Source organism: Bacillus sp. OK048, assembly GCF_900103525.1.
Classification (GTDB): Bacteria; Bacillota; Bacilli; order Bacillales; family Cytobacillaceae; genus Neobacillus.
On the sequence record NZ_FNHN01000001.1, the window covers coordinates 543,642 to 601,312 of the forward strand.

The following is a 57,671-nucleotide window of genomic DNA, read 5'->3' on the forward strand; positions in this document are numbered from 1 at the left end:
GTCCAATGATCAAAAGCCAGTCTTTTACAAGGATTGGCAAGGTATGAAAGATTGGTTGGAAAGGCGGGTAGTATATTACGATCAGCAACAGTACAAGCGATGAAATGACTGCCCAGACAAGATATTGGTTTCCAAATGGGTTTCTTGATAACACAGACTTCTCACTTCTACAATCAAATACATGAATGAGCTGAGCCATAACAAGTGTTGCAAAAGCAATCGTTTGTGCATATTCAAGATTAGCTGGAATATTGTCATAGACAATGATAAAAGCTAATAGCGTTACGATTCCTATGAGGAAACCCCTTGAAACTACTTTCCAACCTAACCCTCTGGCAAAGACACCTTCATTTGGACTACGTGGTTTGCGCTTCATTACATCCTCTTCTGGCCGGTCCAGCCCTAAAGCCATTGCTGGCAGACCATCTGTCACTAAATTAACCCAAAGTATTTGAATCGGAACGAGAGGAAGTGGAAGTGCTAATAACATAGCAAACAACATCACCAATATTTCACCTACATTAGATGCAAGTAAGTAGCGGACAAATTTTCGTATATTTTCATAAATATTCCTGCCTTCTACAATGGCAGATTTTATCGTAGCAAAATTATCATCTAGTAAAACAAGTGAAGATGCTTCTTTTGCCACATCTGTTCCCGTAATCCCCATCGCAACGCCGATATCAGCAGCTTTAATGGCAGGTGCGTCATTTACTCCATCCCCCGTCATCGCTACAATATGACCTCTATTTTGTAAAGCCTTGACGATTTTCAATTTATGTTCGGGTGATACTCGAGCAAATACGGAAACGTCATCTACAACTTCTTCAAGCTCATCAACCGACATCATTGATAAAGCATTTCCATCAAGAACCTTGCTTTTTTTGGTTAAAATCCCGAGCTGCGCTGCAATGGCCTTTGCTGTAATGACATGATCACCAGTAATCATTACCGTTTTTATACCAGCCTCATTACACTCCTTTACAGCGGTCTTCACTTCTGGTCGAGGCGGATCAATCATCCCTTGAACACCAATAAACGTTAATTTCTTCTCGGCTTCCTGTTCGCTAAGAATTACCGTATTCCCTGGAATCGGTTTAAAGGCAATAGCAATCGTTCTAAGCGCTTGGAAAGCGAGGTTATTGATTGCCTCCTGAACCTGACTTTGGACATTCTGGCTCAAGTATTGTGTTTTGCTATCCCAGAGAATGGATTCACTCTTGCCAATAATTACATCCGGTGCACCTTTGGTTACAATGAAATTCCTGCCTTGTTTATCTTTTACATGCATACTCATCATTTTTCTGACAGAATCAAAGGGAAATTCCTTGATGATGGTGAATTCATCTAATAAATTTGTCCGGTCTAACCCAGCCTTCATAGCACTAACGAGTAACGCACCTTCTGTTGGGTCTCCATCAAGAATGTAGTCTTCATCTTTCATGACCAATTCTGAATGATTACAGATCATCCCAAAGACAAGCATTTGCTGCAAAGCTTTCTCATCTTTTGGATGAACACGAGTATTATCACGGTAAAAATAACCCTGCGGCTGATAGCCAACACCATCAACTGTCCAGGTGTTACCACCGCTCCATAAATGGGTAACGGTCATTTTGTTTTGGGTCATTGTCCCCGTTTTATCAGAACAAATAATAGAAGCACAGCCTAGTGTTTCTACTGCTGGCAGCTTCCTAACAATGGCGTTTTTCTTGATCATTTTTTGGACTCCAAGCGACAATGCAACCGTTACGATTGCCGGTAATCCTTCTGGTATCGCCGCAACAGCTAGTGAAACACCTGCTAGGAACATCGTATAAAGTTCATGCCCCTGTAATACACCAATCGCAACAACAAGAACAGTTAGTAATAAAGCAACGGTTATTAAAATTTTTCCCAACTGTTCCAAACGACGCTGCAAAGGAGTTTCCTGGGTTTCTGCATTTTGGAGTAAGTCAGCAATCTGCCCCATTGCTGTTTTCATGCCCGTTGCAATGACTACCCCTACGCCGCTGCCCCGAGTAATCATCGTGCCCATGAAGCCGATATTTTCCATATCACCTATTCCAGGGTTAATCGTTTTTAAACTATCGATATGCTTTGAAACTGGTACAGACTCTCCAGTAAGCGCTGATTCTTCTAGCTCTAAGCTTCTGGATTCGATAATCCGAACATCCGCTCCAATTCTATCTCCAGTTGAAAATTTAATAATATCTCCAGGGACAATCTCTTTAGAAAGGATTTTCACCCACAGTCCTGCCCGTAATACAGACACCTGTGGAGCGGATAATTCTTTTAGTGCCTCCAGGGATTTCTCTGCTCTTCTTTCTTGATAGAAGCCTAAAATCCCGTTAATTATCACGATTGCAATAATCGCGATTGCGTCAATATACTCACCTAACAATCCAGATAATAACGTGGCTGCAAGCAGGACTAGAACCATAAAATCTTTAAATTGACTAAAAAATAAGAGTAAAGCAGATTGCTTTTCTCCTTCCTTCAATTCATTAAGCCCATGTTGGGCTATCCGTTTCTTTACAACTTCTGGTGATAACCCAGCAGAAAAGTCGGTATCTAAGACCTTTTCTACTTGATTTATCTCCATCTCATGGAATTTCATCCGACCATCTCACTTCCCCCTTAATTGTCTAAGACTTACTTAAAGAAAGCTTATTCAGCCTCGTCCAAAAAAATGCTATGATAATTAAGACAAGTTATGATAACTGAATGAACATTTTAAAATGAGACATACTCTAACTTTGTAAGCTATACTAGAGGAATAAATATGTTTGAAGTAAAGGATGTTTTCCATGTCATTTGATGGTTTATTTACAAAAGCAATGGTTGCTGAACTCGCGCACACCTTAAAGGGTGGTAGAATTAATAAAGTCCATCAGCCTTATAAAAATGAAGTAATTCTAACAATCCGTGCAAATGGAGTAAATCAAAAATTATTATTTTCTGCACACCCTAGCTATGCAAGGGTACAGCTTACAAATGAAGCCTATGAAAACCCGAGTGAACCGCCAATGTTCTGCATGCTGCTAAGAAAGCATATTGAGGGCTACATTTTAGAGGATGTTTATCAGTTTGAAAATGATCGGATGATTATTTTTGAAATAAAAGGGCGAAATGAAATCGGTGATGTTAGCTACAAACAATTAATTATTGAAATAATGGGCAGGCACAGTAACATCATCCTAGTAGATAAAACCCGTAACATTATTCTCGACAGCGTTAAACACGTTTCGTTTGCAGTAAACAGTCACCGAGCGATACTACCTGGTCAGCCCTATATATATCCGCCAGAACAAAATAAACAAAATCCATTTTCAGCAGTTGAAGATGATGTATTGAGGAAAATTGATTTTAATAGCGGCAAGGTAGACCGGCAAATCGTCGAGCAATTTGCTGGAACCTCACCACTATTTGCAAAAGAAGTTATTTTCCAATGTGGGATTGCCAATCGAGTAACAATCCCCACTACATTTATTCAAATGATTCAAAGAATTGACAAGGGTCAATTAGATCCTGCCATCATGGCAACTGGGAATAAAGAAGTGTTTTACCTTTTTCCACTTGAGCATGTAAAAGGAGAAGTAAAAAGCTTTTCAACTCTTAGCGAAATGCTTGACCGTTTTTATTTTGGGAAAGCTGAACGAGACCGAGTAAAACAGCAAGGACATGATATTGAGCGGCTGATTTTGAATGAAAAAGAAAAGAATGAGAAGAAAATTGAAAAATTATCCGATACATTAAGAGAGGCTGAGAAAGCCGATCAGCTCCAGCGCTACGGCGAACTATTGACAGCAAATCTTTATGCTGCCAAAAAAGGGATGAAAGAAATTGAAGTAATTGATTATTATGATGAAACGGGTGGCACAGTTGCGATTCTCTTGGATCCGAGGAAGACACCATCAGAAAATGCACAAAAGTATTTTTCTAAATACCAGAAGGCAAAAAATTCAGTTTCCATCGTAATCGAACAAATTGAAAAGGCCCGTGAGGAAGTCATTTACTTTGAAAATTTACTTCAACAGGTGCAGTCGGCTTCCCCTAAGGACATTCAAGAAATTCGCGAAGAACTAATTGAAGGCGGTTATATCCGCAGCAGGCAAAAAAGAAATGCGAAAAAGATTTCCAATGCCAAACCGATTCTTGACTATTACCTTTCTTCTGATGGTACCGAGATTATTGTTGGTAAAAATAATAAGCAAAATGATTATTTAACCAATAAACTTGCTGCTAGAGATGAAATTTGGCTTCATACAAAGGACATCCCTGGTTCCCATGTTGTTATTCGCAGTAAAGAACCATCTGAAACAACTATTCATGAAGCAGCAATTTTAGCAGCTTATTATAGTAAAGCTCGAAACTCAAGCTCTGTACCTGTTGATTTTACAAAAGTCCGGTATGTAAAAAAACCGAACGGAGCTAAGCCTGGTTTTGTTATCTATGATAATCAGCAAACAGTTTATGTTACACCTGAAGAGGAAATCGTTCTAAAACTTAAGAAAAAATAAAATTTGCCCCGGTTTTCCGGGGCATTTTACTTATTCGTATCTCTTACTCCATTCTGACGGGGATTTGCTCCAAGATAATAGACTCTCTTGATCAATTTTATTTATGTAGCCTTTTTCGATAGCCACCTCCACGAGAGTAATAAAATCCGTTAGTGATTCACTTTTGATATCTTCCTGTAAGAAGGCTTCTTTTCCATTTTCAAGCCCGTATGTAAATATGGACACCACTCCAAGGACTTCGCATCCAGCTTCCCTTAGTGCTTGAACGGCTGTAATGACACTTCCTCCAGTAGAGATTAAATCTTCTACTACAACAACCTTTTGACCTTGTTCCACCTTACCTTCAATCTGATTACCCTTACCATGCCCTTTCGCTTTTGACCGGACATAACACATTGGCAAGTTTAACAAATCACTCACCCAGGCGGCATGTGGGATTCCTGCTGTTGCAGTTCCTGCAATTACTTCTGCTCCGGGATAGTTCTCCTGAATTAGAGATTGCAGCCCTTTTGCTATCTCTTTTCTTACATCGGGATAGGAAAGTGTGAGGCGGTTGTCACAATAGATAGGTGAACGTAATCCTGATGTCCAAGTAAATGGTTCATTTGGCTTTAACGCTACCGCATGGATTGATAGTAATTTTTCGGCAATTAATTTTTTCATAGTTGAATCCTCCTCCATGCCTCTTGCCATTTCTCATAGCTTTTTACTGGGTCATTTGCGCTTGTAATCGAGCGTCCGACAACAATCGATGTTACACCGGCATCTCTTGCAAATTCAGGAGTAGCAATTCGTTTTTGGTCTCCTGAATGGTCTTCCTTCATCCTTATACCAGGGGTAACGGTGTAAAAGGTATTACCCAGCGCTTCCCGAATGGATAATGCTTCCCAGGCGGAACAAACGACTCCATCTAAACCTGAATCTTTAGCTAATGATGCATAATGAAGGACAGATTGTTCAAGCGGTACAGATATAAGCTGTTCCTTTTTCATTTGTTCTTCTGATGTGCTTGTTAGCTGTGTAACTGCGATGCAGGCGGGGCGCTTCCTTCCTGCAACAGTGCCTGCCTCTAATCCTTCTATTGCAGCACTCATCATCTCTTTGCCACCAGCAGCATGCACATTTACAAGGTCACATTCTAGCCTTGCCAACCCCTTCATCGCACTCTTTACTGTGTTCGGGATATCATGAAGCTTTAGATCTAAGAAAATACGATGATTATTCTCTTTTAAATAATGGATGATTTCAGGACCTTCCTGATAATATAGCTCCATCCCCACTTTTACAAACAACTGCTTGCCGTTAAATGGTTGTAAAAAAATCTCTACTTCTTTACGATTTGCAAAATCAAGCGCGATGATGAGCGAGTTGTCCATGCTCCAGCCAGCTCCTTCCCGTACATTCACTGATGTGCTCATAACCCAATTGATTTAATAGTAACGGTAATTCTTCTATGATGGTCGGACAAACGAACGGATCTACAAAATTGGCTGTACCTACTGCAACAGCACTTGCTCCTGCATAAAAGAACTCAATCACATCTTCTGCAGACTCAATTCCACCCATCCCAATAATCGGGATATTGACAGCTTGACTCACTTCATAAATCATTCGTAAGGCAACAGGTTTAATCGCTGGTCCAGATAGACCACCGGTGCGATTAGCTAAAATCGGCTTACCAGTTTTTATATCCAGTCTCATCCCTACGAGCGTGTTAATCATGGTTAACCCATCTGCCCCGCCTGCTTCAACTGCTTTTGCCATTTCTACTATATTGGTTACATTCGGTGAAAGCTTTACATATACAGGGACATCGGATACTTCCTTAACCATTTTGGTTAACTGCTTGGCAACCTCGGGAATCGTACCAAAAGCGATTCCCCCTGTTTTTACATTTGGGCAGGAAATATTCAATTCTAATGCCTGGACATTGGGAGCTTTAGAAATATTTTTTGCAACCTCGATATAATCTTCTTCCAGCGAACCTGCCACATTTGCGATAATGGGAACATCAAATTGGGATAACCATGGTAATTCATTGTTTATTACACTATCTAAACCAGGGTTTTGCAGACCGATGGCATTCAGCATCCCTGCTGATGTTTCCGCAACTCTTGGAGTTGGATTGCCGAATCTAGGTTCCACCGTTGTTGCTTTAATCATAATGGCACCGAGTTTATTTAAATCATAGAACTGACTATATTCTTTGCCAAATCCAAAGCAGCCGGAAGCAGGCATGATTGGGTTTTTTAATGTTAAACCAGGCAACTCGATATTCAATCTGCTCATAGTAAAACCTCCCCGGCACGGAATACAGGCCCATCACTGCAAACTTTTTTATAGGATACATCTTCTAGCTCGATGCTTGTTTTACATACACAAGCAAAGCATGCACCTACCCCACAGCCCATTCTTTCTTCTAATGATAAAAATACTTTCTTATGAGCATACTCTTTTTCAATGGCTTTCAGCATCGAAGTTGGTCCACAAGTATAAAGACAATCAAAATCTAGATCTCTAATAATATCAGTCACAAATCCTTTGGTACCGTATGAACCATCAACAGTTGTAATATAGGTCTCCCCGTTTTTTAAGAATTCTTTTTCATAAAATACTGCTGATTGAGTTTGGAATCCGTGGACATGGATGACCTTAACTCCTTTAGCAATCAACTGATTAGAGAGCTCATATAGAGGAGGGACACCTATCCCTCCACCAACCAATAAAGCTGTTTCTCTTAGATTCACTTCATTAACTGGAAAGCCATTACCTAGTGGACCAAGAATATCTAACATCATTCCCTTAGCTTTTTCAGCCAATAGTGTAGTCCCTTTTCCTTCTTTTCGATAGATCATGGTGAATTGCGATTTCACCTTATTAAAGGATGATATACTTATAGGTCTACGTAAAAGTGGATCTAGTGCCTTGTCAATCCGAATATGCACGAATTGTCCTGGTGCAGAAATCTTTTTTACAAAATCAGCTTCCACTGTTAATTCAAAAATATCTTTCGCAATTTCATCTTGGGTGACGATTTTGCATAATTCCTTTCTAATCATGCAAAAACAGCCTCCTTTTCCTCAACAGTCATTGCTTCAGCTGAAAAATTCATTGATTCAATCACTTTTAGAATTGCATCAGCTGTATCTAGAGATGTTAAGCATGGGACCCCATTTTCAACTGCTTCACGACGGATTCTAAAACCATCACGTTCTGGCTGTTTTCCTTTTGTAAGGGTGTTGATGATGAATTGGGCTTCGCCATTGTGAATAACATCGAGCAATGTTTTTCCTTCTGATCCAATTTTTCCGATTACTTTTACTCGCAGTCCTGCAGACTCAAGTACAGCCGCCGTACCCCCCGTCGCCATAAGTCGGTATCCATTTGAGGCAAAACGTTTTGCAAGATTTAATGATTCTTGTTTGTCTTTATCTGCAACTGTAAACAAGACAGTCCCAAATTTTTGAATCTTCATTCCAGAAGCTACTAGTCCTTTGTAAAGTGCCTTTTCCAAAGTACTATCTTTCCCCATTACCTCACCAGTTGATTTCATTTCAGGTCCGAGTGTAATATCAACATTTCTTAACTTTGCAAAAGAGAAGACTGGAACTTTTACAAAAACACCTTTCTTTTCAGGTACAATTCCTGGTTTATAGCCTTGTTCGATGATAGAAACTCCCAAGATCGCTTTCGTAGCAATTTTAGCCATTGGTATATTGGTTATTTTACTTAAAAACGGAACCGTCCGACTTGAACGTGGATTCACTTCAAGAACATATACTTGACCCTTTGCTAATACATATTGAATATTTAGCAGTCCTACGATATTTAAACCTAAGGCCATTTTTTCTGTATATTCAACAAGCGTTTGTTTCACGCTATCAGATAATGTTTGTGGCGGATATACAGCAATCGAATCCCCAGAATGGACGCCTGCACGTTCAATATGCTCCATAATTCCAGGTATTAACACATTTTCGCCGTCACAAATGGCATCCACTTCAATTTCTTGGCCCGTTAAGTAGCGGTCGATTAACACTGGATGTTCTGGATTGATTTTCACTGCATTTTCCATATAATGAAGCAGTTCTTCTTGGCGATAAACGATTTCCATCGCTCTGCCGCCAAGTACATAAGATGGTCGGACAAGAACAGGGTAGCCAATTTCATTTGCAATCCCCACTGCTTCAGCAACTGATAATGCCGTTTTTCCTAGTGGCTGTGGAATACCTAGCTTTCCAAGTGCTTGTTCAAATTTGTTCCGATTCTCGGCACGATCTAAATCCTCAAGGCTTGTTCCGAGGATTTCCACTCCGTTTTCTGCTAATTTTGCAGCAAGATTAATAGCTGTCTGCCCACCGAATTGAACAACCACACCTATTGGATTTTCTAAATCGATAATACTCATGACATCCTCAATCGTTAAAGGTTCAAAGTAGAGCTTGTCGGAGATACTGAAATCAGTCGATACCGTTTCTGGATTATTATTGATAATAATTGCTTCATACCCAGCCTCTTTAATTGCTTTAACTGAATGAACGGTGGCATAATCAAACTCTATCCCCTGGCCGATGCGAATCGGACCTGAGCCGAGAACAATAACACTTTTTCTATCGGTTACAATTGATTCATTTTCTTCCTCATATGTTCCATAATAATAAGGTGTTTCTGACTCAAATTCAGCTGCACAGGTATCCACCATTTTATAAACTGGAATCAATCCATAATCTTTGCGCAGGCTGTAAATATCTTCTTCCTTTTGATCCCAAAGTTCAGCAATCTTTTTATCAGAAAAACCCTTTTGTTTTGCTTCCTTAAGAACATCCATATTCATTGGGTTATCAGCAATTTTTGTTTCCAGTTCGATGATTCCCTTAAACTTGTGTAAGAAAAACAAATCAATCTGGCTCCATTGATGAATGGTTTCTACTGGTATGCCCCGCTTCATTGCCTCCGCGATGTAAAAAAGTCTCTCATCTCCAGCTTTGTGAATTCTTTTTTCTAGTAATTCATTACTGATTTCTGCTGCTTCATTTAACTCGAAATGATGAACACCAGCCTCTAGTGAACGAATTGCTTTTAATAATGATTCCTCAAAGGTACGGCCAATCGCCATCACTTCACCCGTAGCTTTCATTTGCGTTCCAAGTGACCGGTTCCCTGATTCAAATTTATCAAATGGCCACCTAGGAATTTTGGTAACAATGTAATCGAGAGCAGGTTCGAAGCTAGCGTACGTTTTCCCTGTAACAGGGTTAAGCATTTCATCTAATGTTAAGCCAACTGCAATTTTTGCTGCAAGCTTTGCAATCGGATAGCCGGTTGCTTTTGAGGCAAGAGCGGAAGAACGGCTTACCCTTGGATTTACTTCGATAATATAGTAGTTAAAGCTATATGGGTCTAGGGCTAGCTGAACATTACAGCCACCTTCAATCCCAAGTGTACGAATGATTTTAAGTGAAACATTTCTTAATAGCTGATATTCTCGATCGCTTAATGTTTGACTTGGTGCAACTACAATCGAGTCACCAGTGTGAATACCAACAGGATCAATATTTTCCATGTTACATACAACAATCGCATTATCATTTCCATCACGCATTACTTCGTATTCGATTTCTTTATAGCCGGCAATACTTTTCTCAAGCAAGCATTGAGTAACTGGGCTGCTCTTTAAGCCGCTAGCCACAATTTCGTTAAGATCTTCTTGATTATGGCAAATACCTCCACCGGTACCGCCAAGCGTATAGGCTGGACGTACAATGACTGGGAATCCTATTTTTCCAACGAATGCATGCGCTTCAGCTAATTCATGGATAATTTCACTATCTGGAACAGGCTCATTCAATTCATTCATGAGACTTCGAAAGAGGTCACGGTCCTCCGCTTGTTTAATCGCTGATAATTTCGTTCCTAGGATCTCAACCTCACACTCATCTAAGACTCCGGAGTTTGCTAAATCAACTGCAAGATTCAGACCAGTTTGACCGCCAAGAGTAGCCAAAAGTGCATCAGGACGTTCCTTCCGAATGATTCTGCTGACAAATTCTTCTGTTAAGGGCTCAATATAGACAGCGTCCGCAATCTCTGTATCTGTCATGATTGTCGCTGGATTTGAATTAACCAAAATAACACGGTAACCTTCTTCTTTAAGGGCAATACAAGCTTGAGTGCCTGCATAATCAAATTCTGCTGCCTGGCCAATGACAATTGGTCCTGATCCGATCACCAAAATGGAGTTTATATCTGTACGTTTAGGCATGTTGTGTAACCTCCTGTTTTTCAGACTCAATCATTGCAAGAAACTGATCGAATAAATGGTTTGCGTCTTCAGGTCCTGGCGAAGCCTCTGGATGGTATTGGACAGTAAAGGCAGGATAATCTAAATGCTTTAAGCCTTCTACCGTTCCATCATTTAAAGCGATATGGGTAACCACTAATCTTGTATCCTGTAATGACTTTTCTTCGACCGTAAAGCCATGGTTTTGTGCCGTTATCGCAATTTTCCCAGTAGCTAAATCTTTAACAGGGTGGTTTGATCCACGATGGCCAAATTTCATTTTGTTCGTATTGGCACCGGATGCTAAGGCGAATAATTGGTGTCCAAGACAGATTCCAAATAACGGCACTAAGCCTAAAACCTGCTTAATCATATGGATGGCTTCTGGGACGTCTTTGGGATCCCCTGGTCCATTCGATAACATAATTCCATCCGGACGCAATTGAAGGATTTCATCTGCGGATGTATGATAAGGAACTACAACAACATCACAATTCCGTTTATTTAATTCTCGTAAAATACCGTGCTTCATTCCAAAATCAACAAGGACAATTCTTTTTCCGCGCCCTGGGCTTGGGTATGAATTTTTTGTAGATACCCTTCTCACTTGATCAATCGGAAGGTTTGTCTGCTTTAGCTTACGAATAATTTCATTTGGGTCACTTTCAATCGAGCAGATTGCTCCTTTTAATGTTCCATACTTACGGATAATCCTCGTTAATTTACGTGTATCAATCCCTGCAATCCCGGGAATTTTTTTCATTTTAAAATATTCATCTATCGTAAATTCACTTCTCCAATTAGATGGGAATTCTGTTGCATCTTTGACAATAAAGCCCTTCACAGCTGGGTTAATCGTTTCAAAATCGTCTCGGTTGATTCCGTAATTTCCAATCAAAGGGTAAGTTAGCATAACAATTTGCCCACAATAAGATGGATCGGAAAGGATCTCCTGATAGCCAGTCATTCCTGTATTAAAGACGACTTCTCCGATGGTATCCATATGACTGCCAAACCCTTCACCGATAAAAATCGAACCATCTTCTAAAATAAGCTGTGCTTTCATACGGTTACACTTCCTTTTTCCCAAGCTACTTCCCCGCTCGCAATCGTCATTTTTGGCCAACCCTTACAAGTCCAGCCAGTAAATGGAGTGTTTTTTCCTTTTGAAAAAAATTCTTGAGGATCAATTACTCTTTCTTCGTCTAGATCCAAGAGAACAATGTCTGCTGGGGCACCTTCCTCAATTTTTCCATAAGGAAGAGAAAAGCATTCCGCAGGCTTTTTCGTCAAATAGCCAATTAACTGTTCGAGTGTCATGAAGTTCTTTAAGACAAATTGTGTATATAACAGTGGGAACGCTGTTTCTAAGCCGACAATTCCGAACGGTGCAAGCTCCATTCCCTCATTTTTTTCATCGCTCGTATGTGGTGCATGATCTGTTGCAATAAAATCAATGGTTCCGTCCAAAAGTCCTTCAAGTAGTGCTACACGATCACTTTTATCGCGAAGAGGGGGATTCATTTTAAAATTCGTATCAAGACCAGGGATATCCTCTTGAGTTAGTAATAGATGGTGTGGAGTTACTTCCGCAGTGACTTTAATCCCTGCTCGCTTCGCATCTCTTATTACACGAACGGATTCTTTTGTACTTACATGACATACGTGATAATGGCAGCCCGCTGCCTCTGCTAGCAATACATCCCTTGCGATCTGCACAGACTCACATACAGATGGAATTCCGTTTAATCCATTCCTTTTGGAAAAAGAACCTTCATGGACACAGCCTTTATTTATTAATGTGTTTTCTTCACAATGGGCAACAATGGCCACATTCGCTTCCGCGGCCTTACGCATTGCTTTTAACATCATCTCTGCAGATTGAACGCCGACACCGTCATCGGTAAAAGCAAATGCTCCCGCTTCCTTCAATTCCAAAAAGTCTGTTAATTCCCTACCTAGTTGCCTTACAGTGATCGAAGCGTATGGTAAAACCCGAACGTTTGCTGTCTCTTGTATTCGTTTCTGCACCCATTCCATTTGTTCTTTAGAATCTGGAACTGGTCTCGTATTCGGCATTGCCGCAAGTGTCGTAAAACCGCCTCTAGCTGCAGCGAGAGTACCTGTTGCAATCGTCTCTTTTTTCTCGCCGCCAGGTTCCCGGAGATGGACATGTAAATCGATAAATCCTGGTGCTACCAGCATTCCTGAAGCATTTACTTTTCGATCAACCGTTTCTTCTATTTTCGTTGCAATTTTTACAATAATCCCATCTGCTATTAATATATCAGCCTGATTGGTATCTCCATTAAATGCTATGTAACTGGCGTTCTGAATAAGTAGTTTCATTTCCAAACACTCCTTTTATACTTTCAATTGATCTCTTTAAGACAGCCATTCTTACATATACACCGTTTTCCATTTGTTTAAAGATTCTGGAACGTTTGCATTCTACTAAGCTATCAGATATCTCAACATTACGATTTATTGGTGCTGGATGCATAATGATACTATTGGGCTTCATGTTTTTTTCTCTATCCAAGGTAAGACCAAATTGATTATGGTATTCTGCTGCTGTATAGCTTCCTTTCTTTTGGTGCCGTTCATGCTGAACACGCAAGAGCATGACGACATCTGCCTCTGATACAGCCTCATCGATGGGTCTAAACCTTGCTGCACTTAGACTATGATGATCAAACCATTCAATTGGGCCAGAGAATATCACATCCGCTCCCAATCTTGTAAGGGTATCAGCATTGGAGCGAGCAACTCTGCTATGCCGTATGTCACCAATGATGGCAATTTTCAAACCTGCAAATTTACCAAACTCCTGGTAGATGGTCAAAAGGTCTAAGAGTGACTGTGTTGGGTGATGGCCACATCCATCCCCACCATTTATGATCGGTATATTTATCTTTCCAACGAGGTCATCAAAGTAACGATCCTGGCCGTGGCGGATGACAATTGAATTAACGCCGATGGCTTCAAGTGTTTTGACTGTATCGTATAAGGTCTCTCCTTTTTGAACACTCGAAGTTTGAACTTCAAACGGAATGACATCAAGACCCAATCTTCTTTCTGCAATCTCAAAACTGGTTTTTGTTCTTGTACTGGCCTCAAAAAATAAGTTTGCAGAAAACATTTGCCCTTCCGGACGCCATCTTTTCCCATCAGCAAACTCTTGTGCCTCTGAAAGAATTTGATAAATCTCATCTACCTTCAATTCATTTGTGGTTAGCAAGTGACTTAACATGCTATTCCCCCATCTCATATTTTGGTAAAGAAAAACCCTGATCTACTTTCGATCAGGGTGCAATAAATCGCACTAAGTCCATGATGATACTGTAACCATGGCACTTAGTATTACACCCTTATAGCCTCTCTTGGACTACTTTAAAAGGTTGATTTTCCTTATGCAGTTTTATGAGCTTTGTCTACTGTTTGTTCAAACAAATCTTCTTTAACAGGTTCTTTTCCAGGCACGATTAGGTGTAAAAGAACACCAGCGATTGCTGCCAATGCCATTCCTTGGATTTGGAAGGACTCTGATACTTTAATAAATGCACCGCCAATTCCGATCACAAGAATGACAGACGATATGACCAGGTTACGATTGTTTCCAAAGTCAATATTACTGTCAACGAGCATCCGTAACCCAGATGATGCGATAATTCCAAAAAGGAGAATGGAGACACCGCCCATAACAGGAGTTGGGATTGTACTAATTAATGCTGTTATTTTTCCGACAAATCCAAAGATTGTAGCAAGAACTGCTGCACCCGCAACGACATACACACTATATACTCGTGTAATGGCCAGGACTCCAATATTTTCACCATAAGTAGTCTTTGGAGGTCCGCCAATCAAGGCAGATATAATTGTTGCTGTCCCATCCCCCAAAATGGAGCGGTGTAAACCTGGTTCTTTAATATAATCACGTCCAACTACTTTACTTAGGACTAGTTGATGTCCAATATGTTCCGATAGCGTTACGACGGCTACAGGTACCATTAAAAGTGCTAAGTCCCAAGTTATTTTAACTTCGTAGCTTACAAAAGGGATAATGAACTCTGGCATTTGAAACCAGTTTGCTTCCATTACAGGCTTAAAATCAACAATCCCGATGGCAAAGGAGTAGAGATAACCGATTACGATTCCTGCTAGGATAGGGATAATGCTTAACATTCCGCGCATGTATATGGTACAAATAATCGTAGCTGCTAATGTTACCATTGCTGCCGAGAAGTGGATTAAGCTATATTCACCTGCAGGGTTATTCATCGCCATACTAACAGCTGTTCCAGCAAGCGCTAAACCAATTACGATAATGACTGGACCGACAACAATCGGGGGTAGCAAATTCATAATCCAGCGATGGCCTGCTTTACTGATTACAAGGGCTACAATTCCGTAAACTAGACCAGCTAGAAAGGATCCTATCATTGCCCCTCCTGGACCAGCAGTTGCTTTTGCCGCTATCACTGGTGCAATAAAAGCAAAGGATGAACCCAGATATGCAGGTACTTGCCATTTAGTAATCATTAGGAAAGCTAGTGTTCCCAAACCACTTGATATTAAGGCAATGGCTGGGCTTAACCCGACCAGGTACGGAACAAGAATGGTTGCACCAAACATGGCGAATAAATGCTGTAAGCTTAATGTAATCCATTGGGTAGGTTTTGGAATCTCGTGTACGTCTAAGATGGGTTTGTTGTTGTTCATTTTTTCTCCTCCAAAAGCTTTCTATTTGTAAGTGTGTATTTTAAACTAGACTGTTGATTTGGGCTCCAGGCGCTACGCTTTCCGCGGGCGGTCCGGGGAGCCTCCCGCAGGAGTCGAGCACCTTCCGCTCAAATCAACATGTTTTTAAACCAACAGTATTCTTAACACTGCCTTTTCACAAAAAAAACCCTCTTTGTCTATGAGTGTACAAAGAGGGTTTTAAATTGCCAAAAAAAGTTACTATCCGGCATGGTCCCCCCTTTTCAGCCTCACAGGACTGGATTTAAAAGGGTTACTATTTACTTTTCAAAGATGCTTACTTGGTCAAGCTGATCGACTTCAATTAGTTCAACGACAACTTTTTCACTGCTCGAGGTTGGGATGTTTTTCCCAACATAATCCGCCCTGATGGGAAGCTCCCGGTGACCGCGGTCAACCAAAACGGCAAGTTGGATGGACGAAGCGCGACCAAGGTCCATGATCGCGTCAAGTCCTGCTCTAACTGTTCTGCCTGTATATAATACATCGTCAACAAGAATCACTTTTTTATCTTTCATTTCAACCGGAATGTCTGATCCCTTTACCAGTGGTTCTTGGTCATCAGTTTTTTTGGTTAGATCATCACGATAGAGTGTTATGTCCAACTCACCGACCGGGATTGGTTTCCCTTCAATTTCATTGATTTTCGTTGCAAGTCTCTCGGCAATGAAAATTCCCCTTGTCTTGATACCAACGAGTACACAATCTTCAATCCCTTTGTTTTTTTCAATGATTTGGTGGGCGATTCTTGTTAGTGCCCTGCCAATTGCTTGTTCATCTAGTACAACTGCTTTTTGGCTCATTTTTACACCGCCTTCTATAATAAAAAAAGACCTCTCACCTTGAGGTGAGAGGTACATGAGTTTATTAGTCTGGACATAGGTATTCCAGCTAATTTATCCGTTCCTTCTCAGCCTCACAGGACTGTTTTAAAGGCATATTCAACTGTTGATATCGTACTTTAATTCGACAAATATGTCAATGACTATTTCGCAACTGATTTAATACTTGTTCAAATTCTTCCGGTAAAGGAGCTTCAAATTCTAAGTATTCATTTGTTCTCGGATGGATAAACCCAAGGACTCCGGCATGCAGCGCCTGTCCATTAAGATCTAAGGTTTTTTTCGGACCATACTTTGGGTCCCCCGCAAGCGGATAGCCAATATATTTCATATGGACACGAATTTGGTGCGTTCTTCCTGTTTCCAATTGACACTCAACAAAGGTAAAGTCCTTAAACCGCTCAATTACATGAAAATGCGTAACAGCATGCTTACCATTATCTACAACCGTCATACTTTGCCTGTCTTTTGTATCTCGTCCAAGTGGAGCATCAATCGTTCCAAAATCGTGTGGAATCACTCCATGCACAATTGCTCTATATTTTCGAGTAACTGTCTTCTCCACTAGTTGATTAACCAGTTTTTCATGTGCCATGTCATTCTTAGCCACCATCAGAAGTCCAGAAGTGTCTTTATCTATGCGGTGAACGATTCCGGGTCTTAATACACCATTGATCCCTGATAAATCCTTACAATGAGCCATTAGGCCGTTTACAAGCGTACCTGTCAAATGACCTGGAGCAGGATGTACGACCATGCCGCTTGGTTTATTAACCACTAAAACATCCTTATCCTCGAAATAAAATTCTAAATCCATCTCTTCAGGAATCACATCTAGCAATTCTGGGTCGGGAATGGTAATCTCAATCAAATCATTTAAACTGACTTTATAATTGGTTTTTATCGATTGTCCATTGACAAGGACATTTCCTTCTTTGATCCATTGCTGAACTTGCGTTCTTGACCATTCTTCATCTAAGGTCGAAATAACCTTATCAATCCGGTCGCCCTTTTGATGTTCAAGAATGGTGTGTTCCATTTTCTCCATATGATTTCTCCTTTGTTCCTCGCTCATCGCGCAGCATTTGAATCATTAATAACACTACGCCAATGACTAAAGCTGAATCAGCAATATTAAATACTGGGAAGTTATAATTGAAAATATACGTATGAATAAAATCAACGACTTCTTTTCGATGCAAACGGTCAATAAAATTTCCTATTGCCCCGCCAAGCATAAATGCCAGGGAAACACCCAACAACCATTTACCCTTTGCTTCTTTTTGAATGTAATAAATAATCGCAATGATTACAATTGCGGTAATTACGTAAAAGAACCACATTTGACCTTGCAGGATACCCCATGCTGCTCCTCGATTTCGGTGAGAAGTAATATACAAGAAATTATCAATAACAGGGATACTCTCTCCAAGATACATCTTAGTGACAATCAGCCACTTCGTCACCTGATCTAAAAAAATGATAAAAATTGCAATTAAATAATAAAACACTAAGGAATACCCCCATCTACGAAGACTTTACCCTTAGCATTTTAGCATAATCTTGGACGAAACAACAATGTAAGGTTAGAAAAAGGCTGAAATAATTGGTTTTCTATAGTAGGTTTCTAAATCATCGGAATCCTTAGAGGTTCTTATCGTTGGCATTATTTTCAAAAGATATTCTGGTAATGGTTCTCCAGACGTCTCACACTGTCCAAAATTGCCATCCTCTATCTTTTGAATAGCAGCTGTAATATCTGCAAGTTCATCCTTTAATATGGGGATCATCCAATCGTCTTTCTGTTTATTCTTTAATGATCTTTCAAGTTCAATTTGTGTTTTACGGAGTTCCCAAAACAGCTGTTCCTGCATTGCATTCATAGTTGTAACCTCCGTTAAAGTATTTCCTATATTATCTCCGTGAAATAACGGAATGACCCAGTAAAACATTTGACATCCATAACAACAATTAACGAAATAGGTTAAAAAATGAAAAAACCCCATGATTTAATCATGGGGCGATCACATTATGCTAAGTGAGTATAGTTTTCTTTCACAACGCCTGCACAGCGTGGGCAAAGTGTTGGGTGCTCTTTATCCTGACCAACTTCAGGCGTCACAACCCAGCAGCGTTCACAGGTTTCGCCTTCTGCTTTTGTTACAACAATTGCAGCCGTATCTAATTTCAGTGCATTTTCAGGTGCTTGATCATAGCTTCCGGCAACTTCAAATGCAGAAATGATAAATAATTGTTGGACATTCTCTTGAATAGATTCCAACAAGTCTTTTGTTTCCTCATTTACATATAAAGAAACCTTAGCTGTTAATGATTTACCAATCACTTTTTGATTTCTTGCTTCTTCAAGTGCTTTTAGTACATCATCGCGGAGCTTCATGAATGCCGTCCACTTTTCTTCCAACGCGTTTGCATTACCGAGCTCCTGATATTCAGGCATATCGGTTAACTGAACACTTTCTTCTGTAACGGAAGGAATGAATTTCCAAACCTCGTCTGCAGTATGTGGAAGAATTGGTGTAACCAGCTTTGTTAACGCAACTAATGTGTCGTAAAGAACGGTTTGGATTGCGCGACGTTCATGATTATTTACGGACTCGATATAAAGAACATCTTTAGCAAAATCAAGATAGAAGGCACTTAAATCAAGCGTACAGAAATTATTAACTGCGTGGTAAATTCCTGCGAACTCGTAGTTTTCATAAGCATTTACAGAATACTTGATTACCTTGTTTAATTTTACTAGCATGAATTGATCAACTTCACGAAGGTTCTCATATGCAACCCTATCACTTGCAGGATTAAAGTCGGATAAGTTACCTAGTAAGAATCGGAACGTGTTACGGATTTTTCGGTAAACCTCTGCAACCTGCTTCAAAATTGCATCAGATACACGAACATCTGATTGATAATCAACAGAAGCAACCCAAAGCCTTAGAATATCTGCTCCTAATTGTTTCATTACTTTCTCTGGCACGACCACATTCCCAATTGACTTACTCATCTTTCTGCCTTCACCGTCCAGGGCAAATCCATGGCTTAGTACACCTTTATATGGAGCTTTCCCTGTCACGGCTACAGCGGTTGATAAAGAGGAATTGAACCAACCACGATATTGGTCTGAACCTTCTAGGTATAAATCTGCTGGACGAACTAAGTCATCTCTTTCTAAAAGAACTGCTTGGTGTGAGGATCCGGAATCAAACCATACATCCATGATGTCTGTTTCTTTTGTAAACAATCCATTTGGACTTCCTGGATGTGTAAATCCTTCTGGAAGTAGGTCCTTAGCTTCACGCTCAAACCATATATTCGAACCGAATTCCCGGAACAAACCAGATACATGTTCAATCGTTTCATCTGTGATGATTTCCTTACCACTTTCATCATAAAATACTGGTATTGGAACTCCCCAGACCCGCTGGCGTGAAATACACCAATCACCGCGGTCACGAACCATATTAAATAGTCGTGTTTCACCCCATGAAGGTACCCACTTTGTTTCTTTAACAGCTTCAAGCAGATCATCACGGAAGTCTTTTATCGATGCAAACCATTGCGCTGTAGCACGGAAGATTACTGGCTTTTTAGTTCTCCAATCATGTGGATAGGAGTGAGTGATAAACGAAAGCTTTAAGAGAGCCCCTGCCTCCTCTAACGCTTCTCCAATTGGCTTGTTAGCCGTATCATAAAATAATCCTTCGAAACCTGGAGCTTCGTTCGTCATTACTCCTTTATCATCAACTGGGCAAAGTACTTCAAGTCCATACTTTTGTCCAACATGAAAGTCATCTTCCCCGTGTCCTGGTGCAGTATGAACGCATCCTGTTCCCGCATCTGTTGTGACATGTTCGCCAAGCATTACTAGGGAATCACGATCATATAATGGATGTGCAGCAAGGATATTTTCTAATTGATTTCCTTTTACCTTTGAAACAACAGCTACATCTTCCCAGCCTATTTCCTTCGATACTGCTTCTAGGAGAGCTTCTGCAACTAAATATTTGTTTCCATTCGCTTCAACAACAACATAGGTTAAATCTGGGTGAACGGAAATTCCCAAATTAGCAGGAATGGTCCAAGGTGTTGTCGTCCAGATGACAATTTGAACATCTGTATCAAGAACACCTTTTCCATCCTTAACTTTAAAGCCTACATAAATCGAAGGTGACTTTTTATCTTGATATTCGATTTCAGCTTCAGCAAGAGCTGATTCACTTGAAGGGGACCAATATACAGGTTTAAGACCCTTATAGATATAGCCTTTCTTCGCCATTTCCCCAAACACCTTAATCTGTTGCGCCTCATATTCAGGCTTAAGCGTGATATATGGGTTTTCCCAATCACCACGAACTCCGATACGTTTAAACTGTTCACGCTGATTACTTATTTGTTCAAGAGCATATTTTGTACAAAGTTGACGGAATTCAGCTACCGTCATCTCTTTACGTTTTACTCCCTTATTTGTTAAGGCCTGCTCAATGGGCAAACCATGTGTATCCCAGCCTGGAACATATGGTGCATGATAGCCGCTCATCGATTTAAAACGAACAATCATGTCTTTTAATACTTTGTTGAGGGCGTGACCCATATGAATATCTCCATTGGCATATGGAGGTCCATCATGAAGTACAAACATTGGACGACCAGCAGTACGCTCCTGAACCTTTTTGTAAATATCCATTTCATTCCACTTCGCCTGAATCTCTGGCTCTCTTTGTGGAAGATTGCCACGCATAGGAAATTCAGTTTTTGGCATTAATAATGTATCTTTATATTCCATTTTTATTCCTCCTGTCACTCTCATCATAAACAGAATAGCCAATAGACAAATAAAAAAACCCTCTCATCCCATAAAAGGGACGAGAAGGTTTTATTCCCGCGGTACCACCCTGATAGAAAGTACAATAAGTACGATCCTCTTGAAGATTCGTAACGTGAATAACTCGCCATCACTTACACTTCTAATAAAAGAGTTTCAGCTCGGGACTCAAGGGTGATCTTCCAATTTCCCACTTTTCCCAGGCTTCCACCATCCCTGGTTCGCTTTTAAAAGATTTGAAAATTGTACTGTCCCTGTCATTGTCTAATTTATTATTTATTCATATTTATCCTGTTAAAAAATTATATGCGAAATAATACCAATTCGTCAAGCTAAGGAATCTTCTTCTTGGTGGATTTTTAATTCTGTTGCATCCACTTCGTATTCTAATAAATGATCCCAGTCATCTGTGTTAAGCATATCAAGCTGAGCTTCTATCAACATTTTAAAACGAGTCCGGAATACTTTTGATTGCTTTTTCAAATCTTCAATTTCGAGAGCAATCTTTCTTGCTTTTGAAAGTGACTCATTTACAATTCGATCAGCATTCTTTTCTGCTTCTTTTATGATCAGCTTGGCTTCCTTTTGGGCATTTCTTTTTACATCTTCTCCAGCCTCTTGAGCAATAATAATCGATTTATTTAACGTTTCCTCAATATTTACGAAATGACCAAGTCGGTCCTTCATTTCATTTAAACGTTCTTCTATTTCTTTTTTTTCACGAAGGACTAATTCATAATCCTTAATGACTTGGTCTAAAAATTCATTAACCTCATCTTCATCGTAACCACGAAAGCCTTTATTAAATTCTTTATTGTGAATATCTAACGGCGTTAACGGCATGATGCCACCTCCAAGTATCTAACTTCTAATGTATGTATAAGCAAATATTCGACAAAGTTTTCGAATTCCCTGCTTAAATAGAAAATTTATTTTTGCTTTCCAACAACGATTCGCCACTTATCTTTTTTTGTTCTTCCTTCAATTGACAAAATTTTCACCCTGCCATAGCCCCTAGCAGATAACAAATCCCCTTCTGCACATTCAAATGAATGATTTTCAATCGTTGTCCAGTTCACCTTAATTAATCCTTGTTGAATAAAAAGCTGAGATTTTTGCCTAGAAATATGATGGACACCAGAAATAATAGTATCTAACCTTAGTGAGGAAACTGTAATATCTTGTTCCATCCAACATTCATCCGTTTGAATAGCCTCCTCTAGTGCTAACACTTTCAAGCGTATGGATGCCCTGCCGATCGATTCCAAATTCATTTTAATGTAGTCACTGATTTCTGTTGCTGTGAAAAATTGAACTCGTCCATCTTTGATAACGATGTCACCAAATTTACCACGTTTTAATCCCAATGACATAAGTGAACCTAGCACTTGTGGATGTTCAATCGATACAAATTTAATAGGATAATCGATTTCAAAAAGATCTATTTGAAATTCCTGATCGGAGGGAACAAAATAATCTGGCATGATTAATGCCCTCTTCCTTTCACTTTCAGAAATTCCACCAAATAGCTGATACTTTACACTCCCATGGTCACCGATTAATACCTTAACTATATGCTGCTCTCTTGGATCTAGGAAATCGGTTAGTTTTGGTGAATAACTTGATTCAACGTACTCCTTCCAAGATACTACTTGATCAATAAACTCCCGTTCCTCGGGGCGAAAATGCTGATAAATATTCATATTTACTCCTTAGACCTGCTGGGCTGAATTAAGAAATAAAGTTTTGTAAAACTCTTAAGCCATTAGGGGCAAAAGATAAAACCAGAAACGCTGCTAATGGAGACAGATCCATCATGCCTATTGGTGGAATAATTTTTCTAAAAGGTTCTAGAAATGGTTCACATAATTTGCCTAGAATTACTCCGATTTGCGAGTCTCTCATATTTGGGAACCATGATAACAGGATATAAATGATGAGCATCCATTTATAAATTCCAAGTAATTGGATCAAAACGTTAAAAATCATATCCATTTTTATTTACCACCTCGTATCTTGATAATCTTGTTCCCTTACTAATTCTGAAATATTGCCGGAAATTTCAACGTTATCAGGAGTACATAAAAAGATGCTTGAACCTATTTTTTGAATATCTCCATTTAATGCATAGACTGCTCCACTCAAAAAATCTACAATTTGTCTGCCTTCTTCGTGACCAATACGTTGAAGATTTACCACAACAGCACGTCGACTTTTTAAATGGTCGGTAATATCCTGAGCTTCAGCATATACTCTAGGTTCTACTAATATTACTTTTGCGGCTTTTTGTACACTTTGTAAACTTACAATATTTTGAGGCTTTGATGACTGTTTTTGAACCTTTAAGGGTTCCACCTTTTCATTCTCATCCTGGTTATGATCATCGTAATCATCGTCTAAAAAGAAAAATGTTTTTAATTTAGACTTTATCGTCATACCTCTTCCTCCTCACTGCGCTTCACCGACAAGTGCAGTTCCAATTCTAATCATTGTTGCACCCTCCTCAATAGCAATCTCAAAGTCATTTGACATTCCCATAGAAAGTTCATTACAAGGTGCAAAATCAAGGTTACATTTCTTTATTTGGTCACGGAGCATCCTTAACTTTCGGAAACAAATTCGAAGTTGTTCTTCATCATCCGTAAATGGCGCCATCGTCATTAATCCTTCAATCAAGATATTCTTATATGGACGCAAGCTTTCGATAAATTCCAGCACTTCCTCTGGGGATAAACCATGCTTTGATACTTCCTGTGATACATTCACTTGAACAAGGCACTTTATTTTACTTCCGGCACGTTTATCAATTTCCTCGGCAAGTGAAATTCGATCTAATGAATGAATATATTCTACCTTATCAATAATATTTTTAACTTTCCGAGTCTGTAGTGTCCCAATAAAATGCCATAAGGGCTTGTCCCCTAAAACATCCCACTTTGCTAAAAGTCCTTCATCACGATTTTCACCTAGATTTAGAATCCCTGCATCTAACGCTTCTTTGGCTCTTTCAGTGCTGACATATTTGGTAACGGCAATCAGTTTCACTTCATCTAGGGATCGACCTACCTTTTGGCAGGCATGACTTATTTGCTGTCTGATTTGTATGAGATTATCTGCGACCTTCATTCAGAAGTCTCCTTCCATCCTATATAACTTAACATTCTTCCTGTTTGACCTTGATCCCGGCGGTGTGAAAAAAATTCAGCATGATCACAATTAGAGCATAGGTTAGAAATATGAATATTTTTTTCAGGGACCCCAGACTTCAGAAGAATCAATCTATTCATTTCCTTTAAGTCTAATGTATATTGACCAACACTAATTAAATTATATGGTTTTTTCTCGACATCTACTAGTGTATTTTCTACAAAGTTAATAACATAATCATTAACAATATAACATTTTTCACAAATGGAAGGACCGATTGCTGCTAATATTTGATTAGCTTCAATTCCTTCCTCGTTCCATTGCTCGACCATTTTTCGTGCTATTTCATTTACAGTTCCCTTCCAGCCGGCATGTGCAGCACCGATCATTTTATGCTCTGGTGAAATAAAAAAAAGTGGAACACAATCGGCATAGCATAAAGTTAATAAAATTCCCTCTTCATTTGTGTAAAATCCATCAGTCCTCTTAAAAGCATTATCATAGGAAGCGGCCCCTTTCCCTCTGTCAGCCCTAGAAATTTTTCTAATATGCGTCTCATGGGTCTGTTCTGCTCCCACCCAATGCTTAACAGGAAATTGGAGAAGTTGGGCCAGCTTGTTCCTATTAGAACAAACTGCCTCATTTAGATCTCCAACGTGAAAGCCCATATTAAAACCTTCATATACATCTTTGCTGCTGCCGCCCTTTTTGGTTGTTATGCCTGCAACCAGCCCAGGATACTGGTGTACCCAGTTCTTAATTGATAAATAGGATTGATTATCATATACAAAGGGTTCCATATTCAACCTCTTTTGTTTTTTTCTAGTTTACCATGAATTTTTGAAATGGTCACCGTAAGTTGACAAGGATACCCTAAACTTCCATTTCTTCCGTGGACCTTTCCTCGACTACTTTGTACCTTACTAAGATTACATCTTGACCAATTTTAATAATATTTTTCCATGGAATAATGATATCCTCTTCGCGCCCAAAAAAGCCCAAAACTTTACCGTTACCAGTAACGATAACCGCTTCAATTTTCCCTGTAGTCAGGTTAATTTCAATATCACCAATATTGCCAAGCTTTTTGCCATCAGAAACATTCACAACATCTTTAATCTGAAATTCAGAAATTTTCACCATATCTCTCACTCCCACCTTTTTATCCTATTGAGAATATATGATTTGTTTCGTTATTTTATCTGTTATTATCAGAAAAAATAAAGCTGCCTCAAAAGGGCAGCTTTAGCTTTGAATATTTTTATTCATTTGTTTAATGGCAGCTTTTTCCAAACGAGAAACCTGTGCTTGTGATATCCCAATTTCGTCGGCTACTTCCATTTGCGTTTTACCTTGGAAGAATCGTTTTCTTAAAATTAACTTTTCGCGTTCATTTAAGCGGCGCATGCCCTCTTTTAAAGCAATTTCTTCAATCCAGTGAATATCTTTGTTTCGTTCATCGCTTAACTGGTCCATCACATAGATGGGGTCCCCACCATCGTTATAGATTGGTTCAAATAGGGATACCGGGTCTTGAATCGCATCTAATGCAAATACTATTTCTTCGTGAGGAACTTCCAACACTTTTGCAATCTCCTCAGCTGTTGGTTCTCGTGAAGTTTCACTCATTAATCGTTCCCTTACTTGAAGTGCCTTATAAGCGATATCTCTTAAGGACCTTGAGACGCGAATAGGATTGTTATCGCGCAGGTACCTGCGTATTTCGCCAATAATCATTGGTACGGCATAAGTGGAAAACTTTACGTTTTGACCTAAATCAAAGTTATCAATCGATTTCATAAGCCCAATACAGCCAACTTGAAACAGATCATCAACAAACTCACCTCGGTTGTTAAACCGCTGAATGACACTTAAAACGAGTCGTAAATTTCCGTTGACGAGTTTTTCTCGTGCTGTAATATCGCCCTCTTGCATTTGCCTGAAGAGTAATCTCATTTCTTCATTTTTTAATACAGGAAGTTTTGATGTATCAACGCCACAAATTTCAACTTTATTTCGAGTCAATCCCTTTTCCCTCCTCATAGGAGTTGCTGTACAAAAAACAGTATTTCCTTGAGCAGGAAAAATATGCACTTGTACTTTCTAGGGAATTGCCATGAATAGTCGAAAAGTCCGATAAAATCACAATTTTCATTGGACAATCAAACGGGAAAAATTTCTTTTTTTCCTAACCTATACCATTTTATTGAACTCTTTTCGTAATCTTTTAATGATTCTTTTTTCTAGCCTTGAGATATAAGATTGCGATATTCCCAACATATCGGCTACGTCCTTCTGTGTTTTTTCTTCCCCATTTGTTAGTCCGAATCGCAGCTCCATAATTTGCTTTTCTCTGTCGCTAAGTTGATGCAGGGCATTTGTCAGTAGCTTTCTGTCTACATTCGCTTCTAAATCTTTGGTAATTATATCATCATCTGTTCCCAATACATCTGATAATAGTAATTCATTGCCATCCCAATCAATATTTAATGGTTCATCAAAGGACACTTCAGACCTGATTTTATTATTCCGTCGTAAATACATAAGGATTTCATTCTCAATACATCTGGATGCATATGTAGCTAACTTTATTTTTTTCTCTGGATTAAACGTGTTTACAGCTTTAATTAAGCCTATTGTACCAATACTAATTAAGTCCTCAATATTAATGCCCGTATTCTCAAACTTTCTTGCGATGTAGACAACGAGTCTTAAATTACGTTCTATTAAGATCGATCTTGCCGCCTTATCCCCACCTGGTAGCTTATTTAGAAGCAGCTCTTCTTCATCCTTGCTTAAAGGAGGCGGTAAGGCTTCGCTGCCGCCAATATAATAAACTTCATCACTTTTAATTCCTAATTTGATTAGGATCTTATACCAGTAATAGGATAAGCGAAGTCTCCATTTTTTCACGCAAGTTCCTCCTTCTAAATTATGTTTTTTATGAGTATAGTATTATTAGCTTACCTTTACCGAATCATCATGCTGTTTGGGTCCGGTGAGCATTTTGGGATGAACTATGCATTGAAAGGCATCATCTGCAGATAGTTGCTGCATAGTAAACGATATAAGACCTTTTTCGCATAAGTATCTCTCTCCCTTTGTATCAATCAGAATGGAGTCGGGCTTAACAGTAACTATGAGCTGATGCTCTTGTCCTACCACTCGGCAAGGAACTATTCTTAGCCTATTTTGCCAATCCAGCGGGAGTTCTATATTTCCAAGAATCAGAGATTCGGTATCAGTTGCCATTTTTTTTATCGGTTCGGCCATGCCCTCTACATAATTCTTTATTGAGACAAACATAACTGGAAGTTTGGATAATGGATCATAAAGCTGATTTCCACTGTCAACAAGCCCTTTAAAAGCGTATGATTCAGCATTTATTAGTATAGTGACGTTAACAATTTGATCAAATTGAATTTTGGTCATTTCCATGCTCTCAATATTCCTTTTTGAGAAATGCCATGCAATTGGAAAACCCAACAAAACAAAAAGCCAGCTAATCGGATCACCAAACCCAGTAACAGTTGAAATCATTACTTTTGTTGACATTTCAGCATCAAATTGAATAAAATAATGAGCTCCAATTAATGCTCCACCAATGAGAAATGTTGTAACATAAAGCGTCATTAAGGCCTTTATAAAAAAGGATAGCCGTTTATAACCAAAGGCTATTAATACCATAACAACAGAAAAAAGTAGCTTAGAAAGCGGATGACTGGAATAGGTATGCAATGGTGTAAATGATAATAAAATGATTAGTGAACCAATAAATCCTCCGGCTATTAACCTCCAAATTCGAATTCGTCTTTTTAAAAATATGGCTGAAAGATATAGGAGAAGGCTATCAAATAACAGATTTAGGGCCCAAATAATATCTAAATATACAGACAACCTGCTTCCCCCTTTAAAAGTCTTTTGTCAAATTAGCAGCATAAGGACTATACATAAGGGTGTATTCTTTTCATATCTATTAATCTGTTTAGGAAAAAGTATAACCTACCTTTGGGGCTGAAGTGTGTCACTTTCTGTAAACAAAAAAACAGAAATTTTCACTATAAACAACGTATTTTGTCTATTTTTATTGACAACAAAAAGTGCATGGTCCTTTTGGACCATGCACTTTTTGTTTACTATTATCTTCTACGATTTCTGTTTCGTAAGAAGGTAGGTATATCTAATGCATCCTCTTGAGAAACATTGTTATTTCGAACCGTTTCTTGTGGGACTTCTTCACGTTTTTGCTCTCTCTTACTCGTATTCGTATTCACCTGTGGTTTTGCTTGGCCAAATGTTGGACGAACCGCTTTAGGTTGAATAACTTCTTCGTTAAAGCCAGTTGCAATAACAGTAACAATAATTTCATCCTTATGATTTTCATTAATGACAGATCCAAAAATCATGTTTACTTCTTGGTCAGAGGCTGTAGCAACAATATCTGCAGCTTCTTGGACTTCATACAGACTCAAGTTACTGCCACCAGTAATATTCATTAGCACGCCCTGGGCGCCGTCAATAGAGGTTTCTAGCAATGGAGAGCTAATTGCTTTCTTAGCAGCTTCGGTAGCCCGGTTTTCACCTGTTGCCATACCAATCCCCATTAAAGCAGAACCTTTGTTTGACATTATCGTTTTCACATCTGCAAAGTCCAAGTTAATAAGACCAGGAACTGCGATTAAGTCAGAAATACCTTGAACTCCTTGACGCAGTACATTATCTGCTTCACGGAAAGCTTCAAGCATTGGTGTACTTTTATCGACAATTTCAAGTAGGCGATCATTCGGGATAACGATAAGAGTATCAACTGCTTCTTTCATTGCACCTATGCCACCTGCTGCTTGATTTGAACGCTTCTTACCTTCAAATGTAAATGGACGCGTTACAACCCCAACCGTTAAGGCACCTAAATCCCTGGCAATTTGAGCAATAACAGGTGCTGCACCAGTACCTGTTCCGCCGCCCATACCTGCAGTGACAAAAACCATATCCGCACCGCGTAATGCATCTTCTAATTGCTCTCTGCTCTCTTCTGCGGCTTTCTTACCAACTTCCGGATTAGCACCTGCTCCAAGGCCTCTGGTTAACTTTGACCCAATTTGCATTTTCACTTCTGCTTTCGACAGATTAAGTGCTTGTGCATCGGTATTAACTGCTATAAATTCTACCCCTTGAACACCATGTTCGATCATTCGATTTACTGCGTTGTTACCTCCGCCGCCAACCCCAATTACTTTTATTGTTGCAAGAGAATCTAAATTTGTATCAAACTCTAACATGACAAATCCTCCTAATTCGTCGGTATTCCCTTTCGTATTTGCCTACTCGAAAAAGAGACCAAGGAATTTTTTTACTTTTGATGACATCTTATCTTCCGGATGTTTTTCTGTTTTTGCTTTCGGTTGTTGTTGTTGTTTTTGAATTTTCTTCTCGATTGGTTCAGTAACAGGTGCTGAAGCTACGAAGGTCCCACCTGGTAATCTAGCATTCTTGTAAGCATATTTAATCAAACCAACCGCAGTTGTATATTGAGGCTCTCTTACTCCAATATAATTGGGGACGGCCTTGCGAACTGGGCTTTGGAAAATTGATTGAGCTAGTTCTAATACGCCTTGCATATTTGCAGTACCACCTGTAAAGACAAACCCTCCAGGTAAATCATTTATACCTAATCGCTTCAGTTCATGAGCAATTAATTCAAAAATTTCTTCCATGCGCGCTTCAATTATTTCGGAAACATATAATTGATTAAATTGTTGATGTTGGTCACTTCCGATGATGGGAACACTAAAAAATTCATCTTCTGAAGCATCATCGTAAAAAGCATGTCCATATTTTACTTTAATTTTTTCGGCATCTTCTGTTGAAGTGTGTAAAACCTTAGAGAGGTCATTTGTAATAAGGTCCCCCCCTACTGGTATAACACTCGTTGCTGCTAAAAATCCTTGCTCGAAGTAAGCAATGGTTGTCGATCCACCACCTAAATCAATTAAAGCAACTCCTAAATTTTTCTCATCCTTTGATAGGGCATATTCCCCAGCGGCAAGCGGCTGTAGAATAATGTCGGTAATTTCTAATCCCGCACGTTCTACACATCGCAATGTATTCGTTATAATTGCGTTAGAACCCGTAATTAATGTGCCTTCTACCTCTAAACGGACACCAATCATACCACATGGGTTATTAATTTCATCCTTGCCATCAAGAATAAATTGTTTTCGTATTACCCCAATAATTTCTCTATCTTGAGAAATAGAAACGACTTGCGCCTCTTCTATAACTCGTCTAACATCTTCATTCGTGATTTCCCGATTTTGACTGGAAACACCAACAATTCCTCGACATGGCTCGAGAGCTACTTGATTGCCAGAGATTCCTACAATTACTTGTCGAATTTCCATTCCAATCATTCTTTCAGCCTCTTCAATCGCCCGTTTAATAGAATGAACGGTATCATTGATGTCAATGATAGAACCTTTTCGTAACCCTTCAGAATTAACATTTCCAACACCAATTATATTGATCGAGTCGTTGACAATTTCACCAATGAGTACTTTTACAGTGGATGTACCGATGTCAAGACTTACATATATTTCATTGCTGTTCATTCTTTGGCACCTCCTTAGCATTCCTTTAAGTCGAACAACATTTTATTTTCACAAGATATCTTAATAAGAATCACACATATATCTTATAAAATTATTCGTCACAACTAAATAATTCCCTTTAAAAAAAATCAATTTTTTCTTATTTTTCTTTGTTTGTTGACCATTTTGTCAATAATAATCGTCTAATTACCGCAATATTTTGAAACAAGCGAACACCAAAGGCAAAAACAGCTGCTAAATACAAGTCTACACCAAGATGAACGCCTAGAAAAGCTAAACTTGCAGCAAGTAAAATATTAAAAAAGAATCCAGAAACAAATACTTTTTCATCATATATATTTTGCAGATGAGCCCTTATTCCACCAAATAGGGTATCAAGAGCTGCCAAAACTGCAATTGATAGATAATTAGAATACTCTTCTGGAATACTAATGTCTGTTAATAAACCGAGAGTTATTCCTACGACTAATCCTAAAAACGGAAGCCACATTATGTATTCCCTCCTTCACTCGTCTTCAATGACTCTAAATATCGAATCCGGATAGGATTATTATATGCAGGAATTGTAACTTCAGGATTTGGTTCCAATATCGTTAGTTTTAGGTTTTCGATGAAAAATTCTTCTGTGGCTTTAGAAACTTTCATTTGATTGTATAATTTTTCAGCAGTTGCTTTTGAATCAACAGCAACCTTCACTTCAATTGGTAAACTTGACAATGCGTGGCCATCAATTTTCGTTTCGTTGTTAATATCTCTAATAACGGTTGTATTAATGATACGTTGATCATCAACGGATACGTATTTGGCATTATACATATTCAATTCATTCAATAGTCTTTTTAGGAGTTCAGGGGACACACTTGATACCGGCTCTCCAATTTGGATTCCCTCAAGAACTGGTTCTATTCTCAGTGTTAATCCAGGACCCTGTACGTTAGTCATTCCTGCCTCAATTTTCAATTCTTGAATGGTATCCACCAATGCCTGTTCCTTACTATGTTTCAGTTTCGATTCATAGGCAAGTAATTTTTCCTCATTGGAACGTATTTCAGTTAGTAACTCAGATTGCAATTCTTTTTCTTGAAGTAATGCCTCCCGGAGCTGCCATAAATCACGAGTATCACGTTCAACAGGTTTTTTGACGGTTTGAAATTGAATGGCAATCATAAAACCAATCACTGCTGAGATGACAATAAAACTAATATTTTTTTTATGCTTGTCCACTTTTTTTCACCTTACCTTTTATTTTTTCAATAGGTGGACATGTTAGAGTACCTTATGATTTCCCTAAAATGGGATTTAGAATTATTTCGTTCTTTTTTTCAAGGGTAAAAACAATATTATCGTTAACAAGTTGATCTTTAACACCACCAGTTAGATTCAACGCAGACATTAATACTTCTGGGTCACCAATAGCCGAAATGACAAAGGGTGCTGGATGTTGAATACCATCAACTGTTATCACGGGTCCATTACAAAGAATAAAAGACTGACTTGTTAATCGCTGACCATTAATCGCAATTGCAGCTGCACCAGAGATATATAATTCATTAATAACTTTGAATACGTGGTATTCATGAACAAGATAGTTATTAATATTCTTTTCATTTGGATTATAGGCGCCATCTGATAGCTGAACCATTACCCCTTGTCCCTTAACCTTTACTTTTCCTAAGAACATTCGGTATTTTTCTGCATCATCAGCTAGGGTAGAAAAGACCTCTGCTTCTTTCGAAAGATCCTTTTCATTTTGTAACACTTTTTCTTGCTTTTGGTATAATTCCTTTTGCAGTTTACGATTTAATTCCTCTAGTTCGATTAGCTGATTTCTAAGGTCTAATGTCTTCTCCCATTGTTTACTTGATAAATTAGTGTTTTTTTGATTTTGGTTTATTTCTTTTTGAGTGAAATGATAGGAGAAAGCTATCATAAACCCAAGAACAAGGCAGACTAGGGATAAAATAACATGCTTACCCTTCACCTTTATCATTCTCAATTTTCGTTTCCTCCACTTCCAATTCATAGGCCTTAAAGTACGAGCCGACCTCTAAATCGATAATACCCTTAATACTTGGATCTAATTGGCTTATGATTGAAGGATAATGTATCATTTTTTCTGAGAAGGTCCGTAATGTGGCATTTACCTCAAAACCATCGTTCATGAATAACAAAATACGGTATTCGTCCGTTTCTTTTGGGGTATAGTGTACTTCAGAAATAGCGTTTTGAACCTCATCAGGAAGTTTTGCGAGAGCAGAAACCATTTCTTTAATTATAGAATCTTCTTTAAATTTAAAAAGAATGGGGGCATTTACAGGTATTTCAGCTACTTGCCTATCTTTAAGAACTTTACCGTTTTCCATAACTGGATAATAGGATTTATCCGACTCCATATAGGCGATTTTCTTGTGTTCCTTGATTTCAAGGATTACCGTATTTGGCCACTTAATTTTTACTTCTGCCTTTTTTATCACATTCATCTTTTGGAGTTCAGAAGCAATTAATTCTTTCTTCAAACTCCATATATTTGTTTTTTTAGATAGTTCAGTAATTTTGATAATTTCATTTGCAGATAGTATTTCATTTCCTTTAACGTTAATCTTACTCACATGACTTAATGGTGATTGTACATAAGCGACAATGGCAATCATGGTAAAGAACAAAAGAAGCAGAAAGATAAGCCTTCTGTTAGCTTTACGCCGTCTTTGCTCTTTTAGCTTCGGAATTCGATCCTCAAGGGCAACAATCTTACCTTTATCCATACACTTCCCTCCATTAGGAATATCTCTTAGCATGTCCAATAAGAAAACCTATGTAATACTACCCGCTTTTACTGCCAAAAAAGCGAAAACAACGGCACGAAAAATCATGCCGTCATTCATTTTCTTAGTTTTTTTCGATATATATATAATGTGTTATTATAACACAAAATTTGTAATTAGTCCGACTATATCGTTACTGTCGACCAATAATTTCTACCTCGGTTTCCATTTTTATTCCATATGAATTTTGAATCGTATCTTTTATATATTGAATTAAATCAAGAACATCTCTAGCGCTTGCATTCCCTGCATTTACTATAAAATTTCCGTGCATTTCCGATACTTTTGCTCCGCCAATTTGATACCCTTTTAAACCAGCGTCTTCAATCAATTTACCAGCGTAATTAGGAAGCGGGTTACGGAAGATACTACCTGCACAAGGGAAATTCCATGGTTGGGTTTCTTTACGATAATCCTTGTTTTTTTGCATTTGTGAAACAATAGCAGCCCTATCACCCTTTGTTAACGCGAATTCCGCTTCTAGAACGATCCCGGGACGCTTTTTCTGTAGGACTGATGTTCTGTAAGTGAACTCCATCTCATCCTTTGACAACCATTTGATTTCCCCGTCCTCAAACAATATATGTGCCTTCGTTAGTATTTTACTAATATCGGAACCATGTGCACCTGCATTCATATATACTGCTCCGCCAACGGATCCGGGGATACCACTAGCAAATTCGAGACCTGCCAATCCTTTTTTCGATATTAAAGTAGATAAGCTGATTAATGAATGACCTCCTCCTACCCTAATAGTCGAATCATTAATGGATAAATGGTCTAATCCAGATCCTAATTTAATTACTACTCCTTCAATTCCTTTATCAGAAACGAGAAGGTTTGATCCTCTGCCAATTGCTCTCCATTGAAGTTTGCGTTCATTAATAAAAGCAATAACTTTTTGAATATTTTCCAAAGACGAAGGTTCAATTAACAGGTCTGCTGGTCCGCCAATCTTCATGGTAGTGTGCAGTGACAGCGGTTCATTTTTTTTCACTTTACCAATATTTAATTCTTGAATTTCAGTTAATAATCCGTCCATTCCTATCACCCTATCTTTCAAAACAAACGTATAGTTTTAGTGTATGCTAAAAATGAGTTTGGGCTACTTTTGATTTCCTTGTACTAGCTGTTTCATCATTTTATATAGTTTTTCAGCTGAATCAGGAACCCCTAATTTTTTTGCCTTCATTTTCATCTTTTTAAGATTTTCCGTGTCTAACAGGATTTTGTCGATATGCTGAATTAAACTATTACTCGTTAAGTCCTTTTCAAGAAGTAACTCTGCTGCACCATGGTCACTTAGTGACCTTGCATTTTTTTCTTGATGATTATTTGTTACATATGGACTTGGTACAAGAATACTCGGAATTCCTAAAGATGTAATCTCAGCCAATGTGGTAGCACCAGCTCTAGAGACAACTAAATCAATGCCTGCCAAAACCTCTGGCATATTATGAATAAAAGGTTTTATCACTACGTTTTTCGGATTCCCCACAAGTTCTACTTCGTTCTGTACATCATTAAAATGTGCATCACCAGTTATATAAAGTACCTGATATGGCTTTTCAGCAAATTCGGAAAGTGCTTTAACAACTGCTTCATTTATCGGTCTAGCACCACGGCTTCCCCCGAATATTAGAACTGCCGGCATTGTAGTGCTTAATCCCGCGGATAATCTTCCTCGGATTCCATCTTTTCCAATGACTTCAGATGCTCTTGGATTTCCGGTAAATACCACTTTCTCGTATGGAAAAAATTCTTTAGCTTCTTCGAAACATATCGCAATCTTGTTGACATATCTACTTAAGAATTTATTGGTTAATCCGGGTACACTATTTTGCTCATGAATAATCGTTGGGATACCCAATTTTGCAGCCGCATAGACAACTGGCCCACACACATAACCACCAGTACCAATTACAATATCAGGCTTAAACTCTTTTACCATTTTTTTGCTATCTCTTACACCATTTATAAATCTCACGACCGTTTTGATGTTATCCAAGGATAATTTTCTTTTAAACCCGGTGATATGAATAGATTTAAAAGGTATCTTTTCCCGTGTAACAATGGTGCTTTCCAACCCATTCTTTGTACCTATGTATAAAACTTGCGTATTTTTGTTTTCTTTTTGTATTTCCCTAATGAGTGCAAGAGCCGGATAAATATGTCCACCAGTTCCCCCGCCACTTACTACTATTTTCATATGTCCACCCCAATTAATAATACTTCAAATTAATTTCTTATCCTATCTTACTATAAAATTAACAGAAGTTATTGCTTGAAAAAAGAATGTTATCTAATTGTAAACAAATATAACGATAAATAAAAAGAACCCTGCCTCATAACAGGGTAATTTAATATCTAGCATAACGGCTTATATTTAACAGAACACCTATAGCCATCAACATTAATGTTAGTGAAGAGCCGCCATAACTTAGGAACGGAAGCGTGATCCCGGTAACAGGCATCAAACCCGTTACAACACCGACATTAATCATAACCTGAATGGCAACCATCGAAATAATCCCTACCGCCAAAAAGCTTCCATATAAATCTGGTGCCCCTAAGGCGATGCGGATTCCCCTCCATAATAACAGTGCAAATAAAAGTAAAATAAAAGAGCCGCCAATAAATCCTAGTTCTTCAGATAATATAGCAAAAATAAAGTCAGTTTGGGGTTCAGGCAAATAAAAAAACTTTTGCCGGCTCTCTCCAAGTCCTAATCCGAAGAGACCACCAGGTCCAATTGCATAAAGTGATTGGATAATTTGAAATCCACTACCTAATGGGTCTTGCCATGGGTCTAAAAAAGATGTGATTCTTTTAATCCTATACGGTGCGGAAGCAACTAAGCCTACAAATCCAGCTAAGCCCAAAAATCCTAAGAAAGCAAAATGGCCAACCCTTGCACCAGCAATAAAAATCATGACAACACAGGTTCCAATCATTACAGTACCAGTACCTAGATCTGGTTGAAGCATAATTAAAGCAAAGGCGATAAAAGCAAGACCTAATGAAGGAACTAGTCCTTGTCGAAAGGACGTAATCAATTTCTGTCTCTCAGATAAAAACTTGGCTAAAAAGGCAATCATTGCAAGCTTCATAAATTCGGACGGCTGCACGGAAAATGCACCTACTCCAATCCAGCTTCGAGAGCCATTTCGAACATTTCCGACCCCGGGAATGAGCACGAGAATGAGTAAGACAAAGCAGACAATCAAGATGACCTTTGACCACTCTCTCCAAGTCCAATAATTTATATTCATAATAAAAAACATGGCAGCAATTCCAACACCAGCAAAAAGCGTTTGTCGTTTTGCAAAGAAGAAGGAGTCTTCAAATTTAAATTCTGCCCAGACAGCACTGGCACTATAAACCATAATTAGCCCCACAGCCAATAGAGTTAAGGTTACAATTAATAATATAAAATCAGGAGTAGTTCTTTTTGTCGGCACACCAAACACCTCGAGTAGCAAGTTTAGGGCTTTTGTTGTCCAGCTCCAGCGACCAGGAGCTAGGGGTCGTTGGACGAGCTGCCCTTACTTAAGCTTATGCACCGCTTCGATAAAAATGTCTCCTCTGACTTCAAAAGTTTTGTGTTGATCCCAGCTTGCACATGCAGGAGACAACAAAATCACGTCGTCTGGTTCTGAATATCGAAAAGCAACAGGCACGGCCTTTTCCACATTATCGACACGACTTATTTGTTTTATTCCTGCCTCTCTACCAACACGCTCAATTTTTGGTGCTGTTTGACCAAAGGTAATTAATGCCTTCACATTTTTCAAATATGGGAGTAATTCATCAAATTCATTTCCACGATCAAGGCCGCCTGCCAACAAAATGATTGGATTTTTAAATGCTTGTAACGCAGGGATAGTAGCAAGTATATTTGTAGCTTTTGAATCGTTATAAAACTTTCTCCCAGCATATTCTGAAACGTACTGTAGGCGATGTTTAACACCAGTAAACGTTCTAAGAACGTTTTGAATGGCTTCATTAGGAACACCGGTTAACTTTGCTGCTGCCATTGCCGATAAAATATTTTCTAGATTATGGATCCCCGGAAGAGCAATTTCTTCCACTAGCATTATTTTCTCACCATTAAAGCAAATCCAACCTTCGCTCATATAAGCACCTTTATCAAGAACTTGCTTAGTTGAAAACGGTATTTTTGTGGCATGAGAACGGTCGGCAATCTCCTGCACTTCATGCTGATCTGCATTGAAAATAAAATAATCTGCTTCTGTTTGGTTTTTTGTAATATTTGCTTTTGCTTTAATATACTCATTACGTGTTCCATGATAATCCAAATGAGCGTCATAAAGATTTGTAATAATAGCGATCTTCGGAGTAAAGGTTTCTATCCCCATTAATTGAAAGGAGGATAATTCAATAACAATATTATTTTCTTCCGTTGCCCCTTCAGCTACACCAGATGCAACCGTCCCAATATTTCCCGCAATTAAAGGGTTCTTATTACCTTCATTCATCATTTCAAAGATCAGTGTTGTTGTTGTTGTTTTCCCATTAGTCCCAGTTATCCCTATGAAAGGTGCTTCTGATATTTGATAAGCAAGCTCCACCTCTGTTAATACAGGAATTCCTATCTCTATAGCCCCTTCAATGATAGGGTTTTGATAAGGAATCCCGGGATTTTTGACAATGAGTTCGAAACCTTCATCTAGAAGTTCAACAGGATGTTCACCGCAAATGACTTTAATCCCTTGCTCTAACAATCCGCGTGCTTCAGGATTTTCTGATAACGGCTTTTTATCATTTACCGTCACAAACGCACCAAGCTTATGTAAAAGCGCTGCAGCTGTTACCCCACTTTTTGCTAAACCAAGTACCAGAATTTTTTTATGAAGATACGTATTTATCTGTTTCAATTATAACCACACCTCAATATAGATACCTAGTATCGCTAATAGTAAACCAACACTCCAAAACGTTACAACAACCTTCCATTCTGACCAGCCAAGTAACTCATAATGGTGATGGAGTGGACTCATTCGGAAAATTCGTTTCCCTGTAGTTTTAAACGAGATTACCTGTAGAATAACCGATAATGTTTCAATTACAAATACTCCACCGATGATGACTAATAATAACTCTAATTTCGTTAAGATTGCGATGGTCGCGATCGCGCCGCCAAGAGCAAGTGAACCCGTATCACCCATAAATACTTTTGCAGGGTGGGCATTAAAAACGAGGAAGCCTAAGACTGCTCCAGCCACAGCAACTGAGAAGATTGCCACTTCCATCTGCGATTGATTCCAGGCTAAGACTGCATAGGCACCAAATGCAATGGCAGCCGTACCTGAAAGTAATCCATCCAGTCCATCAGTTAGATTGACTGCATTCGAGAATCCCACTAGCCAGAAAACAATAAAAAACACAAAAAACCAGCCTAATTCAACTGAGTAATCAGTTCCTGGGATAGTGATTTCCGTCGGAAATCCATTTTGCTTATAAACAAGATAAAAAATTATCGAAATAATAATTTGACCTAAAAGCTTTTGTCTAGAAGTTAATCCTAAATTCCTCTTTAGGGCTACTTTAATAAAATCATCCAAAAATCCAAGTAATCCAAAACCAAACGTCACAAGGATAAGCAGATATGTTTTAACTGTCGGTTCTGAAAACTTCCCTGTCATGACAAGCGTGGTAATAATAATGGAAAATAAAATCATGATTCCACCCATCGTTGGTGTTCCTGTTTTTACCTGATGGGATTTGGGACCTTCTTCACGAATGCTTTGTCCAAATTTCAACCTTCTTAAGAAGGGAATAAAAATCGGAGAAAGCAGAACAGTAATTAGAAATCCCATTAATATTGTGAAAAAAATAACTTGCTCCAGCATTTTATCCCCTCCTCTCTGCATCAAGATCAGTATTTTTCTTTGATATCTTTTCCAACATTACAGCTATATCATATGTTTCTTTATTTTCTTTGAGAAGTTTTTTATTTAAAAATACGAATTTGGTCACATTCATTTTCTCAGCAGTATCTCCGTCTATTTTTTCAATATAAAAGCTTATTATTTCTCTAATTGCATTAATCGGATTATTAGTAAAAAAGATGGGAAAGTGATTTGGTGTATACCTTGGTACTTGTTTCGTTCTATCCCAAATTGCTGCAATGGCTCCATTGGCAATCGCGTCTAATAGTTCCCCAGAATCATCGTTTAACGGTATAAACAGACCTCTTGGCTGCGTTAGGGCTGAATTATCAGTAACCGTAAAGTATAAATGATCTGCCGTTTTTACTCCCTTATAATCAGAGAATAATGTTACTAAATCATCGAACGCTAAATACATTTCTATCTCTCCTCGATAGCTTCCCGAGCCACCACTCGGTCATCAAAATCATAAACATTATGGCCAATAATCTGGTAGGTTTCGTGACCTTTACCAGCTATTAAGATAACATCACCTGCAGCTGCCTCGTTAATTGCTGCTGAAATGGCCTCTTTTCTATCAGGAATGGTGATATAACTTTTCCCCATGACACCAGCTTCCATATCTATTAATATCGCTAATGGATCTTCACTTCTTGGATTATCGGAGGTAAATATCGGATCTGTTGCATAACGACACGCAATTTCCGCCATTAGTGGTCGCTTCGTTTTATCACGATCCCCTCCACAGCCAACAATTACAAAGATACGTTTTTTTGCAAAGCTCTGAATGGTTTTTAAAACATTTTCTAAACTATCTGGTGTATGTGCATAATCTACAATGACAGTAAATTCTTGACCAGTATTTACTAACTCAAATCTGCCATCGACTCCAGTAACACTCTCAATCGAATGAATAATATCCATCATCGGAATTTTTGATACAAGTGCCGTAGCAATACTTGCCAAAACATTATAAACACTAAACTTCCCAATTAACTTGATGCTGATGGGATAAACCTTCTCTTTTACTACTATTTCAAAGGTAGTTCCTGCAGAAGTCATCTGAATATTTCTAGCATATATATCCGCCTCATGGTCAATTCCATATGTAACGACATGAGCTGCTGTTGATTTTCGATACATTTCAGAAGCGGAATCATCTGCATTTAAGATAGCAAATTTGGGTTTATTAGCGTCAAATGTGTTACCAAGCTGTGAAAACAATAAGCTTTTGGCATGCATATAGTCTTCCATTGTTTTATGATAGTCTAAATGGTCTTGAGTGAGATTCGTGAACACAGCGATATCATAATCACAACCATGGACTCTCCCCATATGTAAGGCATGGGAGGAAACTTCCATAATAGCTGTATCAACACCAGCTTCAAGCATTTGTTGGAAACCCTTTTGAAGTACAAGACTTTCTGGAGTTGTATTTTTTGTTTCAAATTTCTGATCACCAATTTTTGTATACATGGTACCGATTAAACCAGTGCTCCGGTTTACATCAGAAAATATTTTTTCGATTAGATGACTGGTTGTCGTCTTCCCATTTGTTCCTGTAATTCCAATTAAATGCAGTTTCTTTGTTGGATGTTGATAAAAAGCATCAGCAAGGACTGCCATTGCTCTAATGGTATCGTTAACGATTATGACGGGTACTGAAAGTGGTAGCGCCCTTTCAGCAAGTACTGCAGCAGCACCATTTTTAACCGCTGTTTCAGCAAAATCATGTCCATCGACAGTAAAACCTTTTATACAAATAAATAAACTACCCTTTTGCACCCTGCGATTATCATTATCAATCGAAGTAATTTCCGGATCATCCCCTTGATAGGGAACGAGCAGGTGCAAATGTTGAAGTAAATCATGTAGTTTCATAATCTCAAATCCTCTCTTGCCTTTTCGAAAAATACTATTATTTATATGGAAAGATCCTCTTATAAAAATATTCACCTTATTTTACAGCAAAACTATGTAGAATGCTATTTATCCTTAAGATCCAACATTAATATTTCAAATAAACAGGCGGCGGAATTCATTCCGGCCGCCATTTTTACATGAACCTGCTTGGATTATATTTATTCCTGATCATCAAAATAAAGCCAAATCGTCGAACCTTCTTTTACCTTCGTACCCGGATCTGGAGATTGCCTTACGACCACATCTCCTTTTCCTTTGGCGTCTATTTTAAGATTGATTAATTGTTCTGTGATCTCTAGTTTCGTTAAACCAGTTAAGTCAGGAAGTGTAATTAACGCCTTATCTGGCCATTTTATTTCTTTTTCAATTTGATCTTTTCGAGGCTCTACTCCCATTGCCATGAGTCCATCCTTCATAATACTGCCAACCATTGGAGCGGATACAGTTCCCCCGAAGATTAACCCCCCTTTTGGGTTATCGACGGCAACATAAACCACGATTTGTGGATCATCTGCAGGAGCAAAGCCCATAAAGGAAACGATAAAGTTATTTTCCAAATATCTCCCGTTTTGAGCTTTTTGAGCTGTACCTGTTTTTCCTCCAATACGATACGAGTCAACAAAGGCCCGGAAACCTGTTCCTTGAGCGACTACACTCTCAAGCGCATGGCGAATTTCCTTCGACGTTTCTTCAGAAATTACTCTTCTTTTCGCAACAGGAGTATTTCTCATGACTACTTCCTTCGTAACAGGATCAATTAACTCTTGTGCGATATATGGCTTATAAAGCGTCCCTCCATTCACCGCAGCCGCTACCGCTGCAACCTGTTGAATAGGGGTCACGGAAACGCCTTGACCAAATGCAGTGGTCGCTAACTCGACTGGGCCCACCCGATTTAAATTAAATAATATCCCTGAACCTTCACCAGCTAAATCGATTCCTGTTTTCTGTCCAAAGCCGAAATCTTTAATATATTTAAACAAAGTATCTTTACCTAATCTTTGCCCCAATTCTACAAAACCTGGGTTACAAGAGTTTTGCACGACCTCAAGGAAAGTTTGACTTCCATGACCGCCTCTTTTCCAGCATTTCAATCTGGCCCCGGCCACTTCAACCGAGCCCGGATCATGAAAATGTTCCTTTTCTAAATCAACCTTGCCTTCCTCTAAAGCTGCCGCAAGTGTGATAATTTTAAAAGTAGAACCAGGCTCATAGCTTGACCACACCGGTAAGTTTCTGTTGTATACCTCTTGTGGAACATTTTGAAATTCAGCGGGATCAAATGTAGGTCGGCTCGACATCCCGAGAATTTTCCCATTATTCGGATCCATTGCAATCGCAATAATACCATCAGGATTATAGGTTGCCTCTGCAATATCAAGCTCCCTTTCAATAATGGTTTGAATTTTAGTATCGATGGTAAGCTTTAAATCAAGTCCATCAACTGGATGCTCATAATCATCAGCCATGTCATTCATTCTTTCCCCTTTAGCATTAGCATAAAACTTTACCGAGCCTCTTTCACCGCTAAGCTCTTTATCGTAGTAAAGTTCTAACCCCATTAGCCCTTGGTTGTCCACCCCAGAGAAACCTAGGACATGAGAAAGATAGCTGCCGAATGGATAATGCCTTTTTGAATCTTCTCCTATATATACCCCTTCAAGCCCTAAAGCTCTGATTTCTTTAGCTTTTTCATGGGAAATCTTTCTTCCTTCTTTAATCCTTATAATGGATTCGCCCTGGGTAATTTGTCGATACGTATTTTCCTTAGAAGTATTTAACACCGATGCAAGTTTCTCGGAGGTTGTCGCAGGGTCTTTTACCTGTCTTGGTACTACATATACAGTCGGAGCACTTACATTGGTTGCTAACGGTACACCATTACGGTCGATAATTTCGCCACGCTCTGGCTCAAAAGGAATATTCCGGCTCCATAACCCCTTTGCTTGTCCAGTCAACTTATCACCAAGAACAAACTGTACATATCCAAGTCGGACATCAATGATTAGAAAGATTAGAATTCCAACGAACAATGCAATCATTAACCTTTTACGGACAGTTACATTTGAAACACGCATAAAATGAACGAGCCTCCTTTATCCTACTCGTTCATTTATATGCTTGTACGTATTTAATTAGAACGATTACTACTACTGTTTGCCCGCCTATCATTACTCTTGAAGGGGCTTTTCTACATCTTCATCCGATAACTCACTATTTTCACCGGCTTTTGTTTTTTCTGCTTCAAATTTTAATTTTTCTTCTGGAGTTTTTAAATCCACGATTAAAAACTCATCTTTGCGCAATATCGTTCCCTCTGTGATATTTTGCTTTACAACATAACCACTGCCTGTTGAATTTAGTTTTACTCCAGATAATTTGGCCACCTTCATTACATCACGGAGTGACCATCCTCTCATGTTGGGTGCAATCAAATCTCCTTCTGTCTGGAGGATTATTTTTTCTCCTTCGAGCACATTGGTACTCGCTGCCGGAAGCTGACCAGTCACTTTTGAGCCAGATCCTAAAACAACAACTTCAAGGCCTTGCTCCTTAAGTTTGTTTACTGTTTCCGCTACGTCTAGATCAACCAAATTAGCTAGTTTTGAGGTAGAGGCTTTTGGCTGCTGTGATGGTTGAATATTTAAATATTGTAAACTATTTTTCATTACGGGATTAAATAGCATTGAAACTGGAATCGACCCCATAGAATAGTGGTCTATCTCTGGCTGTTGAACAGCAACATAAACAATTAATTTTGGATCATCCGCAGGAGCCATTCCTAAGAATGAAAATATATAATCTTTCTGTCCAGTTAAGTAGCCGCCCTTTGGATTAGGAATACTTGCAGTCCCTGTTTTCCCCGCAACACTATACCCATCAATTTGATATCGATTACCTGTTCCCGTTTCTTCGTTGGAGACGACAGTTTCAAGAATATCACGGACTTCTTTTGCTGTTGCAGCAGAAATAGGTGTGGAAACTACCTCTGGTGTAACATCCCGAATTACCTCACCCGTATCGTGATTAACAATTTTATCAATTACTTGCGGCTTCATCATTTTCCCATTATTAGCAATCGCAGTAGCAGCTTGTATTTGCTGAATCGGTGTGATCGCTGTACCTTGACCATATGCAGTTGTTGCTTTTTCAATTGGCCAATTATATTGAATTTTCCCTGATGTCTCTAATGGCAGGTCAATTCCAGTTGGCGCATCAAAACCAAATTTAGTTAAGTACTCACGAAATTTCTCGAATCCCAACTTTTCATTTGCGAGCTTTGCAAATGCAACATTGGATGAACGCTGAACTCCCTCAAGGTAGGAAATAGTTCCCCAGCCATATCCGTTATGGTCATGAATGGGTTTGTCTTTTGATGTTACTCGATAAGAACCCGACTCGAATGGTTCATTGGGATCAAATTTATTTTCTTCAATAGCCGCTGCAAGCGTAAAAATTTTCATTGTCGAACCTGGTTCGAAGGAAATTTCTATCGCTTCATTGTGCCAGCTCTTATCAATCCCCTCTTTTGTTTTAGGGTGAAACGAAGGTCTTTGTCCCATCGCTAAAATATTGCCTGTTTTAGGGTCAGCAACAATGGCAATGATTTTTTTAGGTTTATATTCGTCGACAACTTTATTCATAGCGTCTTCTAAAAATGTTTGAATCTTTTTATCAATCGTTAGATAAACATCATTACCATTCTGAGCAGGGGATACCTTTTCTTTTCCATCCGGAAGCAAATAGCCCCATAAATCGCTTTCGTATTTAATTTCCCCATCTTTACCTGTTAACTCATCGTTTAATAGTTGTTCAATCCCCATTTTTCCGACGTAGTTATAGCTCCCATCCTCTTCATCAATTCTGTCTGCATAACCAACTAGATGGGAGGCAAAGATTCCATTCGGATAAAACCTTTTTGAATCTCGTTTGAACGTTATCCCTGGAAGCTTTAATGCTTCAATTTCTTTTTTCGTTTGGTGTGAGATATCTCTTCCTGCTTTTCCGAACTCAACTTGAAACCTATCCTTTGTCAACCTACTATAAATCTCGGACTCTTCCATATCTAAATACTTTGCTAATTCACTTGCCGTTTTTTTGGGGTCTGTTACATGATTAGGCTTCTTTGGATTTGTTGTCATCTTTTTATCGAGAATAGCAATTAAGGTATAGGCTGTTGAATCTTCAGAAATGACCTCGCCTTTTTGGTCATAAATTACACCTCTTACCGCATCCATAGTCCCTATTCTGCTATACTTTTGCTCCGCTTTTGCTGCAAGTGGCTGTGCTCCCACCTCACCAGTAAATTGAATGGTAAAATATCTAAAAATCAATATAAAAAAGAGCAGGCCGAATAATCCAAATAACCCGACTGCTCCGAAATTCATATATGGCTGTTTCTTGTTCATTTCTCGTGCACAACCTTGACATTATTTTCGTTTAATACAAGTCCCATTTGTTTTGCTTTTTCCAAAATCCGCTCATACTTACTTAGCTCACTAACTTGTACATGAAGATCATTGTTTTCCTTTTTTAGTTCACTTATCGAGGTTTGGACCTCCTGAATATCCTTGTTTACCTGGTAAATTCCCGCTTGATTCGAGATGAGGTGGACGGCACCAAAACAAACCAACCCTGTAAATACTAATCCGATTACTTTTTCCCCAGGTGTAAGCCAGTGTTTTCTTGTTTTTACAATGCTCCGTTCCTGTACAGTCCGTTCTACTTGCTGTTGTTGCTGAAATTTCCTGGCAAGATTACTCATTCTTTCCCCTCCACATAGTTATTTTTAGACTATCTATTGTTTTTCTGCAATTCTAAGTTTTGCAGATCGTGCACGATTATTATGTTCAAGTTCTTCTTCAGACGGAAGGATAGGTTTTCTTGTAATTAACTTTAAATTGGGTTTATACTCGTCCGGGATAATAGGTAATCCTTTGGGTAAATCTGGTATTTCACTTTCCTTCTTAAATGCAGCCTTGCAAATCCGGTCTTCCAAAGAGTGAAAGGTAATAACACTAATCCGGCCGGATGGATTTAAAATTTCAAACGCTTTCTGCAATGATTGCTCAAAAACCGCTAGTTCATCATTTACTGCAATTCTTACTGCTTGGAATACACGTTTTGCAGGATGTCCACCTTTTCTCCGTGCTGGGGCAGGAATTCCTTCTTTAATAAGCTCGACCAGCTCAAATGTCGTCTCAATGGGTTTAATTTCTCGTCTAGCCTCTATTTTCCTAGCTATTTGTTTGGAAAATTTCTCCTCACCATAACGAAAAAAGATTCGAACAAGATCCTCATAGGACCAGTGATTAATGACATCATACGCAGAAATATCTGCTTCGTTGTCCATTCTCATGTCTAACGGTGCATCATGGTGATAACTGAAGCCTCTTTCGGGTGTATCTAATTGAGGAGATGAAACACCGAGGTCATATAAAACACCGTCCACTTTTTCAATGCCAAGCTTTTCAAGTTCTTCCTTAAGGTACAAAAAATTGCTTTTAATTATTGTAAGTTGCTCTCCATAGAGTGACAATTTCTCTTTTGCATTGGCAATAGCTATTTCGTCTTGATCGAAGGCAAACAATTTTCCATTATCAGTAAGTTTTGATAGTATTAGGGAACTGTGACCAGCACCGCCTAATGTACAATCAACATAAATGCCGTCCGGTTTAATATTTAATCCGTTAACAGCTTCATCAAGTAACACAGTTGTATGTTCAAACATATTTATCACCTTTTCCAATCTAACGATATAAAATGCAAGTTATAATAGAATAACTTGTCCATTATATATCAAACCCAATCATATTTTCTGCAATTTCGGCAAAAGAATCTTCAGACTGTGCAAAATAGTCTTCCCAAATCTGTTTGCTCCAAATTTCAACTCGATTGGAAACTCCTAAAACTACACATTCTTTTTCTAATTTTGCATACTGAAGCAATGGTGCAGGAATGTTAATTCTTCCTTGTTTATCCAGTTCGCTTTCTGTAGCACCAGAAAAGAAGAAACGGGTAAATGCACGGGCGTCTTTTTTTGTGAGTGGCAGGCCTTTAAGTTTTTCTTCAATCAGTGCCCACTCTGATAATGGGTAACCAAACAGACATTGATCCAAACCGCGAGTGATGATAAACATCTCACCTAGGTCGTCACGGAATTTGGATGGCACGATCATCCGGCCTTTATTATCAATGCTATGATGGTATTCACCCATAAACATACCCGGTACCCCCACTTTCTATATAAAATGTACCACATTCCCCCACTTTCCTCCACCTATTTTTAATAATTCTTGCTAACTTCCCTAAATCCTTTTTTATCCAGAAATTTTTCTAAAAAAAGACTGTGTTAAAGGACATTGTTAATTTTAAAAACTGTTGATTTGAGCGGAAGGCGCTCGACTCCTGCGGGAGGACGGGGCAGGGGAGACCCCGCAGGCGCTTCAGCGCCGAGGAGGCTCCCCGGACCGCCCGCGGAAAGCGTAGCGCCTGGAGCTCAAATCAACAATCAAGTTTAACAGAGCCTAAAAAAAAGAAACTTCACACGGTATGTGAAGTTCCTTTATAGTTTTATTACCTTATGACGACCATCAAATTCAAATTCAAGTTCCATTAATTCTTTAATAAAATTAGTTCCATACTGATTTAAGTAATAGAAAATGTTCCAAACTCGCTCTTGAGGAAAACCATCTGGACGTAACGATAAATCAATACGGTTAAACTTATTAAGAACCACATCGAACTTTGATTGCACGGATGCCTCTAACTTTGTTTCCATAAATCCAATTTGCTTAAGCAGAAAGTTTTCATTTTTCTTCAGTAATGGTAACAAGCTGGGGTCATGCTGATTTGTTTTCGTTTCAATTAACTCATACTGTTTAAGAATCTGTGATTTTAGTGAAGAAAAAAGTTCAGATACTTCTCTGTCCTTAATAGACTCAAGAAACTGATCCCTTTCTTGCGCACTTCCTCTGCTTAAAACTGTTGATAAATCTAATTTCAACTCATTAATGTCACTTTCAACAGCTCTTTCTAACAAGGAAATATTTAATCTTGGCACAATTGGCGGCATTTTAATTTTAAAATGCTCAAATACAAGCTTCAATTCAGCCCAATAGGAAATTTCACCTGGGCCTGCAATAAATGCAAGGGTTGGGAAAAGCCACTCTTGCATTAATGGGCGTGTAACCACATTATTACTAAGTAACGCTGGGTTCTGGAGAGCAATTTGGCTTAATTCTTCCTTTGTAAATGAAACAACTCCACTTTTCCCCACAAAACAATTACTTTCCGAATCAAATTCAAGCAAAATTCGTTCATTTGATCTTGGATGATAATAAAACAAGTTAGCTGCATTCTCATTTGAATCGATTGTAATCGGAAACCCATTCTTGCTTATGACACTTTGCTGTTCAAGTAAATAACTTGTAATTTCCCGATGATGCTCAATTTGCCCGGAAAAATTCTCTTTTTGCAAAAGACGAAAATGACGATCACCAGAATCCACTATTAATAAGCCATAATCTTTAAATAGTTCCATCACAATATTAGCAAAGAAGTCAACAAACGTAGTGGATTTCACTAAAGCTTCTTCAGCAAAGGATAGCAAATCTTTCGTATGATGGGTTTCCCCAAAATCCTCAATTAAATTCGTTACCCATTCCCGACAAACTTCTTCATTAAGGAGAATATCTGAGACCATTTTCTTTTGTTTTGTCTTTTCAGGATATATCGATTTTCCCACTCTTTGCTCTACAGGTATAAATACATGATTTACCTCATGAAAATCATGGTCCTCTCCTGCTATCCAAAATACTGGGATGACAGGTACACCAAGTTGCCGCTCTTTCTCAGCCGCTAATTTAATGATTGAGATTACTTTATGTATTGAATAAAGAGGGCCGGTAAGAATTCCTGCTTGTTGTCCACCAATGACAACTACACTATTTTTTTGTTTTAATTTTTCAAGTGAATTAGTTACTGCCTGTGAGGATGGAAAACGTTCCATAAATTTCTCAATGTAATCAGCTACATTTTCACGCGGGAAATAACGATTGCTTAATTCATCTAACCTTCTCTGATCTTCCGTAATATCATTAAACCGATAATGGAAAAAGGGCAGAATATCAGGAGATTGTTCTAAATAATTTGAAGCAAATCGATTCGTTGCTGATAAAGAGAGATTTAAAATCTCCATTTAAGTACTTCCTTTCTAATCAACCATATTCATTCCATATGAGTATAGCATCAACCATCCTAATTAAAAAAATCTTTGCTTAGGAAAATGTAAAAGTTAACGCACTCCGAAGTATACCAAAGATAGTTAGTGATAAATATGCGAAAAAGAAAATAAGAAAATTAAATCGCCAAAAACCTTTAAAAACCTTACTAAATATAATTTCACCCTTTATTCTCCAATGAATAAACACGAAAACCATTGCAATGATAATTAATACTAAAAAAATGATCCAGAAAAATGATTTTTCCCAAATGGTAAGGGCCAAAAAATGTACTGCGAAAATAAATAAGATAGTTGAGTAGTCCAAGGCTTTATGAATGGACTTTCGAGTATTATTTGTAATTAGCTTATTTATTATATAAATGATAAAAAAACCGAGCAGAGGAACTGTTAAAAAAATTGTAATGATTGATGATATAAAGGAATTCAATTAACTCGCTCCCTTTCGGTATTCTTTCCCTTTTAATAAATAATAGTAACTTTGAATCATGCTTGCTTCTTTTTCTTGACTAGCAGCTTCATCTAATAAAAAGCCAAGTATTGCGTCAATTTCAGTCCTTCTTCCTGCCTGCAAATCTAGTAGCATCGATGACTGATTATCAGCTGTATTTTTGCATATTCTGATCAAATCTTTGAATTTTCTGATAGGATCATCTAGGTTTAATATAAAAGCAATTTCAAGAAATAGTCTTTTTAAAGCAGCAAAATAGAAAGTATTGGCAATTAATTCACCATTTTTCACTTGAAGGATTGCCGTTAAAGGATTAATCACTGCATTTGCAATTAATTTATTTACTAGCATAGAATAAAAATCCTCTTTTAAAGTGATCGGAAAATTAATGGATGCACACGCATGTGCAAACTCCTTTATTCTTAAAGTATCACCTTTAAATACTGCAACATTTATGGCTCCTTTACCATTGTGACGGACAGTATTGGAATTAACTTTACTTGCTCCATGTTCCACAGAACCAACAAAAATAGTAGCAGCAGGAATATTATCAAGTAATTTTATATGACTCATCCCGTTTTGCAAAAACAATAGATTTTGAGGATTACAGTCCAATCTATCTAGTTGATTCATAATGGACTGAAGCTGATATTGTTTAACAGCAATAATGGTTAGTTCTTCATTTCCAGTCCAATTTGATATTGGACTTGCCATAATCCTAACACGATTTTGGCTTGAACCTTCTAACAGGAGGATGCCTTTTTGGTTAATTTCATCTGCTTGTGCGTTTGTTTTAGTATAAAGTGTTATCGAAAAAGCCTTGCTTAAATATGACGACAATAATAATCCAATAGAACCAGCACCAATAATGCCAATTTTCATGCTAACCACCCAATTTTTAACTATTTATTACTTAATATTTTAGCAGAAGTGTGTCTAGTTTGTTAGTCTCTCCCTAAAAAGAAAAAAATCCGTTTCAAAAATAATCGAAACGGACTTTTAACATATTATTTTTTGGCTGTGTTAAACTAGGCTGTTGATTTGTGCTCCAGGCCCTATCTATTTAAACTGGATATACCGGATGCTTTCTATTACTAAAATTAATTTCTTTTGTTTCATAAAAAGCAAACCGTTGAATAAGTACATTTCGGAGCTCTGAAGGGGCAATGATTTCATCAATAATTAACTCTGATGCCAATTTGTAAATATCAATGTGCTCCCTATACTCCTGCTGCTTTGCCTGCACGAAGGCTACTCTTTCTTTCGGGTCTTCAATTTCATTAATTTTGTTAGAGTATACAGCATTAACGGCCGCTTCAGGGCCCATTACCGCAATTTGAGCAGTTGGTAAAGCAATACAACAATCTGGTTCAAATGCCGGTCCAGCCATCGCGTAAAGACCAGCACCATATGCTTTTCTTACGATAACAGATATCTTTGGTACTGTTGCCGAGCTCATGGCAGCAATTAACTTGGCCCCATGTCGGATGATTCCTGCACGTTCTACTTTTGTACCAATCATAAATCCTGGTACATCGGCAAGGAATAACAACGGAATATGGTAGGCATCACATAACTGAATAAATTTCGCAGCTTTATCAGCCGAATCAATAAAGAGGACTCCGCCTTTAACTTTCGGTTGATTGGCAACAATCCCTACTACTCGGCCATCAATTCGTGCAAAACCAGTAATCAACTCAGCAGCAAATAATTTTTTTACTTCATAAAAACTATTTTCGTCAATTAACCTATCGATCGCTTCATACATATCAAATGGGGCATTTTGGTTTTGCGGTATAATCGCCTCTAGTTCACGCCCCTGTTTTGGAGCTGCACTTTTCGTTGTTTTTGTTTTTTCTTTGAAACTGGACGGAAAGTAGCTAATATATTTTTTTGCCGAATCTATTGCTTCTTCTTCACTGTATACAAGGACATCACCACAACCGCTTACAGAGCAATGCATACGAGCTCCGCCCATTTCCTCTAATGTAACTTTTTCACCGATAACTTTTTCAGCCATCCGCGGTGAACCAAGATACATCGAAGCATTTTGATCGACCATAATAACTACATCACAAAATGCAGGAATATAAGCTCCTCCCGCAGCAGATGGTCCAAACAAAATACATACTTGTGGAATCATTCCCGACAGCTTCACTTGGTTATAAAAAATTTTGCCGGCTCCTCGACGGTTTGGAAACATCTCCAGCTGATCGGTAATTCTGGCTCCAGCAGAATCTACTAAATAAAACAATGGCACTTTTAGTTTCTCAGCGATCTCTTGTATTCGGATAATCTTTTCAACAGTCCGAGCTCCCCATGAACCAGCTTTAATAGTGGAATCATTCGCCATTACACAAACAGTCTGCCCGTTAACTTTCCCAATTGCCGTTACTACACCATCAGCCGGTAGATCACCTGCCTGGAAATTGGCAAATTTTCCATCTTCCTCATATTTCCCATCATCAAATAGTAGAGATAAGCGGTCTCGCACAAATAATTTATTTTGCTGTTTTAGCTTTTCATGATATTTTGGGTGGCCACCTGCTTCAATGACCTTTCGTTTTTCAGACAATTGCTCACTCAAAGTTTTTATCGTTGTCATAATGTCCTCCCCCATGCGCCTATTCTACTATCATTAAAACGTCGCCTTCATTTACAAAATCTCCAATGTTAACCTTTAATTCTTTTACTAAGCCATCTGTATCGCTTTCGATGGGGATCTCCATTTTCATTGATTCAAGCATTAGAACTTCTTGTCCTGTACTAACATTTTCTCCATTTGCTACAAGGACATTTAATACAGTACCTGCCATAGTTGCCGTAATTTCTTTCATTGTATTCTCGCTCCTTATTTCATTTTTTTGATAAAGGCTGTTGTATAACTTCCTTTTTTAAATTCGTTATTTACTAAAATATTTATGAAAAGTGGGGCATTTGTTTTGATTCCCTCGATTTGCAGGTCATTAAAAAACAGCTCCGCCGCTTGAATTGCTTCCTTGCGTGTGTCAGCATGAAAAATACATTTGGCAATCATCGGGTCATAGTAAGGTGTAACCGTATTCCCCTCTTGATAACCCGTATCGATCCTTACAACAGGTGGCTCATCATTCCAAACAAGCTTGGTGATTTTTCCAGGTGAGGGTAAAAAGCGAACAGGGTCCTCTGCATAGAGACGGAATTCTATCGCATGGCCAGTGGTTTTTATATGTGATTGCAGCATTGGTATAGGCTCACCTTGTGCAATCCGAATCTGCCACTCAACTAAATCAATGCCAGTAATCATTTCAGTGACGGGGTGCTCCACTTGAAGCCGGGTATTCATTTCTAGGAAATAAAATTTCTCATTTTCATCCACAATAAACTCTATTGTTCCTGCATTTGTATAGCCAACAGCTTTTGCTGCTTTTAAGGCCGTTTGATATATTTTTTTACGGGTCCCTTCTGTTAAAAAAGGTGACGGCGATTCTTCAATTACTTTTTGATGTCTTCGTTGAATGGAGCAGTCCCTTTCAAAAAGATGAACGATATTCCCTTTTTGATCACCAAAGACTTGGACCTCGATATGCCGTGCTTCGGCAATATATTTTTCAATGAACACTTCATTTGTACCGAAGTATGTCTGTGCCCTTGACTTTGTTGAGTCAAACGTTTTGATGAGCGCTTGCTCATTTTCACACAGCACCATACCAATTCCACCGCCACCGCCACTAGCTTTCAGCATAACTGGATATCCGATCGTTTCAGATACGGTGCAGGCTTCCTCAATCGTATCAAGACCGTGACCGCTCCCAGGGACTACCGGTACCCCAGCCAATTCCATCGTTTTGCGTGAAATAATTTTATCTCCCATTAATTTAATTATTTCAACGTCTGGACCTATAAAAATAATCCCTTCACTTTTTACAAGCTCTGCAAAAGCAGCATTTTCCGAGAGAAATCCATAACCAGGGTGAATCGCATCGACCATTTCGCTTTTTGCAATTTCTAAAATTTTATTGGCTCGTAAATACGATTTATTAACAGGTGCTTCCCCCACACAGACTGCCTTAGAAGCTACTTTTACATATGGCATTTCTTTATCAACCTCGGAATATATAGCAACTGTTTCAATTCCCATTTGATGGCAAGTTTTGATAATCCTAAGTGCAATTTCCCCTCGATTAGCAATTAGTATTTTTTGCACATTTTTTCTCCTTTCATCCCCTTAAGCGTACACCTCTTATATTTCTACACATTTCTTTAAATTTCCTGCAAATAAAGAAAACGCTTTCTTTCATTATTTAAAGAATTTTTTGTATTTTTGTTATATAATAATATTAATTCATTTTGAATAATTTAAAAATTTACTTCAAATTCATATTATTCAACAATAAATGAATATATACAGGTGATATGATTTTCTTTTCTTAAGGAGGACTTAATATGGTGATGGATGTTCAGAAATTAAAAGTAAATTTTAAAACACTAGAGGAATTTAAAAAATTTAAAGAATATGGAATTCAAGAGCTTTCGATGCTTGAAGATTTAGAAGCAAATATGGTTGATAATGATAGTAACTCACCTTTTTACGGAATTTATTTCGGAGATAAACTAGTAGCCCGTATGAGTTTATATCAAACTGAAGCTAAGTTTGATCGTTATTTCTATCCTCCACAGAATTTTTTAGAGATTTGGAAGCTTGAAGTATTACCAGAATACCAAGGGAAGGGGTATGGAAAAACCCTTGTAGAATTTGCTAAAAGCTTAGGACTTCCAATTAAAACGAACCCAAGAGTACAGTCAAGAAGTTTTTGGGAAAATATGGACTTCACGAATGTCGAATACGATATGGAGCGCGACCGTGGTGAAAACCCACTCGTTTGGTATCCTACAGGTGTAGAAGCACAACACAAATAAAAAATTTGCTAGCGCCTTATATAAGTAAAAAGCGGACATATTGTCCGCTTTTTACTATTTTACCACTCTTTCGAGGTTCCCGTTTTTATCCATTTGAAATTTTACTTTTTGCTGTCTATCTTCTTCTTGCAAGACAACCATCTTTCGAGCCCTTTCCATGATTTCAATTAATGAACGGTAGTCCTCTTCAATTGCTTTTAAATTTTTTATTAATCTTTCATTTTCTGCTGCAAGCAAGTAGGATTTCTTTTCAAGGTCTTTTAGTTTTTGAATAGACTTTTCCTTTGCCTCCTCGATACTTGAAGCGGCTGTGGCTTGCTTATGAAGGTTCTCTAGATAGTGAAGAACTGCTTGAAAGGTTACACCTTCACTCTTAGCTGACACAGCGGAACTTGTTTCTTCGCTTGCTTCCACTTGTGAGGAGTCCATCTCTTGAGGTATAGTTTGTTTTTTCATTTCTTTACGCTGTTTTTTAGCTAAGTCTATCCCGGATTTATATTGCTTCCTAACAAATGAGTTCCAACGGAATCCGCAGGCTGCAGAAGTTCGCGAAAGCTGTTTTCCCACTTCCTCAAATGCTTGCAACTGTGTCCCACCTTCTCGAATATGCCGTAACACAACTTCTGCAAGCAGTAAATCTTCATCTTGGGACCATGCATCCTGGCGAGTTGGCGACATTTACTATCCCTCCTAGTGTTTTTATTCATACATATGCATCTACTAGAAAAGATAGACTGATATCAGTTTGTCTTTTATTCTTAATTTGGTGTTTTTTTATTAATAAAGCCTTTTACATATTTATGATGTGCCTCACTTTCCCAAAGGACACTGCAATTGCTAACTTCTTTTTCTATTCTTTCCTTAAGCTTACTTTCCCCCCACTTCTGAATCCATATCATTTTATATGATTCTAAAACCCCCAACTCGACTGCTATTAGATTCTCTAAAAAGCTTTCGCAAGCGACGATTGGGTTCGATGAATAGATTTTATCGATAAATCCAATTTCACTTAAATATTTCGCAGATTGAATTTCCGCTTCCATTAAAAGTTTCATGCTGCTTGAGGCTGGTAGTTTTTCGGCTAAAATGGTACCACCGCCCCAACCTGTAGTAATGGCCAGTTTACCCTGAACAAAACCAGCTTTTATTCCTTCTCTCGCTAAACGAAAATCACAGGCAGCTGCTAGTTCACACCCACCACCGACGGCTGTACCATTTAGTAAGGCAATGGTCGGTTTCGTCAGCGTCAGCAAAGAATATAGAAGTTCAGCCATTTTTGAGAGCATTACATATGCTTCTTCTTTTGTATGAAGCTCGTGAAAAACCGATAAGTCCCCTCCAGAACAAAAAGCATGGTCCCCTTCTCCAGTAATCACCAGTGCCTTAATAGCAGGATCATTTGCTAACGATATTGCTTTAGACAATCCATCCATGACTTCATAATTTATTGCATTTCTTTTTTCACTTCGAGTGATTGTAAATAGTAAATAACCCATATCCCTTTTTTCAATTGTATATGACAACTCAACTTCTCCCCCATTCACTAAGTATAGGTATATATGTATAAAAGTTAATTTTACAGGAAACGACAAAAGCACAAGGGCTATTGCGCCTTGTGCTTTTTATCCTAATGGAAATTAGTCGTTAACAACGTCTTTTCCTTTGTATGTTCCGCAAGCTTTACATACGCGGTGGCTAAGTTTCATTTCACCACAGTTTGGGCAACTTACCATACCAGGAACGTTTAATTTAAAATGTGTACGACGTTTTCTTTTTACAGTTTTAGAAGTCCTTCTAAAAGGTACAGCCATTCTTCCCACCTCCTTAAAGAGTATTAAGAAAGTAATGAAGGCCAGGAACGCTGGTTCTTCACTTTGCTTCTTATTTTGCAGATTAAAATTACGAAGAAGAATCGTTTTTGTCAAAAAACTTTGCAAGACCCGCTAGTCTTGGATCAATCTTTTTGGATTGATCTTGATCATGAACAACTTCCCAATCCTTACCGGATTGCGGTGCTGCATCTTCATGATTAACATCCTCACAGAACACCTGCATTGGAACTTCTAGTAAAAGGATTTCTCTAATGACTGGCATTAAATCAATTACTTCCCCTTTTACTTGATATACTTCCTCTTCAGTTGCATATTCTGAACCTTGTAAGAGGAAAGTTTCAGTTGTTTCGACATTAATCGGAAACTTTACATCCACTAAAGTACGAGAACAAGGCAGGATTAAATAACCTTCTATTTTCAAATGAAATGTCACTTTCGTTGAATCAATGTCACCCCGACCTGAAATATGCATCGGAGATACTTCACGAATCGATGGATCCGTTTCTATAATTTCATCAACTCGAATAGTATCATCAATCAGAAAATCCTTGTTTCGATATTTTTGTAATTGGCTTAATGTCCATTTCAA

At 38.4% G+C, this 57,671-nt stretch carries 55 protein-coding genes and 1 other annotated feature (1 of these 56 only partly in view); of the genes, 2 read left to right on the forward strand and 53 right to left on the reverse strand.

From position 1 onward, the window contains the following. Positions 1–2,620, reverse strand: the 5' portion of a protein-coding gene (locus BLR86_RS02605; protein WP_090758075.1) for a calcium-translocating P-type ATPase, SERCA-type. 59 nt of this gene lie to the left of the window's left edge; only the first 2,620 of its 2,679 coding nucleotides appear in the window; its start codon is at positions 2,618–2,620; the stop codon falls past the left edge of the window. A 190-nt stretch (positions 2,621–2,810) separates the two neighbouring features. On the opposite strand from BLR86_RS02605, the gene BLR86_RS02610 reads away from it, so the two are divergent. Beyond that, positions 2,811–4,523 (forward strand): Rqc2 family fibronectin-binding protein, encoded by a 1,713-nt coding sequence (locus BLR86_RS02610; RefSeq protein ID WP_090758076.1) that lies wholly within the window; start codon positions 2,811–2,813, stop codon positions 4,521–4,523. A 30-nt stretch (positions 4,524–4,553) separates the two neighbouring features. Here the strand turns inward: BLR86_RS02610 and pyrE are convergent, their stop codons facing one another. The 48 genes from pyrE to BLR86_RS02850 all read right to left on the reverse strand — a co-directional run bounded on the left by pyrE (position 4,554) and on the right by BLR86_RS02850 (position 54,537). Then, complete coding sequence (gene pyrE / locus BLR86_RS02615; RefSeq protein ID WP_090758077.1) at positions 4,554–5,186, reverse strand: orotate phosphoribosyltransferase; 633 nt, start codon at positions 5,184–5,186, stop codon at positions 4,554–4,556. After that, a complete protein-coding gene (gene pyrF, locus BLR86_RS02620; RefSeq protein WP_090758078.1) occupies positions 5,183–5,899 on the reverse strand; it encodes an orotidine-5'-phosphate decarboxylase in 717 nt (238 codons plus the stop codon). Before pyrF ends, pyrE begins: the two co-directional genes overlap by 4 nt. Then, a complete protein-coding gene (locus tag BLR86_RS02625; protein ID WP_090758079.1) occupies positions 5,871–6,812 on the reverse strand; it encodes a dihydroorotate dehydrogenase in 942 nt (313 codons plus the stop codon). Before BLR86_RS02625 ends, pyrF begins: the two co-directional genes overlap by 29 nt. Then, positions 6,809–7,582: a dihydroorotate dehydrogenase electron transfer subunit gene (locus BLR86_RS02630; protein ID WP_090758080.1), complete on the reverse strand. Its 774-nt coding sequence runs from the start codon at positions 7,580–7,582 to the stop codon at positions 6,809–6,811. Before BLR86_RS02630 ends, BLR86_RS02625 begins: the two co-directional genes overlap by 4 nt. Next, on the reverse strand, positions 7,579–10,785 hold the full coding sequence (gene carB, locus BLR86_RS02635) for a carbamoyl-phosphate synthase large subunit (protein WP_090758081.1): 3,207 nt from the start codon (positions 10,783–10,785) through the stop codon (positions 7,579–7,581). Before carB ends, BLR86_RS02630 begins: the two co-directional genes overlap by 4 nt. After that, entirely contained in the window at positions 10,778–11,869 is a 1,092-nt protein-coding gene (locus BLR86_RS02640; protein WP_090758082.1) for a carbamoyl phosphate synthase small subunit, read from the reverse strand. Before BLR86_RS02640 ends, carB begins: the two co-directional genes overlap by 8 nt. After that, a complete protein-coding gene (locus BLR86_RS02645) occupies positions 11,866–13,152 on the reverse strand; it encodes a dihydroorotase (RefSeq protein ID WP_090758083.1) in 1,287 nt (428 codons plus the stop codon). The genes BLR86_RS02640 and BLR86_RS02645 overlap by 4 nt, the downstream gene beginning before the upstream one ends. Then, the gene (locus tag BLR86_RS02650) at positions 13,112–14,056 is read right to left on the reverse strand and encodes an aspartate carbamoyltransferase catalytic subunit (protein WP_090758084.1); all 945 of its coding nucleotides are present in this window, start codon (positions 14,054–14,056) and stop codon (positions 13,112–13,114) included. The genes BLR86_RS02645 and BLR86_RS02650 overlap by 41 nt, the downstream gene beginning before the upstream one ends. Positions 14,057–14,214: 158 nt before the next feature. Next, positions 14,215–15,525, reverse strand: coding sequence for a solute carrier family 23 protein (locus BLR86_RS02655; RefSeq protein ID WP_090758085.1), 1,311 nt, complete (start codon positions 15,523–15,525; stop codon positions 14,215–14,217). Positions 15,526–15,824: 299 nt separating this feature from the next. Next, on the reverse strand, positions 15,825–16,367 hold the full coding sequence (gene pyrR, locus BLR86_RS02660; RefSeq protein ID WP_090758086.1) for a bifunctional pyr operon transcriptional regulator/uracil phosphoribosyltransferase PyrR: 543 nt from the start codon (positions 16,365–16,367) through the stop codon (positions 15,825–15,827). Positions 16,368–16,542: 175 nt separating this feature from the next. Beyond that, positions 16,543–17,454 carry an RluA family pseudouridine synthase gene (locus tag BLR86_RS02665; protein WP_090758087.1) on the reverse strand — a complete coding sequence of 304 codons (912 nt, stop codon included), beginning with the start codon at positions 17,452–17,454 and terminating at the stop codon, positions 16,543–16,545. Beyond that, positions 17,426–17,917, reverse strand: a complete 492-nt coding sequence (lspA, locus tag BLR86_RS02670) for a signal peptidase II (protein ID WP_090758088.1) — start codon at positions 17,915–17,917, stop codon at positions 17,426–17,428. The genes BLR86_RS02665 and lspA overlap by 29 nt, the downstream gene beginning before the upstream one ends. A gap of 75 nt (positions 17,918–17,992) precedes the next feature. Continuing rightward, positions 17,993–18,289 carry a hypothetical protein gene (locus BLR86_RS02675; protein WP_090758089.1) on the reverse strand — a complete coding sequence of 99 codons (297 nt, stop codon included), beginning with the start codon at positions 18,287–18,289 and terminating at the stop codon, positions 17,993–17,995. Positions 18,290–18,435: 146 nt separating this feature from the next. Beyond that, positions 18,436–21,207 carry an isoleucine--tRNA ligase gene (ileS, locus tag BLR86_RS02680; RefSeq protein WP_090758090.1) on the reverse strand — a complete coding sequence of 924 codons (2,772 nt, stop codon included), beginning with the start codon at positions 21,205–21,207 and terminating at the stop codon, positions 18,436–18,438. Positions 21,208–21,279: 72 nt separating this feature from the next. Further along, positions 21,280–21,516: a binding site (T-box leader), on the reverse strand. 57 nt (positions 21,517–21,573) lie between these two features. Continuing rightward, positions 21,574–22,089, reverse strand: a complete 516-nt coding sequence (locus BLR86_RS02685; RefSeq protein WP_090758091.1) for a DivIVA domain-containing protein — start codon at positions 22,087–22,089, stop codon at positions 21,574–21,576. A gap of 86 nt (positions 22,090–22,175) precedes the next feature. Then, positions 22,176–22,949 carry a YlmH family RNA-binding protein gene (locus BLR86_RS02690; RefSeq protein ID WP_090758092.1) on the reverse strand — a complete coding sequence of 258 codons (774 nt, stop codon included), beginning with the start codon at positions 22,947–22,949 and terminating at the stop codon, positions 22,176–22,178. Between the two features lie 28 nt (positions 22,950–22,977). Further along, positions 22,978–23,241 carry a YggT family protein gene (locus BLR86_RS02695; protein WP_090758093.1) on the reverse strand — a complete coding sequence of 88 codons (264 nt, stop codon included), beginning with the start codon at positions 23,239–23,241 and terminating at the stop codon, positions 22,978–22,980. 6 nt (positions 23,242–23,247) lie between these two features. Beyond that, a complete protein-coding gene (locus tag BLR86_RS02700; protein WP_090758094.1) occupies positions 23,248–23,682 on the reverse strand; it encodes a cell division protein SepF in 435 nt (144 codons plus the stop codon). A gap of 12 nt (positions 23,683–23,694) precedes the next feature. Continuing rightward, positions 23,695–24,372, reverse strand: coding sequence for a YggS family pyridoxal phosphate-dependent enzyme (locus BLR86_RS02705; protein ID WP_090758095.1), 678 nt, complete (start codon positions 24,370–24,372; stop codon positions 23,695–23,697). Continuing rightward, positions 24,369–25,193: a peptidoglycan editing factor PgeF gene (pgeF, locus tag BLR86_RS02710; RefSeq protein ID WP_090758096.1), complete on the reverse strand. Its 825-nt coding sequence runs from the start codon at positions 25,191–25,193 to the stop codon at positions 24,369–24,371. Before pgeF ends, BLR86_RS02705 begins: the two co-directional genes overlap by 4 nt. 73 nt (positions 25,194–25,266) lie before the next feature. Further along, positions 25,267–25,536, reverse strand: a complete 270-nt coding sequence (locus BLR86_RS02715; RefSeq protein WP_090758097.1) for a YlmC/YmxH family sporulation protein — start codon at positions 25,534–25,536, stop codon at positions 25,267–25,269. A 102-nt stretch (positions 25,537–25,638) separates the two neighbouring features. Continuing rightward, entirely contained in the window at positions 25,639–26,418 is a 780-nt protein-coding gene (gene sigG, locus BLR86_RS02720) for an RNA polymerase sporulation sigma factor SigG (RefSeq protein ID WP_090758098.1), read from the reverse strand. Between the two features lie 168 nt (positions 26,419–26,586). Beyond that, positions 26,587–27,306 (reverse strand): RNA polymerase sporulation sigma factor SigE, encoded by a 720-nt coding sequence (gene sigE, locus BLR86_RS02725; RefSeq protein ID WP_090758099.1) that lies wholly within the window; start codon positions 27,304–27,306, stop codon positions 26,587–26,589. Between the two features lie 45 nt (positions 27,307–27,351). Next, complete coding sequence (gene spoIIGA, locus BLR86_RS02730; RefSeq protein WP_090758100.1) at positions 27,352–28,290, reverse strand: sigma-E processing peptidase SpoIIGA; 939 nt, start codon at positions 28,288–28,290, stop codon at positions 27,352–27,354. A gap of 242 nt (positions 28,291–28,532) precedes the next feature. Continuing rightward, entirely contained in the window at positions 28,533–29,672 is a 1,140-nt protein-coding gene (gene ftsZ / locus BLR86_RS02735) for a cell division protein FtsZ (protein ID WP_090758101.1), read from the reverse strand. A gap of 42 nt (positions 29,673–29,714) precedes the next feature. Then, positions 29,715–31,001 carry a cell division protein FtsA gene (ftsA, locus tag BLR86_RS02740; protein WP_090758102.1) on the reverse strand — a complete coding sequence of 429 codons (1,287 nt, stop codon included), beginning with the start codon at positions 30,999–31,001 and terminating at the stop codon, positions 29,715–29,717. A 139-nt stretch (positions 31,002–31,140) separates the two neighbouring features. Further along, a complete protein-coding gene (locus BLR86_RS02745) occupies positions 31,141–31,491 on the reverse strand; it encodes a small basic family protein (protein WP_090758103.1) in 351 nt (116 codons plus the stop codon). Beyond that, the gene (locus tag BLR86_RS02750; RefSeq protein WP_090758104.1) at positions 31,491–32,225 is read right to left on the reverse strand and encodes a DUF881 domain-containing protein; all 735 of its coding nucleotides are present in this window, start codon (positions 32,223–32,225) and stop codon (positions 31,491–31,493) included. The genes BLR86_RS02745 and BLR86_RS02750 overlap by 1 nt, the downstream gene beginning before the upstream one ends. A 52-nt stretch (positions 32,226–32,277) precedes the next feature. Then, the gene (locus BLR86_RS02755; protein WP_254782221.1) at positions 32,278–32,991 is read right to left on the reverse strand and encodes a DUF881 domain-containing protein; all 714 of its coding nucleotides are present in this window, start codon (positions 32,989–32,991) and stop codon (positions 32,278–32,280) included. After that, positions 32,972–33,763, reverse strand: coding sequence for a cell division protein FtsQ/DivIB (locus BLR86_RS02760; RefSeq protein ID WP_090758106.1), 792 nt, complete (start codon positions 33,761–33,763; stop codon positions 32,972–32,974). The genes BLR86_RS02755 and BLR86_RS02760 overlap by 20 nt, the downstream gene beginning before the upstream one ends. A gap of 193 nt (positions 33,764–33,956) precedes the next feature. Beyond that, positions 33,957–34,865, reverse strand: coding sequence for a UDP-N-acetylmuramate dehydrogenase (gene murB / locus BLR86_RS02765; protein WP_090758107.1), 909 nt, complete (start codon positions 34,863–34,865; stop codon positions 33,957–33,959). A gap of 63 nt (positions 34,866–34,928) precedes the next feature. Beyond that, on the reverse strand, positions 34,929–36,032 hold the full coding sequence (murG, locus tag BLR86_RS02770) for an undecaprenyldiphospho-muramoylpentapeptide beta-N-acetylglucosaminyltransferase (protein WP_090758108.1): 1,104 nt from the start codon (positions 36,030–36,032) through the stop codon (positions 34,929–34,931). A gap of 151 nt (positions 36,033–36,183) precedes the next feature. Continuing rightward, positions 36,184–37,284 (reverse strand): stage V sporulation protein E, encoded by a 1,101-nt coding sequence (spoVE, locus tag BLR86_RS02775; protein WP_090758109.1) that lies wholly within the window; start codon positions 37,282–37,284, stop codon positions 36,184–36,186. An 84-nt stretch (positions 37,285–37,368) separates the two neighbouring features. Next, the gene (murD, locus tag BLR86_RS02780) at positions 37,369–38,721 is read right to left on the reverse strand and encodes a UDP-N-acetylmuramoyl-L-alanine--D-glutamate ligase (protein ID WP_090758110.1); all 1,353 of its coding nucleotides are present in this window, start codon (positions 38,719–38,721) and stop codon (positions 37,369–37,371) included. Then, positions 38,722–39,696 carry a phospho-N-acetylmuramoyl-pentapeptide-transferase gene (mraY, locus tag BLR86_RS02785; RefSeq protein ID WP_090758111.1) on the reverse strand — a complete coding sequence of 325 codons (975 nt, stop codon included), beginning with the start codon at positions 39,694–39,696 and terminating at the stop codon, positions 38,722–38,724. Between the two features lies 1 nt (position 39,697). After that, positions 39,698–40,153 (reverse strand): hypothetical protein, encoded by a 456-nt coding sequence (locus BLR86_RS02790; protein ID WP_090758112.1) that lies wholly within the window; start codon positions 40,151–40,153, stop codon positions 39,698–39,700. Positions 40,154–40,155: 2 nt separating this feature from the next. Next, on the reverse strand, positions 40,156–41,616 hold the full coding sequence (locus BLR86_RS02795) for a UDP-N-acetylmuramoyl-L-alanyl-D-glutamate--2,6-diaminopimelate ligase (protein WP_090758113.1): 1,461 nt from the start codon (positions 41,614–41,616) through the stop codon (positions 40,156–40,158). A gap of 200 nt (positions 41,617–41,816) precedes the next feature. Next, the gene (locus BLR86_RS02800) at positions 41,817–43,736 is read right to left on the reverse strand and encodes a stage V sporulation protein D (RefSeq protein WP_090758114.1); all 1,920 of its coding nucleotides are present in this window, start codon (positions 43,734–43,736) and stop codon (positions 41,817–41,819) included. A 93-nt stretch (positions 43,737–43,829) separates the two neighbouring features. Further along, on the reverse strand, positions 43,830–46,067 hold the full coding sequence (locus BLR86_RS02805; RefSeq protein WP_090758115.1) for a penicillin-binding protein: 2,238 nt from the start codon (positions 46,065–46,067) through the stop codon (positions 43,830–43,832). Continuing rightward, a complete protein-coding gene (gene ftsL / locus BLR86_RS02810) occupies positions 46,064–46,423 on the reverse strand; it encodes a cell division protein FtsL (RefSeq protein ID WP_090758116.1) in 360 nt (119 codons plus the stop codon). The genes BLR86_RS02805 and ftsL overlap by 4 nt, the downstream gene beginning before the upstream one ends. A gap of 33 nt (positions 46,424–46,456) precedes the next feature. Beyond that, on the reverse strand, positions 46,457–47,389 hold the full coding sequence (gene rsmH, locus BLR86_RS02815) for a 16S rRNA (cytosine(1402)-N(4))-methyltransferase RsmH (RefSeq protein ID WP_090758117.1): 933 nt from the start codon (positions 47,387–47,389) through the stop codon (positions 46,457–46,459). Between the two features lie 61 nt (positions 47,390–47,450). After that, on the reverse strand, positions 47,451–47,882 hold the full coding sequence (mraZ, locus tag BLR86_RS02820) for a division/cell wall cluster transcriptional repressor MraZ (protein ID WP_090758118.1): 432 nt from the start codon (positions 47,880–47,882) through the stop codon (positions 47,451–47,453). A gap of 341 nt (positions 47,883–48,223) precedes the next feature. After that, positions 48,224–49,858, reverse strand: a complete 1,635-nt coding sequence (gene bshC / locus BLR86_RS02825; RefSeq protein ID WP_090758119.1) for a bacillithiol biosynthesis cysteine-adding enzyme BshC — start codon at positions 49,856–49,858, stop codon at positions 48,224–48,226. A gap of 79 nt (positions 49,859–49,937) precedes the next feature. Further along, a complete protein-coding gene (locus BLR86_RS02830; RefSeq protein WP_090758120.1) occupies positions 49,938–50,330 on the reverse strand; it encodes a DUF3397 domain-containing protein in 393 nt (130 codons plus the stop codon). Beyond that, on the reverse strand, positions 50,331–51,233 hold the full coding sequence (locus BLR86_RS02835; RefSeq protein WP_090758121.1) for a 2-dehydropantoate 2-reductase: 903 nt from the start codon (positions 51,231–51,233) through the stop codon (positions 50,331–50,333). Positions 51,234–51,414: 181 nt separating this feature from the next. Further along, positions 51,415–52,956, reverse strand: a complete 1,542-nt coding sequence (locus tag BLR86_RS02840) for an acyl-CoA carboxylase subunit beta (RefSeq protein ID WP_090758122.1) — start codon at positions 52,954–52,956, stop codon at positions 51,415–51,417. 19 nt (positions 52,957–52,975) lie between these two features. Beyond that, entirely contained in the window at positions 52,976–53,188 is a 213-nt protein-coding gene (locus tag BLR86_RS02845; RefSeq protein WP_090758123.1) for an acetyl-CoA carboxylase biotin carboxyl carrier protein subunit, read from the reverse strand. 14 nt (positions 53,189–53,202) lie between these two features. Continuing rightward, positions 53,203–54,537, reverse strand: a complete 1,335-nt coding sequence (locus BLR86_RS02850) for an acetyl-CoA carboxylase biotin carboxylase subunit (protein WP_090758124.1) — start codon at positions 54,535–54,537, stop codon at positions 53,203–53,205. A 239-nt stretch (positions 54,538–54,776) separates the two neighbouring features. Here BLR86_RS02850 and BLR86_RS02855 point away from each other — a divergent pair, with 239 nt between their 5' ends. Further along, positions 54,777–55,250, forward strand: a complete 474-nt coding sequence (locus BLR86_RS02855) for an N-acetyltransferase (protein ID WP_090758125.1) — start codon at positions 54,777–54,779, stop codon at positions 55,248–55,250. Positions 55,251–55,304: 54 nt separating this feature from the next. Here BLR86_RS02855 and BLR86_RS02860 read toward each other — a convergent pair whose 3' ends face one another. From BLR86_RS02860 to BLR86_RS02875, 4 genes are all read right to left on the reverse strand, one after another. Next, the gene (locus tag BLR86_RS02860) at positions 55,305–55,928 is read right to left on the reverse strand and encodes an RsfA family transcriptional regulator (protein ID WP_090758126.1); all 624 of its coding nucleotides are present in this window, start codon (positions 55,926–55,928) and stop codon (positions 55,305–55,307) included. Positions 55,929–56,008: 80 nt separating this feature from the next. After that, on the reverse strand, positions 56,009–56,773 hold the full coding sequence (locus BLR86_RS02865; RefSeq protein ID WP_254782205.1) for an enoyl-CoA hydratase/isomerase family protein: 765 nt from the start codon (positions 56,771–56,773) through the stop codon (positions 56,009–56,011). 114 nt (positions 56,774–56,887) lie between these two features. Continuing rightward, on the reverse strand, positions 56,888–57,061 hold the full coding sequence (gene rpmF, locus BLR86_RS02870; protein ID WP_063251584.1) for a 50S ribosomal protein L32: 174 nt from the start codon (positions 57,059–57,061) through the stop codon (positions 56,888–56,890). An 88-nt stretch (positions 57,062–57,149) separates the two neighbouring features. Beyond that, complete coding sequence (locus BLR86_RS02875; protein ID WP_090758127.1) at positions 57,150–57,671, reverse strand: YceD family protein; 522 nt, start codon at positions 57,669–57,671, stop codon at positions 57,150–57,152.

Excerpts from the sequence above, each read along its gene's own strand:
- BLR86_RS02795 (WP_090758113.1), bottom strand. The coding sequence starts at position 41,616 with ATGAAACTACATGATTTACTTCAACATTTGCACCTGCTCGTTCCCTAT.
- BLR86_RS02695 (WP_090758093.1), bottom strand. The coding sequence starts at position 23,241 with ATGGATATGATTTTTAACGTTTTGATCCAATTACTTGGAATTTATAAA.
- BLR86_RS02640 (WP_090758082.1), bottom strand. The coding sequence starts at position 11,869 with ATGAAAGCACAGCTTATTTTAGAAGATGGTTCGATTTTTATCGGTGAA.
- pyrE (WP_090758077.1), bottom strand. The coding sequence starts at position 5,186 with ATGAAAAAATTAATTGCCGAAAAATTACTATCAATCCATGCGGTAGCG.
- BLR86_RS02645 (WP_090758083.1), bottom strand. The coding sequence starts at position 13,152 with ATGAAACTACTTATTCAGAACGCCAGTTACATAGCATTTAATGGAGAT.
- ileS (WP_090758090.1), bottom strand. The coding sequence starts at position 21,207 with ATGGAATATAAAGATACATTATTAATGCCAAAAACTGAATTTCCTATG.
- BLR86_RS02755 (WP_254782221.1), bottom strand. The coding sequence starts at position 32,991 with ATGATAAAGGTGAAGGGTAAGCATGTTATTTTATCCCTAGTCTGCCTT.
- BLR86_RS02745 (WP_090758103.1), bottom strand. The coding sequence starts at position 31,491 with ATGTGGCTTCCGTTTTTAGGATTAGTCGTAGGAATAACTCTCGGTTTA.
- BLR86_RS02800 (WP_090758114.1), bottom strand. The coding sequence starts at position 43,736 with ATGCGTGTTTCAAATGTAACTGTCCGTAAAAGGTTAATGATTGCATTG.
- bshC (WP_090758119.1), bottom strand. The coding sequence starts at position 49,858 with ATGGAGATTTTAAATCTCTCTTTATCAGCAACGAATCGATTTGCTTCA.
- rpmF (WP_063251584.1), bottom strand. The coding sequence starts at position 57,061 with ATGGCTGTACCTTTTAGAAGGACTTCTAAAACTGTAAAAAGAAAACGT.
- rsmH (WP_090758117.1), bottom strand. The coding sequence starts at position 47,389 with ATGTTTGAACATACAACTGTGTTACTTGATGAAGCTGTTAACGGATTA.
- murG (WP_090758108.1), bottom strand. The coding sequence starts at position 36,032 with ATGAAAATAGTAGTAAGTGGCGGGGGAACTGGTGGACATATTTATCCG.
- ftsZ (WP_090758101.1), bottom strand. The coding sequence starts at position 29,672 with ATGTTAGAGTTTGATACAAATTTAGATTCTCTTGCAACAATAAAAGTA.
- BLR86_RS02790 (WP_090758112.1), bottom strand. The coding sequence starts at position 40,153 with ATGTATTTAGCGTTCGATGATTTAGTAACATTATTCTCTGATTATAAG.
- ftsA (WP_090758102.1), bottom strand. The coding sequence starts at position 31,001 with ATGAACAGCAATGAAATATATGTAAGTCTTGACATCGGTACATCCACT.
- BLR86_RS02855 (WP_090758125.1), top strand. The coding sequence starts at position 54,777 with ATGGTGATGGATGTTCAGAAATTAAAAGTAAATTTTAAAACACTAGAG.
- BLR86_RS02630 (WP_090758080.1), bottom strand. The coding sequence starts at position 7,582 with ATGATTAGAAAGGAATTATGCAAAATCGTCACCCAAGATGAAATTGCG.
- pyrF (WP_090758078.1), bottom strand. The coding sequence starts at position 5,899 with ATGGACAACTCGCTCATCATCGCGCTTGATTTTGCAAATCGTAAAGAA.
- pgeF (WP_090758096.1), bottom strand. The coding sequence starts at position 25,193 with ATGGAACCCTTTGTATATGATAATCAATCCTATTTATCAATTAAGAAC.
- BLR86_RS02650 (WP_090758084.1), bottom strand. The coding sequence starts at position 14,056 with ATGTTAAGTCACTTGCTAACCACAAATGAATTGAAGGTAGATGAGATT.
- BLR86_RS02860 (WP_090758126.1), bottom strand. The coding sequence starts at position 55,928 with ATGTCGCCAACTCGCCAGGATGCATGGTCCCAAGATGAAGATTTACTG.
- BLR86_RS02700 (WP_090758094.1), bottom strand. The coding sequence starts at position 23,682 with ATGACGATAAAGTCTAAATTAAAAACATTTTTCTTTTTAGACGATGAT.
- BLR86_RS02805 (WP_090758115.1), bottom strand. The coding sequence starts at position 46,067 with ATGAACAAGAAACAGCCATATATGAATTTCGGAGCAGTCGGGTTATTT.
- BLR86_RS02610 (WP_090758076.1), top strand. The coding sequence starts at position 2,811 with ATGTCATTTGATGGTTTATTTACAAAAGCAATGGTTGCTGAACTCGCG.
- carB (WP_090758081.1), bottom strand. The coding sequence starts at position 10,785 with ATGCCTAAACGTACAGATATAAACTCCATTTTGGTGATCGGATCAGGA.
- mraZ (WP_090758118.1), bottom strand. The coding sequence starts at position 47,882 with ATGTTTATGGGTGAATACCATCATAGCATTGATAATAAAGGCCGGATG.
- ftsL (WP_090758116.1), bottom strand. The coding sequence starts at position 46,423 with ATGAGTAATCTTGCCAGGAAATTTCAGCAACAACAGCAAGTAGAACGG.
- BLR86_RS02840 (WP_090758122.1), bottom strand. The coding sequence starts at position 52,956 with ATGACAACGATAAAAACTTTGAGTGAGCAATTGTCTGAAAAACGAAAG.
- mraY (WP_090758111.1), bottom strand. The coding sequence starts at position 39,696 with ATGCTGGAGCAAGTTATTTTTTTCACAATATTAATGGGATTTCTAATT.
- BLR86_RS02835 (WP_090758121.1), bottom strand. The coding sequence starts at position 51,233 with ATGAAAATTGGCATTATTGGTGCTGGTTCTATTGGATTATTATTGTCG.
- BLR86_RS02675 (WP_090758089.1), bottom strand. The coding sequence starts at position 18,289 with ATGAATGCAATGCAGGAACAGCTGTTTTGGGAACTCCGTAAAACACAA.
- BLR86_RS02625 (WP_090758079.1), bottom strand. The coding sequence starts at position 6,812 with ATGAGCAGATTGAATATCGAGTTGCCTGGTTTAACATTAAAAAACCCA.
- BLR86_RS02760 (WP_090758106.1), bottom strand. The coding sequence starts at position 33,763 with ATGGATAAAGGTAAGATTGTTGCCCTTGAGGATCGAATTCCGAAGCTA.
- BLR86_RS02705 (WP_090758095.1), bottom strand. The coding sequence starts at position 24,372 with ATGAAGGTCGCAGATAATCTCATACAAATCAGACAGCAAATAAGTCAT.
- BLR86_RS02665 (WP_090758087.1), bottom strand. The coding sequence starts at position 17,454 with ATGGAGAAAATGGAACACACCATTCTTGAACATCAAAAGGGCGACCGG.
- murB (WP_090758107.1), bottom strand. The coding sequence starts at position 34,865 with ATGGACGGATTATTAACTGAAATTCAAGAATTAAATATTGGTAAAGTG.
- pyrR (WP_090758086.1), bottom strand. The coding sequence starts at position 16,367 with ATGAGCCAAAAAGCAGTTGTACTAGATGAACAAGCAATTGGCAGGGCA.
- BLR86_RS02715 (WP_090758097.1), bottom strand. The coding sequence starts at position 25,536 with ATGGTGAAAATTTCTGAATTTCAGATTAAAGATGTTGTGAATGTTTCT.
- BLR86_RS02655 (WP_090758085.1), bottom strand. The coding sequence starts at position 15,525 with ATGAACAACAACAAACCCATCTTAGACGTACACGAGATTCCAAAACCT.
- BLR86_RS02845 (WP_090758123.1), bottom strand. The coding sequence starts at position 53,188 with ATGAAAGAAATTACGGCAACTATGGCAGGTACTGTATTAAATGTCCTT.
- BLR86_RS02685 (WP_090758091.1), bottom strand. The coding sequence starts at position 22,089 with ATGCCGTTAACGCCGTTAGATATTCACAATAAAGAATTTAATAAAGGC.
- BLR86_RS02690 (WP_090758092.1), bottom strand. The coding sequence starts at position 22,949 with ATGAATATTTATCAGCATTTTCGCCCCGAGGAACGGGAGTTTATTGAT.